Origin of the sequence: Campylobacter sp. BCW_4319 (assembly GCF_001764435.1) — a bacterium.
In the GTDB taxonomy this organism is placed as follows: Bacteria; Campylobacterota; Campylobacteria; order Campylobacterales; family Campylobacteraceae; genus Campylobacter_D; species Campylobacter_D jejuni.
In genome coordinates this window covers 1-57,671 of record NZ_MKAQ01000002.1, presented here as the reverse complement: position 1 = coordinate 57,671, position 57,671 = coordinate 1, and the positions used below count along the sequence as shown (strand labels likewise).

59 protein-coding genes and 5 pseudogenes (1 of these 64 running past the window's edge) are annotated in these 57,671 nt (G+C 29.8%); 28 read left to right on the top strand and 36 right to left on the bottom strand.

Features of this window, described 5'->3' with window-relative positions:
• The 8 genes from AJN56_RS00690 to tig all read right to left on the bottom strand — a co-directional run.
• Positions 1-564, bottom strand: the 5' portion of a protein-coding gene (locus AJN56_RS00690; RefSeq protein WP_002851673.1) for a TerC family protein. The gene continues 156 nt to the left of window position 1, outside the view; only the first 564 of its 720 coding nucleotides appear in the window; its start codon is at positions 562-564; its stop codon lies off the left edge, out of view.
• A 71-nt stretch (positions 565-635) separates the two neighbouring features.
• Positions 636-1,202: a phosphoribosylglycinamide formyltransferase gene (gene purN, locus AJN56_RS00685; protein ID WP_002869059.1), complete on the bottom strand. Its 567-nt coding sequence runs from the start codon at positions 1,200-1,202 to the stop codon at positions 636-638.
• Entirely contained in the window at positions 1,193-2,563 is a 1,371-nt protein-coding gene (locus AJN56_RS00680; protein ID WP_002854658.1) for a bifunctional ADP-dependent NAD(P)H-hydrate dehydratase/NAD(P)H-hydrate epimerase, read from the bottom strand. The genes purN and AJN56_RS00680 overlap by 10 nt, the downstream gene beginning before the upstream one ends.
• Positions 2,547-3,245: an NYN domain-containing protein gene (locus AJN56_RS00675; protein ID WP_002826913.1), complete on the bottom strand. Its 699-nt coding sequence runs from the start codon at positions 3,243-3,245 to the stop codon at positions 2,547-2,549. Before AJN56_RS00675 ends, AJN56_RS00680 begins: the two co-directional genes overlap by 17 nt.
• Position 3,246: 1 nt before the next feature.
• Entirely contained in the window at positions 3,247-4,752 is a 1,506-nt protein-coding gene (locus AJN56_RS00670; protein WP_002854276.1) for a YifB family Mg chelatase-like AAA ATPase, read from the bottom strand.
• A complete protein-coding gene (def, locus tag AJN56_RS00665) occupies positions 4,749-5,276 on the bottom strand; it encodes a peptide deformylase (protein WP_002869061.1) in 528 nt (175 codons plus the stop codon). The genes AJN56_RS00670 and def overlap by 4 nt, the downstream gene beginning before the upstream one ends.
• Positions 5,277-5,311: 35 nt before the next feature.
• Positions 5,312-5,896, bottom strand: coding sequence for an ATP-dependent Clp endopeptidase proteolytic subunit ClpP (clpP, locus tag AJN56_RS00660; protein WP_002869062.1), 585 nt, complete (start codon positions 5,894-5,896; stop codon positions 5,312-5,314).
• Positions 5,896-7,230 carry a trigger factor gene (gene tig / locus AJN56_RS00655; RefSeq protein ID WP_070246201.1) on the bottom strand — a complete coding sequence of 445 codons (1,335 nt, stop codon included), beginning with the start codon at positions 7,228-7,230 and terminating at the stop codon, positions 5,896-5,898. Before tig ends, clpP begins: the two co-directional genes overlap by 1 nt.
• Before the next feature lie 143 nt (positions 7,231-7,373).
• On the opposite strand from tig, the gene folE reads away from it, so the two are divergent.
• Together folE and fliI are read left to right on the top strand one after the other, a co-directional pair.
• The gene (gene folE, locus AJN56_RS00650; protein WP_002854344.1) at positions 7,374-7,946 is read left to right on the top strand and encodes a GTP cyclohydrolase I FolE; all 573 of its coding nucleotides are present in this window, start codon (positions 7,374-7,376) and stop codon (positions 7,944-7,946) included.
• A complete protein-coding gene (gene fliI, locus AJN56_RS00645; protein ID WP_002854283.1) occupies positions 7,946-9,331 on the top strand; it encodes a flagellar protein export ATPase FliI in 1,386 nt (461 codons plus the stop codon). The genes folE and fliI overlap by 1 nt, the downstream gene beginning before the upstream one ends.
• Positions 9,332-9,333: 2 nt before the next feature.
• Here the strand turns inward: fliI and purF are convergent, their stop codons facing one another.
• The 7 genes and pseudogenes from purF to AJN56_RS00610 form a co-directional block, all read right to left on the bottom strand.
• Positions 9,334-10,671, bottom strand: a complete 1,338-nt coding sequence (purF, locus tag AJN56_RS00640) for an amidophosphoribosyltransferase (protein ID WP_002851896.1) — start codon at positions 10,669-10,671, stop codon at positions 9,334-9,336.
• A 1-nt stretch (position 10,672) separates the two neighbouring features.
• Positions 10,673-11,401 carry a 4-hydroxy-tetrahydrodipicolinate reductase gene (dapB, locus tag AJN56_RS00635; protein ID WP_002851754.1) on the bottom strand — a complete coding sequence of 243 codons (729 nt, stop codon included), beginning with the start codon at positions 11,399-11,401 and terminating at the stop codon, positions 10,673-10,675.
• A 62-nt stretch (positions 11,402-11,463) separates the two neighbouring features.
• Positions 11,464-12,645 carry a replication-associated recombination protein A gene (locus AJN56_RS00630; RefSeq protein ID WP_002868214.1) on the bottom strand — a complete coding sequence of 394 codons (1,182 nt, stop codon included), beginning with the start codon at positions 12,643-12,645 and terminating at the stop codon, positions 11,464-11,466.
• Positions 12,645-13,772 (bottom strand): hypothetical protein, encoded by a 1,128-nt coding sequence (locus AJN56_RS00625; RefSeq protein WP_002869065.1) that lies wholly within the window; start codon positions 13,770-13,772, stop codon positions 12,645-12,647. Before AJN56_RS00625 ends, AJN56_RS00630 begins: the two co-directional genes overlap by 1 nt.
• A gap of 134 nt (positions 13,773-13,906) precedes the next feature.
• Positions 13,907-14,254, bottom strand: coding sequence for a hypothetical protein (locus AJN56_RS00620; RefSeq protein ID WP_002867117.1), 348 nt, complete (start codon positions 14,252-14,254; stop codon positions 13,907-13,909).
• A gap of 98 nt (positions 14,255-14,352) precedes the next feature.
• Complete coding sequence (locus AJN56_RS00615; protein WP_002825721.1) at positions 14,353-14,925, bottom strand: YiiX/YebB-like N1pC/P60 family cysteine hydrolase; 573 nt, start codon at positions 14,923-14,925, stop codon at positions 14,353-14,355.
• Positions 14,909-15,251, bottom strand: a pseudogene (locus AJN56_RS00610) (DUF4878 domain-containing protein). Before AJN56_RS00610 ends, AJN56_RS00615 begins: the two are co-directional and overlap by 17 nt.
• 242 nt (positions 15,252-15,493) lie before the next feature.
• On the opposite strand from AJN56_RS00610, the gene AJN56_RS00605 reads away from it, so the two are divergent.
• From AJN56_RS00605 to AJN56_RS00530, 11 genes and pseudogenes are all read left to right on the top strand, one after another.
• A complete protein-coding gene (locus AJN56_RS00605; RefSeq protein ID WP_002859390.1) occupies positions 15,494-16,840 on the top strand; it encodes a CitMHS family transporter in 1,347 nt (448 codons plus the stop codon).
• A gap of 182 nt (positions 16,841-17,022) precedes the next feature.
• A complete protein-coding gene (locus AJN56_RS00600) occupies positions 17,023-19,020 on the top strand; it encodes an OPT family oligopeptide transporter (protein ID WP_079254175.1) in 1,998 nt (665 codons plus the stop codon).
• A 73-nt stretch (positions 19,021-19,093) separates the two neighbouring features.
• Complete coding sequence (locus tag AJN56_RS00595; protein WP_002854708.1) at positions 19,094-19,897, top strand: undecaprenyl-diphosphate phosphatase; 804 nt, start codon at positions 19,094-19,096, stop codon at positions 19,895-19,897.
• 130 nt (positions 19,898-20,027) lie between these two features.
• Positions 20,028-21,836 carry a threonine--tRNA ligase gene (thrS, locus tag AJN56_RS00590; RefSeq protein ID WP_002869067.1) on the top strand — a complete coding sequence of 603 codons (1,809 nt, stop codon included), beginning with the start codon at positions 20,028-20,030 and terminating at the stop codon, positions 21,834-21,836.
• Entirely contained in the window at positions 21,833-22,351 is a 519-nt protein-coding gene (gene infC / locus AJN56_RS00585) for a translation initiation factor IF-3 (protein WP_002851726.1), read from the top strand. Before thrS ends, infC begins: the two co-directional genes overlap by 4 nt.
• 38 nt (positions 22,352-22,389) lie before the next feature.
• A complete protein-coding gene (locus tag AJN56_RS00580; protein WP_002854420.1) occupies positions 22,390-23,481 on the top strand; it encodes a DNA adenine methylase in 1,092 nt (363 codons plus the stop codon).
• Positions 23,482-23,520: 39 nt separating this feature from the next.
• A pseudogene (vvfC, locus tag AJN56_RS08800) lies at positions 23,521-26,979 on the top strand (autotransporter serine protease VvfC).
• An 81-nt stretch (positions 26,980-27,060) separates the two neighbouring features.
• The gene (gene argC / locus AJN56_RS00545; RefSeq protein ID WP_002857251.1) at positions 27,061-28,089 is read left to right on the top strand and encodes an N-acetyl-gamma-glutamyl-phosphate reductase; all 1,029 of its coding nucleotides are present in this window, start codon (positions 27,061-27,063) and stop codon (positions 28,087-28,089) included.
• Between the two features lie 9 nt (positions 28,090-28,098).
• Positions 28,099-28,545, top strand: coding sequence for a GNAT family N-acetyltransferase (locus AJN56_RS00540; protein WP_002874914.1), 447 nt, complete (start codon positions 28,099-28,101; stop codon positions 28,543-28,545).
• 3 nt (positions 28,546-28,548) lie between these two features.
• On the top strand, positions 28,549-29,394 hold the full coding sequence (gene argB / locus AJN56_RS00535) for an acetylglutamate kinase (RefSeq protein WP_079264846.1): 846 nt from the start codon (positions 28,549-28,551) through the stop codon (positions 29,392-29,394).
• 3 nt (positions 29,395-29,397) lie between these two features.
• Positions 29,398-30,585, top strand: coding sequence for an aspartate aminotransferase family protein (locus tag AJN56_RS00530; protein ID WP_079264847.1), 1,188 nt, complete (start codon positions 29,398-29,400; stop codon positions 30,583-30,585).
• A gap of 18 nt (positions 30,586-30,603) precedes the next feature.
• Here the strand turns inward: AJN56_RS00530 and AJN56_RS00525 are convergent, their stop codons facing one another.
• A complete protein-coding gene (locus AJN56_RS00525) occupies positions 30,604-31,233 on the bottom strand; it encodes a protein-L-isoaspartate(D-aspartate) O-methyltransferase (RefSeq protein WP_002851780.1) in 630 nt (209 codons plus the stop codon).
• A gap of 88 nt (positions 31,234-31,321) precedes the next feature.
• Here AJN56_RS00525 and AJN56_RS00520 point away from each other — a divergent pair, with 88 nt between their 5' ends.
• The gene (locus AJN56_RS00520; RefSeq protein WP_002874919.1) at positions 31,322-31,870 is read left to right on the top strand and encodes a gamma carbonic anhydrase family protein; all 549 of its coding nucleotides are present in this window, start codon (positions 31,322-31,324) and stop codon (positions 31,868-31,870) included.
• On the opposite strand, the gene AJN56_RS00515 is transcribed toward AJN56_RS00520, so the two are convergent.
• The 7 genes from AJN56_RS00515 to AJN56_RS00485 all read right to left on the bottom strand — a co-directional run bounded on the left by AJN56_RS00515 (position 31,839) and on the right by AJN56_RS00485 (position 37,000).
• A complete protein-coding gene (locus AJN56_RS00515) occupies positions 31,839-33,212 on the bottom strand; it encodes a nicotinate phosphoribosyltransferase (protein WP_079264023.1) in 1,374 nt (457 codons plus the stop codon). The genes AJN56_RS00520 and AJN56_RS00515 overlap by 32 nt on opposite strands.
• A complete protein-coding gene (locus AJN56_RS00510) occupies positions 33,199-34,221 on the bottom strand; it encodes a ribonucleotide-diphosphate reductase subunit beta (protein ID WP_002851758.1) in 1,023 nt (340 codons plus the stop codon). The genes AJN56_RS00515 and AJN56_RS00510 overlap by 14 nt, the downstream gene beginning before the upstream one ends.
• Positions 34,222-34,234: 13 nt before the next feature.
• Positions 34,235-34,645: an RDD family protein gene (locus AJN56_RS00505; protein ID WP_002854288.1), complete on the bottom strand. Its 411-nt coding sequence runs from the start codon at positions 34,643-34,645 to the stop codon at positions 34,235-34,237.
• Positions 34,646-35,254 (bottom strand): orotate phosphoribosyltransferase, encoded by a 609-nt coding sequence (gene pyrE / locus AJN56_RS00500; RefSeq protein WP_002869259.1) that lies wholly within the window; start codon positions 35,252-35,254, stop codon positions 34,646-34,648.
• Between the two features lie 2 nt (positions 35,255-35,256).
• Positions 35,257-35,820, bottom strand: a complete 564-nt coding sequence (frr, locus tag AJN56_RS00495; protein ID WP_079254178.1) for a ribosome recycling factor — start codon at positions 35,818-35,820, stop codon at positions 35,257-35,259.
• Between the two features lie 9 nt (positions 35,821-35,829).
• The gene (secG, locus tag AJN56_RS00490; protein ID WP_002851915.1) at positions 35,830-36,201 is read right to left on the bottom strand and encodes a preprotein translocase subunit SecG; all 372 of its coding nucleotides are present in this window, start codon (positions 36,199-36,201) and stop codon (positions 35,830-35,832) included.
• A 103-nt stretch (positions 36,202-36,304) separates the two neighbouring features.
• The gene (locus AJN56_RS00485) at positions 36,305-37,000 is read right to left on the bottom strand and encodes a Bax inhibitor-1/YccA family protein (RefSeq protein WP_002851668.1); all 696 of its coding nucleotides are present in this window, start codon (positions 36,998-37,000) and stop codon (positions 36,305-36,307) included.
• Positions 37,001-37,159: 159 nt separating this feature from the next.
• On the opposite strand from AJN56_RS00485, the gene AJN56_RS00480 reads away from it, so the two are divergent.
• Both AJN56_RS00480 and AJN56_RS00475 read left to right on the top strand, forming a co-directional pair.
• Positions 37,160-37,795 (top strand): carbonic anhydrase, encoded by a 636-nt coding sequence (locus tag AJN56_RS00480; RefSeq protein WP_002851887.1) that lies wholly within the window; start codon positions 37,160-37,162, stop codon positions 37,793-37,795.
• Complete coding sequence (locus AJN56_RS00475) at positions 37,792-39,675, top strand: mechanosensitive ion channel family protein (RefSeq protein WP_002882285.1); 1,884 nt, start codon at positions 37,792-37,794, stop codon at positions 39,673-39,675. The genes AJN56_RS00480 and AJN56_RS00475 overlap by 4 nt, the downstream gene beginning before the upstream one ends.
• Positions 39,676-39,699: 24 nt before the next feature.
• On the opposite strand, the gene AJN56_RS00470 is transcribed toward AJN56_RS00475, so the two are convergent.
• The 4 genes from AJN56_RS00470 to AJN56_RS00455 form a co-directional block, all read right to left on the bottom strand.
• A complete protein-coding gene (locus AJN56_RS00470; protein WP_002840050.1) occupies positions 39,700-40,671 on the bottom strand; it encodes an iron-sulfur cluster assembly scaffold protein NifU in 972 nt (323 codons plus the stop codon).
• A 9-nt stretch (positions 40,672-40,680) separates the two neighbouring features.
• Complete coding sequence (locus tag AJN56_RS00465; RefSeq protein ID WP_002882286.1) at positions 40,681-41,862, bottom strand: NifS family cysteine desulfurase; 1,182 nt, start codon at positions 41,860-41,862, stop codon at positions 40,681-40,683.
• Between the two features lie 177 nt (positions 41,863-42,039).
• Complete coding sequence (locus AJN56_RS00460; protein WP_009881923.1) at positions 42,040-42,441, bottom strand: hemerythrin family protein; 402 nt, start codon at positions 42,439-42,441, stop codon at positions 42,040-42,042.
• A 136-nt stretch (positions 42,442-42,577) separates the two neighbouring features.
• Positions 42,578-43,744 carry a hypothetical protein gene (locus tag AJN56_RS00455; protein ID WP_002882716.1) on the bottom strand — a complete coding sequence of 389 codons (1,167 nt, stop codon included), beginning with the start codon at positions 43,742-43,744 and terminating at the stop codon, positions 42,578-42,580.
• A gap of 155 nt (positions 43,745-43,899) precedes the next feature.
• Here AJN56_RS00455 and rpmI point away from each other — a divergent pair, with 155 nt between their 5' ends.
• Complete coding sequence (gene rpmI, locus AJN56_RS00450) at positions 43,900-44,091, top strand: 50S ribosomal protein L35 (protein ID WP_002777995.1); 192 nt, start codon at positions 43,900-43,902, stop codon at positions 44,089-44,091.
• 93 nt (positions 44,092-44,184) lie between these two features.
• Positions 44,185-44,538: a 50S ribosomal protein L20 gene (rplT, locus tag AJN56_RS00445; protein WP_002851731.1), complete on the top strand. Its 354-nt coding sequence runs from the start codon at positions 44,185-44,187 to the stop codon at positions 44,536-44,538.
• 51 nt (positions 44,539-44,589) lie between these two features.
• Here rplT and AJN56_RS08825 read toward each other — a convergent pair.
• Positions 44,590-44,973: pseudogene (locus tag AJN56_RS08825) on the bottom strand (methyl-accepting chemotaxis protein); the annotation flags it as partial.
• Positions 44,974-45,099: 126 nt separating this feature from the next.
• Between AJN56_RS08825 and AJN56_RS08820 the strand changes: the two are divergent.
• Positions 45,100-45,222, top strand: a complete 123-nt coding sequence (locus AJN56_RS08820) for a hypothetical protein (protein ID WP_257056731.1) — start codon at positions 45,100-45,102, stop codon at positions 45,220-45,222.
• A 7-nt stretch (positions 45,223-45,229) separates the two neighbouring features.
• Here the strand turns inward: AJN56_RS08820 and AJN56_RS08815 are convergent, their stop codons facing one another.
• The gene (locus AJN56_RS08815) at positions 45,230-45,382 is read right to left on the bottom strand and encodes a hypothetical protein (protein ID WP_167561446.1); all 153 of its coding nucleotides are present in this window, start codon (positions 45,380-45,382) and stop codon (positions 45,230-45,232) included.
• A 310-nt stretch (positions 45,383-45,692) separates the two neighbouring features.
• A pseudogene (locus AJN56_RS08810) lies at positions 45,693-46,262 on the bottom strand (FIST N-terminal domain-containing protein).
• Positions 46,263-46,745: 483 nt separating this feature from the next.
• On the opposite strand from AJN56_RS08810, the gene cheP reads away from it, so the two are divergent.
• Both cheP and cheQ read left to right on the top strand, forming a co-directional pair.
• Positions 46,746-47,603: a cheVAW transcriptional regulator CheP gene (gene cheP, locus AJN56_RS00430; RefSeq protein WP_002922676.1), complete on the top strand. Its 858-nt coding sequence runs from the start codon at positions 46,746-46,748 to the stop codon at positions 47,601-47,603.
• 27 nt (positions 47,604-47,630) lie between these two features.
• The gene (gene cheQ, locus AJN56_RS00425) at positions 47,631-48,110 is read left to right on the top strand and encodes a cheVAW transcriptional regulator CheQ (protein ID WP_002854628.1); all 480 of its coding nucleotides are present in this window, start codon (positions 47,631-47,633) and stop codon (positions 48,108-48,110) included.
• On the opposite strand, the gene AJN56_RS00420 is transcribed toward cheQ, so the two are convergent.
• Positions 48,079-49,389: an MFS transporter gene (locus tag AJN56_RS00420; RefSeq protein ID WP_009881964.1), complete on the bottom strand. Its 1,311-nt coding sequence runs from the start codon at positions 49,387-49,389 to the stop codon at positions 48,079-48,081. The genes cheQ and AJN56_RS00420 overlap by 32 nt on opposite strands.
• Before the next feature lie 2 nt (positions 49,390-49,391).
• A complete protein-coding gene (locus AJN56_RS00415) occupies positions 49,392-49,547 on the bottom strand; it encodes a highly acidic protein (protein ID WP_009881966.1) in 156 nt (51 codons plus the stop codon).
• A gap of 92 nt (positions 49,548-49,639) precedes the next feature.
• Between AJN56_RS00415 and moaC the strand changes: the two genes are divergently transcribed.
• From moaC to AJN56_RS00400, 3 genes are read left to right on the top strand one after another with little or no spacing between them, the layout of a single operon-like run.
• The gene (gene moaC, locus AJN56_RS00410; protein WP_009881967.1) at positions 49,640-50,113 is read left to right on the top strand and encodes a cyclic pyranopterin monophosphate synthase MoaC; all 474 of its coding nucleotides are present in this window, start codon (positions 49,640-49,642) and stop codon (positions 50,111-50,113) included.
• Positions 50,091-50,354 carry a DUF493 domain-containing protein gene (locus AJN56_RS00405; protein WP_002869152.1) on the top strand — a complete coding sequence of 88 codons (264 nt, stop codon included), beginning with the start codon at positions 50,091-50,093 and terminating at the stop codon, positions 50,352-50,354. The genes moaC and AJN56_RS00405 overlap by 23 nt, the downstream gene beginning before the upstream one ends.
• Positions 50,344-51,504, top strand: a complete 1,161-nt coding sequence (locus tag AJN56_RS00400) for a hypothetical protein (RefSeq protein ID WP_079254179.1) — start codon at positions 50,344-50,346, stop codon at positions 51,502-51,504. Before AJN56_RS00405 ends, AJN56_RS00400 begins: the two co-directional genes overlap by 11 nt.
• Before the next feature lie 19 nt (positions 51,505-51,523).
• On the opposite strand, the gene AJN56_RS00395 is transcribed toward AJN56_RS00400, so the two are convergent.
• Positions 51,524-52,282, bottom strand: a complete 759-nt coding sequence (locus tag AJN56_RS00395; RefSeq protein WP_002869154.1) for an exodeoxyribonuclease III — start codon at positions 52,280-52,282, stop codon at positions 51,524-51,526.
• Between the two features lie 117 nt (positions 52,283-52,399).
• Here AJN56_RS00395 and eptC point away from each other — a divergent pair, with 117 nt between their 5' ends.
• From eptC to pyrC, 4 genes are read left to right on the top strand one after another with little or no spacing between them, the layout of a single operon-like run.
• A complete protein-coding gene (gene eptC / locus AJN56_RS00390) occupies positions 52,400-53,938 on the top strand; it encodes a lipid A/FlgG phosphoethanolamine transferase EptC (protein ID WP_002857292.1) in 1,539 nt (512 codons plus the stop codon).
• Positions 53,935-54,291 carry a diacylglycerol kinase gene (locus AJN56_RS00385; protein ID WP_002857432.1) on the top strand — a complete coding sequence of 119 codons (357 nt, stop codon included), beginning with the start codon at positions 53,935-53,937 and terminating at the stop codon, positions 54,289-54,291. Before eptC ends, AJN56_RS00385 begins: the two co-directional genes overlap by 4 nt.
• On the top strand, positions 54,288-54,533 hold the full coding sequence (locus AJN56_RS00380; RefSeq protein WP_002857332.1) for a replication/maintenance protein RepL: 246 nt from the start codon (positions 54,288-54,290) through the stop codon (positions 54,531-54,533). The genes AJN56_RS00385 and AJN56_RS00380 overlap by 4 nt, the downstream gene beginning before the upstream one ends.
• Positions 54,523-55,530 (top strand): dihydroorotase, encoded by a 1,008-nt coding sequence (gene pyrC, locus AJN56_RS00375; protein ID WP_002869155.1) that lies wholly within the window; start codon positions 54,523-54,525, stop codon positions 55,528-55,530. The genes AJN56_RS00380 and pyrC overlap by 11 nt, the downstream gene beginning before the upstream one ends.
• A 31-nt stretch (positions 55,531-55,561) precedes the next feature.
• Here pyrC and AJN56_RS00370 read toward each other — a convergent pair.
• From AJN56_RS00370 to AJN56_RS00360, 3 genes and pseudogenes are all read right to left on the bottom strand, one after another.
• Positions 55,562-55,776, bottom strand: a pseudogene (locus AJN56_RS00370) (hypothetical protein).
• Positions 55,777-55,831: 55 nt separating this feature from the next.
• Positions 55,832-56,551 carry a class I SAM-dependent methyltransferase gene (locus AJN56_RS00365; RefSeq protein WP_002857630.1) on the bottom strand — a complete coding sequence of 240 codons (720 nt, stop codon included), beginning with the start codon at positions 56,549-56,551 and terminating at the stop codon, positions 55,832-55,834.
• A 79-nt stretch (positions 56,552-56,630) separates the two neighbouring features.
• On the bottom strand, positions 56,631-57,671 hold a 1,041-nt coding region (locus tag AJN56_RS00360), incomplete at its 5' end, for a methyl-accepting chemotaxis protein (protein ID WP_002867986.1).

Below are 57,671 nucleotides of genomic sequence, written 5' to 3'. Positions count from 1 at the left end.
AATTTTAATGCTTGGATATTTTTCAACAAAATCTGCTATAGGTTTAGAAGCAAAAAGCATCACAGCTACTGCGATAATAACAGCGATAATCATGATGGTTACATCTTGAGCAATTCCTACTGCGGTAATAACACTATCAAGTGAAAATACTATATCAATCACAGCAATTTCAGCTACAACTATCCAAAGTTTATTGCTTGCTTTAAAATGACTTTGACTTTCTTCTTGATGAGAAATTTGCTCTTTAATTTCTTTAATAGACTTTACAATCAAGAAAAGCCCACCTAGTAAAAGAACTAGATCTCTTCCTGAAATTTCATTGCCCAATACACTAAACAAAGGTGTTACAAGTTTCATCACCCAAAAAAGAGATAAAAGAAGTAAAATTCTTGTAATCATTGCAAAAGCTAAACCTAAGATACGTCCTTTATCACGATGTTCAGGGGGTAGTTTGCTTACTAAAATAGCTAAAAAAATGATATTATCTATCCCTAGTACAATTTCAAGAGCACTTAAAGTAGCTAAAGTAATCCAAGCATCAATACTAAATATCCATTCAAACATAAATTTCCTTGAAAATTTTAAAATTTTTTAAAGCGATATTTTATAGTTTTAAAGCAAATACCTTTAATTCTTTAAGAAAAAATTTCAATCACACTTAAGGGTAAAATTTCATGTTCTAGGCTATGAATTTTTTCTTCAAATTCTTCAAAACTCAAATTTCTTTTTTCAAAAGCTTTTTGAGCTATAATCATTCCACCATCAAGTTCTTCACTGACCCAATGCACACTCACACCAGCCACTTTCATATCACTTTCATAACTTTCTTTAATCGCATGTGCTCCTTTAAAAAGGGGTAATAAAGAAGGATGAAGGTTAATTGCCTTAATATTTTTTGTAAAAACAGGACTTAAAATTCTCATAAAACCTGCTAATACAGTAAGATTTGCTCCACTTTCTTTGATTTTTTGTACCAAAATCGTATCAAATTCTTCACGAGTATTATAAGCCTTATGATCAACAATGACAGTATCAAGACCAAATTTTTTTGCCCTTTGTATACCAAAAGCATCTTTTTTGTTACAAAGGCAAAGTACTACTTCATAGGTATTTTCCCCTATGGTTTTTTTATGAAGTTTTTCTAAAATATTTTCTAAATTACCTCCATTTCCACTAAAAAGTACAGCTAATTTTACAAGCATTTTAATCCTTTGATAAGTTTTAAAGCGTCAAAGCTATTTTTATTAAATTTATATTTTTTTGCAACAAGTCCATGAGCTAAAGTAGCATTTTTTGCTGCTTCTAAAGCGCTAAAACCAAAACCTAAATGTGCAGCAATCATTCCACTTAAAACATCTCCACTCCCACCTTTAGCTAAGGCTTGATTTCCTAAATTTACAACAAATAATTTTTCTTTTTGTGCAATAATAGGATTTGCTCCTTTTAAAACAAGAACACAATCATAATTTTGTGAAAATTTTCTAGCATAGAAAAAGCGATTTTTTTGCAATGTTTCTATATCTAAATTCTCATCAAAGCACATTTTATAAAGTTTTATAAATTCTTTTGGATGAGGGGTTATAACAATATCTTTTCTGTTTAAATACCAAAGCAAAGCTTCACTTAAAAAGCAGTTTGCATCCAAGATCAAAGGAGTGTTTTGCAAAATTTCATCTTTTAGAAAATCCAAATTTTCAAGCCCCATACCTAAAGCAATAGCACTTGCATTATTTTCAATTTTTTCTTTTAACATCAAAAGAGGCGAGAAACTTTTTTGTGCTACTAAAGAAACAAGACCTGCTCCAAAATTTAAGGCTCCAAGTCCTGCTAAAGTTCCAGCACTTGCATTGGCAACTATATAAATATGGCCAAAATTTCCTTTATTGGCGTTGATTTTTCTATCTATAGTTTTTAAATCTTTTTTTTCAAGCAAAAAAGCTTGAGAATTAGGGTAAAATTTCTTAGAGCTAATGCCTAAATTGGCTATTTTAATCCTTCCTACAAATTCCTTAGCAAAATCTTCAAGTAAAATTTCCTTTAAAGCTCCCATACAAAATGTAATATCAGCTTTAAAACAAGGATAAAATCCCAAATTTGTAGGTATATCACAAGCTATTTTTAAAGCTTTGCTTTGATTAACTTTTTGAATAATTAAACTTGTTTTTTCATCTAAACAACGATTTGAACCTGTACCTAAAATACAATCAACAATAATATGAAATTTTTTAAAATTGGGTTCTTTTTTACAAAATTTAAAAGCATAATTTTGTAAAATTTGCTCTTGTTTTTTAAAAAGCGTATTTTCTTTAAAGCCTATTTTATAAGCTTTAGCGTGTTTTAAATTTCTTAAAGCCACCAAGCCATCTGAAGCGTTGTTACCCCCGCCTAATAAAAAAAGTGTTTTTACTTTTCTAATCTTGCGTTGAATGCGAATTTTTTTAGCTTCTTTTTTAATCAGCTTGGCTAAATTTAATCCTGCATTTTCCATTAAAATAAGCTCATCTAAGCCTTTATTTATAGCATTTTGTTCTAAAATTTTTATATTATCAATAATAGCTTTCATAATCTTTTTTCACTAAAAAATATATATTTTTTTCTCTTTCTTCTTCAAATTTTTTCATTTTAGGTAAAAATTTCTGGATCAAAGCACGAAAATTCTTAAAACCATAATTTTGCGGATGAAAATCTGAGTATTTGCGGTTCATATTAGTGCGGATTTGTGCGTATTCAGCGCGCCCTTTTTCATCGATAAGCTGTTCGGTGATATTGATTAAAGCTCTTAAATAATCCTTACTTAAAATATCTTCTTTTTTACTCTCATCTTTATCTAAATAAAAAAATTCACTAAAAGCATTTACATAGGATTTTATAGACTTTTCAAGCCCCATTCCTATAACTTGTTTTTTATTTTCTCTTAATTTTTGAATGAGTGAAGTATAATCACTATCGCTTGAAACAATAACAAAAATATCTATATTTTTTTCATAAAATATGGACATGATTTCAGTGATTAAATACATATCGCTTGAGTTTTTGTTGGCTGCAAAATTAAATTGTTGCATAGCGATTAAAGAATATTCAGCAATTTGCTCTCTCCAACCTTGTATATTTTTTTGAGTCCAATCCCCATAAATGCGTTTAATGATAACCTCTCCATAATCTGAAGCAATATCAAAAATACTTTTAGCGTATTTTGCAGGGATATTTTCTGCATCTATAAAGATAGCTATACTTTTATTTTCCATTTTAATTCCTTGCTCTAAAGCTTAAAGCTTCTAAAATATGGGTTTTGCTAATATTAAGACTTTGTTCTAAATCCGCTATACTTCTTGAAACTTTTAAAATTTTATTGAGTGATCGCAAAGAAAGATTATAACGTGAAATTGCTAAATCTAGCGTATCTTTGGCATCTTTTTCTAGTACACAAAAACGACTTAAATCTTCATCTTTTAATTTCCCATTAAATTCTTTTTGCCCCCGTTTTTTACCAAAAATAAAAGCTTGTAAAATTTTTTCACTCATTTCTTTAGAACTTATACTCGTTTTATCATCCTTGCTGATCTCATCCATAGCTACATAAAGATCAATCCTATCCATAATAGGAGCTGAAATGTGATTTTTGTATTTTTTAATCTCATTTTCACTACAAACACAAGAAAGATTTTTAGAAAATAAATTTCCACAAGGACAAGGATTTTGGGCAGCTATAAAGCTAAATTTTGTTTCATAAGTGATTTTAGAATTTACTCTTGAAATATGAATTTTATGATCCTCTAAAGGCTCTCTTAAACTCTCTATGATTTGCTTGTTAAAATGTGGAAATTCATCAAAAAACAATACTCCACCATTTGCAAGTGCGACTTCTCCAATTCTAGCATTTTTTGTTCCTCCGCCAAAAATACTTGCTCTTGTAGAAGTATGATGAGGATGACGAAAAGCACGAATTTTAGTAAATTCACAATCTTTTGAATCTAAAGACATATAAGCATTTTGCATTAAAATTTCACTTAAACTTTGAGGAGGCATGATATAAACAAGGCGTTTAGCACACATACTTTTACCACTTCCTGGACTTCCTTCAAATAAGATATTATGCATACCTAAAGCAGCTATCATACAAGCTCTTTTGGCTTTTTCCTGTCCTTTGATATCTTTAAAATCAAGTTTAAAATCCATATTTTGTAAAAAAATTTCATTTTCTATTTGTAAAGGGCTTGCGAATAAAGGATGATTGTGAGAAAAGCGAAAATTTTCATAATTTTTTTCTTTAAAAAACTCTATTGCTTCATTTAAATTTTCAAGTCCATAAACCTCTAAATTTGGTATCATGGAAGCTTTTTGTGCTATACTTTTTGGAACAACGATTTTAGCTTTTTTAATTTTAGCAGAAAGAAACAAAAGCAAAGAAAAAAGCTCATTTGTGCTTTTAATACTTCCATCAAGTCCTAATTCTCCTACTACAAAAAAGTCATCTAATTCTTCATTTTGCAAAAGGATTAATAAAGCGATAGCCAAATCAAAATGCGATCCCTTTTTTGGGATGCCTGAAGGACTAAGATTGATAGTAATTTTTTTAGCAGGAAAAGCAAAATCACAACTTAAAAGTGTGGCTTTGATGCGTTCGACACTTTCCTTAATCGCTACACTTGCAAGTCCTACTATGCTTAAATTTGGCAAACCTCTTGTAAAAGTGGATTCTACCTCTATAATGTCTAAGCCTTCATGAAAGCTTATGCACTTTAGTTTTTTCATTTCTCTTTTTTATGATTTTTCTTCTTTTTCTTAAATTCTTTATCGAATTTTTGACGCTTAGCAAAAGAAATTTTTTCTATAAATAAATGTCCATTCAAATGATCATTTTCGTGTTGAATAGCCACAGCTAAAAAACCTTTTGCTTCAAGTTCTTTAAATTCTCCAAAGCGATCTTGATATTTAAGCAAGATATGATTATAGCGTTTCACTTCTTCAAAAAAATCTGGCACACTCAAACACCCTTCGGTACAAGTGATCATTTCTTCATCTAAAGGAATAATTTCAGGATTGATAATCTCTAGCAAATCTTCTTTTTTTTGTTCATCATTTTCATTAAAAATATTTACAAGTAAAACACGCAAAGGAATATCTACTTGAATAGCCGCTAAACCTACTCCATTACTTGCTATCATAGTTTCATACATATCATCAAGCAAGGTGTGAAGTTCTGTATCAAATTTATTTACAATTTCAGAGTTTAAAAAAAGTCTAGGATTAGGATAAGTGATAATTTTTCTAACCATTAAAAAGCCTTTGTTTTAAATGATCTCCAAAGAAATCATTTAAAACTTTTTTCCAAAACCTTATCAATCAGCCCATATTCTTTAGCTTCTTGTGTTGACATGAAAAAATCTCTTTCTGTATCTTTTGCTATTTTTGCAACTTTTTGCTTAGTATTTTTTGCCAAAATATCATTAAGTATGGTTTTAAGTCTTAAAATTTCTTTGGCTTGAATTTCAATATCTGTGGCTTGACCTCTAGCTCCACCTAAAGGTTGATGAATCATAATACGTGAATTAGGCAAAGCAAAGCGTTTTCCTTCTGCGCCACAACTAAGCAAAAATGCTCCCATAGAAGCAGCTTGTCCTATACAAATCGTACAAACATCAGGTTTGATATAGTTCATAGTATCATAAATACTAAAACCACTTGTAATTACACCACCTGGAGAATTGATATAAAGATAAATATCTTTTGTAGGATCTTCAGCTTCTAAAAAAAGAAGTTGTGCTACAATAGAAGCAGCAAGTTCATCATGAATTTCGCCACTTAACATAATAATTCTATCTTTTAAAAGACGTGAATAAATATCATAACTTCTTTCACCACGACTAGATTTTTCAATAACATAAGGAATAAACATTATTTATCTTCTTTCTCTTTTTTGCTCGCTTTTTCCGATTTTTCTGTTTTTGGCATAAAAATATCATTAAAAAGTTTTTCTTCAATCAAAGCCATTTTCACAGCAGGTAAAGCTCCTTGTTTTTTATAGTTTTCTAAATGCTTTTTTGGATTCATACCATAGCGATATGCTTCAAAATAAATCGCTTGAATCAATTCTTGATCATTTACCTCAATCTTACGCAATTTTGCAAGCTCATCAATAATAAAAGTAAGTTTTACACTTTTTTGCGCTTCTTCTTTAAAAGAATCACGTTTTTCTTGGTATTTTTCTTTACTTGCTTTAAGCTCTTCAATTTCTTTTTCGCTAAAAGTATTAAAAGCCGCACGCATTTGCATATCAGTTTCTTGTTCTACTATGCCTTTAGGTAAATCAAAATTATATTTTTCAATCAAAGCATCTGCAAATTTACCTTTTAATTCGTCATTTACAAGTTTAAAAAGTTTTTCATTTTTGATTTGCTCTTTTAATTTTTCATCTAAAACTTCAACACTAGCTTTTTCTTCTCCTGGTAAAAGTTTTTTAAGCATTTCATCATCAAGTTCTGGAATTTTAAGCTCTTGAATCTCATGTAGTTTTACTTTAAATACTGCATCTTTATCCGCTAAATGCGCCGCACCGTATTCTTTAGGGAAAGTTACTTTGATATCTTTTTCTTCACCTATTTTCATTCCTACCATACCATCTTCAAAACCTGGAATAAATTGCTTAGAACCAATTTCTAAAACATAATTTTCAGCTTTACCACCTTCAAAAGCTTTATCATCCACAAAACCTTCAAAATCAAATTTTGCAAAATCACCTTCTTTTAAAGCTCTTTTTGTTTTTATAGCTTCAGGAGTAGAAAAACGCTTTAAAAGTTCATCTTTTTTCTCATCAATTTCTTTTTTATTTACTTTTGGGGTTTGATATTCAGGGATGAGTTTTTCATAACCATCAAGTTTAATTTCAGGTTTAAAAGAAAGTATTAACTCAGCAATAATTTCTCCATCTTTACGATCAAATTTTTCAAAATATGGCTCACCTACAAGCTCTTTACTTTCTTTTTTAAGTTCTTGTAAAGCACTATTTACAGCGGATTTAAAAAGATTTTGTTCTGCATCTTGAGTGAGTTCTCTTTCATATCTTTTAAGTACAGCACTTACAGGAACTTTTCCTGGTCTAAACCCGTCCATTTTTACACTTTTAGAAGCTTTTTTTGCTAAATTTTCTACTTCACTTTTGATCATTCCTGAAGGAATTTTTACACTAGCAGTCGCATTAACAGAATCTAGTTGCTTTGCCTTTACTTCCATAGTTTTTTTCCTTATAAAATAAAATTTGCTTTCAATGATAGCAAATTTTTCCTTATTACTTGCATAAAATTTTAAAGTAATTTATGATAAAATTGCAATATTACATTATTATTAAAATATAAAAATATTTTTTGGAGAAAAATTTGCAAAAAAAATTTGAAGATTGTGTTAAAACTATGCTTGAAATTATAGGAGAAAATCCAAATCGTGAAGGGCTTATTAAAACACCAAATCGTGTTTTTAAAACTTATGAATTTCTTACTAGTGGTTATACGCAAAATGTCAAAGAAATTTTAAATGACGCTTTATTTGAAAGCTCTAATAATGAAATGGTTTTAGTGCGTGATATAGAATTTTATAGTCTTTGCGAACATCATCTTTTACCTTTTTTTGGGCGTGCTCATGTAGCCTATATTCCTAATAAAAAAGTAGTAGGTTTAAGCAAAATTCCACGCCTTGTAGAGGTGTTTGCAAGAAGACTTCAAATCCAAGAACAACTCACCGAACAAATCGCACAAGCTTTAATGGAAAATGTCGATGCAAAAGGTGTAGGTGTAGTCATAGAAGCAAGACATATGTGTGTTGAAATGCGTGGAGTGCAAAAAGCTAATTCAACCACTACAACTTCAGCTTTGCGTGGAATTTTCTTGAAAAATGAAAAAACCAGAGAGGAATTTTTTTCTCTCATAAACTCTGCTAAACAGGTAAGATTTTAATGAATCTTGAAAAACTACGCTCCAAACTTGGTAAAGAAAATTTAAGTGCTATCTTTGGAGAGATTACAAAAATTTCTGCTACGAGTATAGAAATTCGTGGGCTTAAAACAGGGGTTGGAGATATAGTAAAGCTAGTTTCCAATGAAAATGAAAATTTAAACACTCTAGCTATGGTCGTAGAAATCAAAGAACAATTTAGCTATTTAAGCCCATTTTCTTTTATAGAAGGTTTTAAAATAGGTGATCGTGCTTTCATAAGTGATGCAGGTATGCAAATAGGCGTTAGCGATGAACTTTTAGGCAGAGTAGTAGATCCTTTTATGCGTCCAAAAGATGGTAAAGGAGCTATAGAAGTAAGTAAATATATGCCTATAATGCGTGCACCTATTGATGCGATGAAAAGAGGGCTTATAGAAGAAGTTTTTCCCGTGGGTGTTAAAACCATAGACGCGCTTTTAACTTGTGGTGTAGGGCAAAAACTTGGTATTTTTGCAGGAAGCGGAGTAGGAAAATCCACTCTTATGGGAATGATAGTTAAAAATTCCAAAGCTCCTATAAAGGTAGTGGCACTCATAGGAGAAAGGGGGCGTGAAATTCCTGAATTTATACAAAAAAATTTAGGTGGAAAGCTCGATGATACAGTGATTATTGTTGCTACAAGTGATGATAGTGCTTTAATGCGTAAATACGGTGCTTTTTGCGCAATGAGTGTGGCAGAGTACTTTAAAGAACAAGGTAAAGATGTACTTTTTATCATGGATAGTGTAACACGTTTTGCTATGGCGCAAAGAGAAATAGGACTAGCTCTTGGGGAGCCTCCTACAACCAAAGGTTATCCACCAAGTGTTTTAAGTCTTTTGCCTCAACTCATGGAAAGAACGGGTAAAGAAGAAGGTAAAGGCACTATAACGGCCTTTTTTACCGTTTTGGTGGATGGCGATGATATGAGTGATCCAATCGCCGATCAAAGTCGTTCTATCTTAGATGGACATATTGTTTTAAGTCGTGAATTAACAGACTTTGGAATTTATCCTCCTATTAATATACAAAACTCTGCTTCAAGGGTAATGAGTGACATTATAAGTCCTGAGCATAAACTTTGGGCAAGAAAATTTAAGCGTTTAAACTCGCTTTTAAAAGAAAATGAAGTATTGCTTCGCATCGGTGCTTATCAAAAAGGAAGTGATAAAGAACTTGATGAAGCTATTTCTAAAAAAGAATTTATGCAAAAATTCTTAGGACAAAATCCTGAAGAAAGCTTCGAATTTAATCAAACTTTAGAGCTTTTAAGTCAAATTGATACACCAAATACTCCTTTGCCACCAACTCAAAATATAAATGTAGGAAGTGCAAGTGCAACCTTGCCTAATCCTAATTTAAAATAAAATTATTTAATAAAATAATCTCCATCAAAACTGATTAAAGAATATTTCCTTTCATCGCCTATGCTTTGAGTTAGCTCTTCTATGCTTAAAAAACTTAGCGTATCAGCTTCTACATATTCACGCACTTCTTCAGCATTTTTATTTGCACTGATAAGTTCTTCAAAAGTTGGAGTATCTATGCCATAAGTATCAGGAAATTTGATCTCAGGACAAGCTATGGCAAGATGGATTTTGCTCGCTCCTGCAGCACGAAGCAAAGAAATTATTTTTTTAGAAGTAGTGCCACGCACCAAGCTATCATCAATGACTACGATTTCTTTGCCTTCTAAAACTTTACGCATAGGATTAAGTTTTAATTTTACTTTTAAATTTCTAAGCTCTTGAGTTGGCTCTATAAAAGTTCTTCCTACATAATGATTTCTTACTATTGCCATTTCAAGAGGGATTTGTAAATATTGCGCAAAACCTATAGCTGCACTTACTCCACTATCTGGCACAGGCACGACAAAGTCTGCTTTATAAGCAAATTTTTTAGCTAAAGCTTCGCCCATTTTTTTACGCACTTCATACACGCTTTTGCCTTCTACTATACTATCAGGTCTAGCAAAATAAATGTATTCAAAAGCGCAAATTCTAGGAGTTTGAGAAAAAAGTTCTATGCTTTCAAATTTATCATTTCCCTGAGTAAAAATAAGCATTTCCCCTGGTTTAACATCACGAATAAATTCAGCCTCTATAAGATCAAAAGCACAAGTTTCACTAGCAACTATATAGCCTCCATCTTTTAAACGCCCTAAAGACAAAGGACGCACCCCATGAGGATCTCTTACAACATAAAGTTTATCTTTGCTTGCTAAAACAAAACAATAAGCTCCTATACATTCTTTTAAACTCTCAATAAATCTATCTTTTAGACTTTCTTGCTTACTTCTTGCGATAAGATGGACAACATTTTCTGTATCCATATTGGTTTGAAAAATAGCCCCATCTTGAATAAGTCTTGATCTTACCTCTTCTTTATTGACTAAATTTCCATTATGCGCTAAAGCAATATCACCTAAAACCGAAGTAGCTGCTATGGGCTGAGCGTCATTTAAACTTGAATTTCCTGCTGTAGAATAGCGATTATGCCCTATAGCGATTTCACCTTCTAAAGTTTTTAGATTATCAGGATTAAAAATTTGACTCACTTCACCTTTAGCTTTAATAGTCTTAATATTTTTACCATTACTCACACTAATGCCACTTGCTTCTTGCCCACGGTGTTGCATAGCAAAAAGCGCATAATACGCATAAGTGCTAGCATTTTTTGAATTGATAACTCCTACAACTGCACACATTTTAAATTCCTAAAAAATCATTGATTGAATACATTTTTGCTTCTTGCTTGCTAAGCCAAATAGCGATTTTAATCGCACCTTTAGCAAAAGTCGCCCTTGAAGTAGCGGTATGATTAAGTTCTAAAAACTCACCATCTTCGTAAAAACCTACCGTATGGCGTCCTACTATATCGCCACCCCTTAAACTCATCACGGCAATCTCATCTTTACTTCTTTCACCTATAATGCCATCTCTTCCACTTACTCTTACTTTTTCAAGTTCTAAATTTCTAGCTTTTGCTACACTTTGAGCTAAAGTCATAGCTGTACCACTTGGGGCATCTTTTTTATGGCGATGATGCATTTCTAAAATTTCTATATCAAAATTTCTTAGCATTTGACTGGCTTTACTAGCAAGATAGTTTAAAACCGCAACACCTAAAGACATATTGGTCGCATAAAAAATCGGCATCACTTCACTAGCACTTTGCATCAAATGTAAAATTTTCTCATCAAGCCCTGTTGTACCTATTACCAAAGGTTTAGGCATAGTTCTTGCATAATTTAAAAGCTCATGAGTTCCACTTGGGGAAGAAAAATCAATAATCACATCGCTTTTTTCAAAAAGCTCTCCTAAATTTCCACCCTTATCATAAAGTATCGAAATTCGTGCTTGTGTTTCGCTTTTTAAACATTCTTCAATCTGTTTTCCCATTCGTCCTTTAGCGCCATAAATTCCTATTTTAATCATCTTTTTCCTTGAAAATAAAATATTGATTTTAGCATTTATTTTGTAAATTTTAAATAATAAAATTAAGCTTTATGGTTTTTTAATTTATATAAATTATCTAACAATTTTGCTTCTTCTCCTAAGCCCTTGCTATGATAAAATTTTAAATTTTTACTAAGATATTTTTGCTCTACCCAGCCACCAAAATCATGTGGATAAAGATAGTTTTGTTTTTCTTGATGATTGTTGTTAAGATAATTAGGTATTTCTAAAGCTTCATTATTTTTTACATAGTTTAAAGCTTCATTGATAGCTTTGTAGCTTGCATTGGATTTGATTGTGCTTGCTAAATAAACTACGCATTGGGCTAGGATAATTCTTGCTTCAGGATAACCTATATTTTTAACAGCATCTAGAGTCGAAACTGCTAAATTTAAAGCATTTGGATCGGCATTTCCGACATCTTCACTTGAAAAAATCACCAAACGCCTAGCGATAAAATCCGCACTTTCTCCTGCATCAATAAGTCTTGCAAGATAATAAATAGCTGCATCAACGTCACTTCCGCGTAAACTTTTTATCATTGCACTTGCTAAAATATAATGTGTATCTTTTGAGCTAACACCTTCACTATTTATGGTGTTGCGAAGTTTTTTAAGATTTTCAAGACTGATATGTTTTTCATCTAAAACCAAGACAAATTCAAGCAAATTTAGCATAGCTCTTGCATCAGCACTTTTAAGTAGAAAATCTTTAGCTTCTTTATCAATACTAAATTTCATTTTTTCCTGTACGCGTAAGAGTAAAGTTTCAAGTTCCTTTGCCCCTAAAGATTTAAATTCAAAAAGCATGGAGCGACTTCTTATACCAGAACTTAAAACAAAATAGGGATTTTCAGTGCTTGCACCAATTAAAATTAAACGGTAATTTTCCATAGGAATTAAAAGCATTTCTTGTTGGGTTTTGCTAAGGCGGTGAATTTCATCAATAAAAATTAAAGGCTTATAAAGACTATTTTTATAATTATCTAAAATTTTTCTTAGTTCTTCGAGTTTAAAATTTCCTCCATCAAATTCATAAAAATCTAAGCCAAATTCTTTGGCTACAACTCTAGCAAAAGTTGTTTTTCCAGAACCTGCCGTTCCAAAAAAAATACTATGAGGAAGTTTTTGTAAAGCAGTAAATTTTTTGAAAATTTCTATAAGCTCATATTGTCCTAAAATATCATCAAAATTTTCAGGGCGAAAGGTCAAAGCTAGGCTCATTAATTTAAATCCATATTTGAAAATTCACTACCATTAATTTTTAGTTGAGGATTGGCTAAGCTATCATAAGATAAATTTAGAAAAAAGTTATTATTTTCTTTTAAAAAATATTGATTTAAACCTCCATAATCTTTTGTCCAAGGAAAAATTTCATCAGGCTCATCTGAACTGATAACTTGTAATTTTGCTTGATAAGAGTTGTTAATATTTAAATTGCCTTGTAAACTGATATTTTGTTTATTTTTTTCAAGAATTAAATTTTGTATTTCTAGATCAAGATTTTTTTGAATAAAATGAGAGATATTGAAATTTGAGTTAAGAAATTTATTTATGGTTATATTAAATTTTGTTTTGTCAAAATTTAAATTCTGACCCAATAAAGATTTAAGATCAATATCAATTTCATTGGATTTTCCTTGTATGTTTAAGTTTATTGTTGAATTTTCTTCATTAAAATTTACTAGATTTTTGCTATAAAAAGAATTGATTTTATTGTTATCTAACACAAGATAATCAAAGTTGATTTGTTGTTGGCTTTTGCTAAATAAATTTAATTCATAAAATTGTACAGGATTGTTAAAAAATTGTTCGTAATTTAAATTTTGCAACACAAATTTAGTATAAAATTGAGAAAAATTAATCATATCAAAATGTATTTTAATGTTTTTAATTTCTAAATTTTTATTCATTAAAGCTTCAATATATCCGCCGTTTATGATGGTATCTCCACCTTCATTGCTTAAATTTATATCTTTAATATTTAGAAATATTTTAGAGTTGTTATCGTGTAATTTGAGAGTAAAAGTTCCTAATTTATTGTTTTTTAACACTTTATCTAAAAAATCAAAAGGATTTGTAAAATTTCCTTTTATAATTTTATTTAAGAAAAAATAATTATTAAATTTAAGGTTGATTTTGGTTGAAAGCTGTGTATGAGAGTGATTTAAAGTAAAACTTCCTTTAGAGGTTAAAAAACCTTTTTTGAAGTAAATATCTGTAATTGTATAATCAGGATTGCTGTTTTTAATAAATTTATTAAATAAAAGTTCGTTAGTGTATCCTATATAAAATATATGAATAATAAAACCTAATATAAAACAAAAAACAATAAAAATCCATTTTTTCATTATTTGCCTTAGATGAAAATATAAGTGTTATTTTATAAATTGCTTGTTAAAAAAGAGTTTAAATTTTTATTTAAGAGTAATGAAGTAGTTTGCCGAAGAATGATTTTTATAAATCCCTTGTTAAGGGATTTATATTAATAAGCTTTTTTATAACATTGAATTTCAATTTTTCTAGCTACTGGAATAGCCTGAGTATTTGGTGTAGCAGGTATTCCATAAGAAATTTTACTTTCTAAAAAATTTCCAACCTGTAAATCTTTAAAAGTTCCATCTTTATCTGTTCCAAAAATACCACAATCATCCATTTCTATTTCGGTATTTGGTAGAACTTTTATAGCCATTTGTCCGCCATAAATAGAGTCAATAAGCAAGGTTTTATTGTTATCATAAATTTGTGCAATAGTACCTTCAAGTTTTAGACTATCTGCAAAAAGCATTGAGCTAGCTAAAAGTGCTGATGCGAATAAAATACTTTTTTTCATAATTATTTCTCCTTAATGTAAAGTGATGACATTATAAAATTTTTAAGTGAAGTGAATGTGAAATTAAAAATTTTTGACTTTCATAAAATTAATACGCTTTAATTATTTTCAAAAAAAGCTTGTGGAAAAAGATATAAACCTTCATTAAAAGGAGCTTTGATTAGAGTATATTGAAGATGAAATGGGGTAATGGAGTTAATAGATTGTTCTAAAAAAGTAGTGCAGTAAAAAGCATCTTTATCTGTACTTATGATAAATTTTCTGCCTAAATGTTCCAAAGCTTTAGCAACTATTTTTTGTTTGGTTTTTTCATCAAATTTTAATCTTTTAATAGCAATTTTATGACTCAGTTTTAAAAAATCATCCATAGAGCTTAAGATAACTTGGTTTTTAGCATTTTTGTCATCATCTGTTGTAGCATGTATGAGTATAGTTGGAGAAGTTTTAACTACCATAGCGATATGAGAATAAGGGCTTTGACTTAAATTTTCTATTAAAAAACTTTCACTTCCTATTCCTGCACGAAAGACAAGATCACCTATTTCAAGAAAAGGTAGATAGGGTTTTTTGATGATTTGATTTGAAGGATTGGAATTTATAAAGAAACCCAAAATTCCAATCAATAAAAATAAAATTAAGAAAAAATATAAAATTTTATTTAAGTAAAACAAGCCATTTTCTATCTTTTTTAGCAAGAAAAACATTGCTGCTTTGATTATTATCATTGTTAAATAACACTAAAACTCTGATTTTAGCAGAATCTTTATTGATTGTTTTTTCTTCAATTTGAATATCTTTAACACCACCCATTCTTTTTGCTTTGGCTGCATTTTCAGCAACAACTTGAGTGATTTTATCACTAACAAATGTTTTTTTCTTCATCGCTTTTAGCTTCGCTAAGATCAATGTAACTCATAACAGATTTAGTATCACCACTGTAAAGATCTTTTGTAAAATTTTTAGCTAAATCTTCAGGATTTGAAGAACCGTAAGCCACTAAAAAAAGGCAACTAAAGCCAAGAAAGAAAGTTTAAAAAATTTCATTTTTTCTTTTGATAGTATAAATTAAAATATTCATAATTATAGCAAAATAATTCAAAATTATTTTTTTATTCTTGTTTATAATGGTTACATTAGAAAATATATTTTTTTTAAAAAGCTATAAATTTAAACACATATAAGTTGGAGTTAAAATATCCTATTTTATTATCGAATAAAAATGATACAAAAGGATAGGATATGGAAATTTTTTTAGCTTTATTGGGTTTTTTCTCGTTAGGATTGATAGTTTGGCTTTTGCTAAAAGATTATACTACTCCAGCATTAGCTTTTATAAGTGTAAGTATTAGTGTAGCTTGTATTTTACTTATTCTTGAACGGCTTGGTTTTGGCGTGGGTGTAGCTTTAGGGGTTAAAGGAGGTGTTTTTGATATTAAAACATTGGTTGTTTTTATTAAAGATGGAGTCAAAAGCGTAACGGATACGGCAGCTTTGTTTGTTTTTTCTATACTCTTTTTTAGTGTTTTAAATGCAAGTGGTTTTTTTACTAAAATTTTAAATGCATTTTTATCAAAAATGAAAGCTAATGTATATCAAGTTTGCATTCTTACTGTTTTTATTGCTGCTGCTGTGCATTTAGATGGTTCAGGTGCTTCTACTTTTCTTATTGTAATACCTGCATTATTACCTATTTATGAGCGTTTAGGTATAAGAAAGACTTCAATGTTATTGATTATTACTTCGGCTATGGGGGTTATGAATGTTATTCCTTGGGGTGGTCCTACTTTAAGAGCGGCTACTAATATAGGAATGGATGCAAATTTGCTTTGGCACCATATTATACCTATTCAGATTGTAGGTTTGGTATTATCCCTTCTTTTGGCAATTTGGATTGCTAAGATAGAAATAAAAAGAGGTGCAGGCGCAGGTAACTTGTCTGGAATAAATTTAAATATAGAAAAAAGCGAACACCATAATGAAAAATGGTTTTGGTTAAATTTACTTGTAGCTATTGGAGTTATTGGGCTTTTAATTAGCGGTATTATTCCTAGTTATATTTGCTTTATGATAGGACTTGCAATAATTTTACCGCTTAATTATCCTAATTTAAAAACAGCTAAAAAAGTTTTAGATCGTGCAAGTGGTGGTGCAATGCTTATGTATATTACTTTAATTGGTGCTGGGATATTAATAGGCGTATTTGATAAAAGTGGTATTATGGAGAAAATGGGTGTTTTGATTTTAAATTTTGTTCCAGATTATTTAGGCGCTTATATTCCTTTGATGGTAGGGATATTGGCTGTTCCAATGGCAATTATTTTTTGTACAGATTCTTATTTTTATGGAGTGATGCCTATAGTTTTGAGTGTAACTAAGGCTTTTGGCGCTGAACCTTTGACTATAGCTATTATCATGGTGATAGCAAGAAATTGTGCGACATTTATTTCTCCTGTTGTGCCTGCAACTTTGCTAGGTTGTGGTTTAGCAGAGGTTAATATTAAAGATCATATCAAAAGAAGCTTTTTTTATATATGGGGTATAAGTATTATTTGCTTGATTTTTGCTGAGGTAGCTGGGATAATATAATTAAAATAAAAGAACTTTTGATTTTTCAATGATTGGTTCATTGTTTTATGATATTTTTGAGTCAAAAATTTATAAAAATATAAGCGTTTTTTTGTATTATTTTATTTTGCTTTAGAGAAAAATTATAAATTTAAACTTATAAGAATATTTTTTAAGTTGAAAGTAAATTTTAAAACGGAGAAATGATGTACAAAAAACAAAATTTACCAGAACTTACCTTAAGGGGTTTGATTTTGGGAAGTATTTTAACTATTATTTTTACAGCTTCAAATGTATATTTGGGGTTAAAAGTGGGACTTACTTTTTCATCATCAATTCCAGCTGTGGTCATCTCTATGGCGGTTTTGAGTCTTTTTAAGACTTCAAATATTTTAGAAAATAATATGGTTCAAACTCAAGCTTCAGCAGCAGGAACTTTATCATCAGTTATTTTTGTTATCCCAGGGCTTTTTATGTGTGGGTATTGGAGTGAATTTCCACTTTGGCAAACTTTTATGATATGTCTTTGTGGTGGCGGACTTGGAGTGCTTTTTACTATACCATTAAGAAGGACTATGGTGGTTGAAAGCAAGCTTGCTTATCCTGAAGGTAGAGCCGCAGCTGAAATTTTAAAAGTAGCCAATAAAGATCAGAGTAGTAAAAAAGGAAAACAAGGCATTAAAGAAATAGCATTAGGCTCTTTTATAGCTGCTATTTTTAGTTTGTTAAGCAATGGTTTTAAACTCGCTGCAAGTGAGAGTAATTTTGCTTTTATTTGGAATAAAATGGCTTTTGGTTTTTCTATGGGATATTCTTTGGCACTTTTAGGGGCAGGTTATTTAGTTGGTTTAGCAGGTGCTATAGCTCTTTTTGTAGGTATGTTTTTAGCTTGGGGTATTTTTACTCCCTATCTTTCAAATTTTGAATTCGATAGTGCAAAAAATGCCGTAGATTTAGCTTCTAGTGTATGGAGTTCTAAAGTAAGGCTTATAGGAACAGGAGCTATTGCTATAGCAGCGCTTTGGACTTTAATAGAACTTTTAAAACCCGTTATTGAAGGTATTAAAGAAATTGTTAAAAATGTTAAAATTACCAATCAAGAAAAAAATGAAAGAACAAATATAGACCTTTCTTTAAAAAGTATTTTTATACTTTTTGTTTTAATGGTTGTGGGTTTATTTATTACTTTTTATAGTTTTGTTGAAGATGCTAACTTAAGTATTTATTATCAAATGCTATTTTCATTTGTTGGAACTTTAGTTTCTGTTTTAATAGGTTTTTTTGTTGCAGCAGCTTGCGGATATATGGCAGGACTTGTAGGATCTTCTTCTAGTCCTATTTCTGGAATCGGACTTATTGGTGTTATTATTTCTTCTATTGTTTTTTTGGTTTTAGGTGTGGAACTTTTTCAAGATCCTATGCTTTCTAAATTTGCAGTAGCATTAGCTATTTTTACTACTAGTGTTATTTTAGCTACAGCTGCTATTTCGAATGATAATTTACAAGATTTAAAGACAGGACATTTAGTCGGAGCTACTCCTTGGAAACAACAAGTTGCTTTACTTGTAGGCTGTGTTTTTGGTGCTTTGGCTATAGTTCCTGTTTTAAATTTGCTTTATCAAGCCTATGGTTTTGTCGGAGCAATGCCAAGAGAAGGTATGGATGCTTCATCAGCTTTAGCAGCACCGCAAGCAAATTTAATGAGCACTATCGCCCAAGGAATTTTTCATCACAATATAGAGTGGGGTTATATGGCTTTTGGTGTATTTGTAGGAATTTTAATGATTATTATAGATAAAATTTTAAAAGGAACACAGAAAATGTCTTTGCCGCCTTTAGCCGTTGGAATAGGTATTTACCTTCCCCCTGCTATAAATATACCTTTAGTTATAGGCGGAATTTTAAAATATATTGTAATGCAACACTTGACTAAAAAATATGCAAAAAATTCTCATAAAGAAGAAAAACTTGCAAGTTGTGAGCAAAGAGGCACGCTTTTTGCTTCAGGGCTTATAGTGGGTGAAAGTATTTTTGGGGTAATTATCGCAGGAATTACTGTATTTTCAGTAAGTATGGGTGGTAGTGAAAATCCTTTAGCTTTAAATTTAGCAAATTTTCATGATAGCGAGCTTTTCGCACTTATCTTTTTTGTGGGAGTTGTATTATATTTCATTAAGCGTATTGTTAAAAAAGATGCTTAATTTTTGGGGTTAAAACCCCATTTAATCCATTCTGATATAATTTTTCTTTTGCAATTATCATTCAAGGATTAAAATGGAAAATTTATATGCTTTAATACTTGGAATTATAGAAGGTCTGACTGAGTTTTTACCTATTTCTTCAACAGGACATATGATTTTAGGTACAACTATTTTAGGTATCGATATAGATGAGTTTTGGAAAAGCTTTTTGATTATCATCCAGCTTGGTTCTATTTTGGCGGTCATTTTTGTATTTTGGCGTAAATTGTTTCAAGGGCTTGATATTTGGTTAAAACTTGCAGTTGGATTTTTTCCTACTGGAGTTATAGGGCTTTTTGTGGCAAAATACTTAAATGCTTTATTTAATGGTTGGGTTGTGGTTGGAATGCTCATTTTTGGCGGTGTTGTGTTTATTCTTATAGAACTTGCACATAAAAATAAACAATATCGTATCAATTCTTTAGAAGAAATAAGTTTTAAACAAGCTTTTTGCATAGGTATTTTTCAATCTTTAGCCATGATTCCTGGTACTTCAAGAAGTGGAGCAAGTATTATTGGTGGACTTTTGCTAGGATTTAATAGAAAAGTTGCGGCTGAGTTTAGTTTTTTGCTTGCCATTCCAACGATGATTATCGCTACAGCTTATAGCATTTATAAAGAGCCTGAGCTTCTTAGCAATGCAAATTCTTTAATTCCTTTAGGCATAGGTTTTATCACTGCTTTTATTGTTGCAGTTTTAGTTATAAAATTTTTCTTAAAATTTATTTCTAAATTCGACTTTATCCCTTTTGGAATTTATCGTATTATTTTAGGATTTGTTTTCTTTTATTTGTATTATAGTGGGATTTTAAATGCTGGAAGTGAATTTAAGCTATAAATAAATATTAAATTTATTCTAAGATTTTTTTAAAAATAAGCTGAATTTCAAAAATAATTAAGTCTTAGAAAGTTAAAATTAGAACTTTATAAACACTCACAGGGTAAGTGAGCGACAAAGGGTTAAAAATATGGAAAAAGAAGTTATTGCGTATTTGGACAATGAGACAATAATTGACTCTCAAAGTGTGAAAAATACAAATTTAAAAGAAATTTATTTTGATAATTCTAAAGAAAGTTTAGAAGTAATCCGTCATTCTTGTGCGCATTTAATGGCACAGGCGATTAAGAGTTTGTATCCTGAAGCTAAATTTTTCGTTGGTCCTGTTATAGAAGATGGATTTTATTATGATTTTCGTGTGGAAAGTAAGATTGGCGAAGAAGATTTAGTAAAAATTGAAAAAAAGATGAAAGAACTTGCTGAAGCAAAGATTGAAATTTCAAAATATGAAATCACAAAAAGCGAAGCTTTGGCTAAATTTCAAAATGATGATTTAAAACAAGAAGTTTTATTGCGTATTCCTGATGGAGCTGTAAGTATTTATAAACAAGGTGAATTTGAAGATTTGTGTCGTGGTCCTCATGCGCCAAATACGAAATTTTTACGCTTTTTTAAACTCACTCGTGTTGCAGGAGCGTATTTGGGTGGCGATGAAAAAAGAGAAATGCTTACTCGAATTTATGGAACTGCTTTTGCAGATAAGGAAAGTTTAAAAGAGTATTTAACCATTATTGAAGAAGCTAAAAAACGCGATCATAGAAAGCTTGGAACAGAGCTTAAGCTTTTTACCTTTGATGATGAGATCGGAGGAGGTCTTCCTATTTGGTTGAGTAACGGTGCAAGACTTAGATCTAAACTTGAACATATGCTTTATAAGATCCATCGTTTACGTGGTTATGAGCCTGTGCGTGGGCCTGAACTTTTAAAAGCAGATGCATGGAAAATCAGTGGGCATTATGCAAACTATAAAGAAAATATGTATTTTACACAAATTGATGAACAAGAATATGGCATTAAGCCTATGAACTGTGTGGGACATATTAAAATTTATCAAAGTGATGTAAGAAGTTATCGTGATTTGCCTTTGAAATTTTTTGAATACGGCGTGGTACATCGTCATGAAAAAAGTGGCGTTTTGCATGGACTTTTTAGAGTGAGAGAATTCACTCAAGATGATGCACATATTTTTTGTATGCCAAGTCAGATTAAAGAGCAGGTTTTAGAAATTTTAGCTTTTGTGGATAATTTGATGAAATTATTTGATTTTAGCTATGAAATGGAAATTTCAACTAAACCTGAAAAAGCCATAGGTGATGATGAAATTTGGGAAATAGCGACTAAGGCTTTAAAAGAAGCTTTAAATGAACAAGGTTTAAAATACGGTATTGATGAAGGTGGCGGGGCTTTTTATGGGCCAAAGATTGATATTAAAATTACCGATGCTTTAAAAAGAAAGTGGCAATGTGGAACTGTACAAGTAGATTTTAACCTACCAAGTCGTTTTAAACTTGAATACACTGATAGTGATAATGAAAAAAAACAACCTGTAATGTTGCATCGTGCGATTTTAGGTTCTTTTGAAAGATTTATAGGAATTTTAACCGAGCATTGTGCGGGTGAGTTTCCATTTTTTATCGCACCAACTGCGGTGGGTATAGTGCCAATAGGCGAAGCACATATTGCTTACGCAAAAGAAATTCAAAAAGAATTATTAGAGCTTAATATCGATAGCGAGGTGTATGAAAAAAATGAGAGCTTAAGTAAAAAAATTCGTATCGCTGAAAAGCAAAAATTACCTATGATTTTAGTTTTAGGCGATGATGAGGTGGTAAAGCGTAGCGTTGCTTTAAGAGATAGAAGAGCTAAAGAACAAAAAAATCTTAGCTTGGACGAATTTATTAAATTAGTTAAGGAGAAAATGAGTGAGGTACACTTTTGAGTAAAGAAAAAGAAGTATTGCTCAATGAAGAAATAAGAGCGGATGAAATCAGATGTGTTGGCGATGATGGCAAAGTTTATGGTATTATCAGTAGTGATGAAGCTTTAGAAATTGCAAATCGTTTAGGACTTGATCTTGTAATGATAGCTGCAGATGCTAAGCCACCTGTTTGCAAGATCATGGACTATGGTAAATTCCGTTATCAACAAGAGAAAAAACAAAAAGAAGCAAAGAAAAAACAAAAAGTGATTGATATAAAAGAAATCAAACTTTCTGTAAAAATTGCTCAAAATGATATTAATTACAAGGTAAAACATGCTTTAGAATTTTTAGAACAAGGTAAGCATGTGAGATTTCGTGTGTTCTTAAAAGGACGTGAAATGGCAACTCCTGAAGCAGGTGTAGCTTTGCTTGAAAAAATTTGGACTATGATAGAAAATGAAGCTAATCGTGACAAAGAGCCAAATTTTGAAGGTCGTTATGTAAATATGCTTGTAACTCCAAAAAAAGCTTAATCCACTTTTGTGGATAAGGCTTTTAAAGGTTTTAAATTTTGAAAGAAAATCCTTCTTTTTTAAAAGAGCAAATTATAACTTATCTTGGAAATAAAAGAGCACTTTTAAGTTTTTTAAATAATGGCTTTAAGGTAGCTAAAAAAGAACTTGGTAAAGATAAATTTAGTTTTTGTGATATATTTAGTGGCTCAGGTGTTGTAAGTCGTTTTGCAAAAGCACACTCAAATTATATTTTAGCCAATGATTTAGAAGATTATTCAAAACTCATCAATGAGTGTTATCTTGCTAATAAAGACAAAGATTTACTTCAAAATATAAAAAAGTATTATAAAAATTTAATCCAAAATTTAGATTTTCAAAAAGGTTTTATCAGTGAGCTTTATGCTCCAAAAGATGATGATGATATTAAAAAAAATGAAAGGGTTTTTTATACTTTTAAAAATGCTTTATATCTTGATACTATAAGGCAAAAAATCGAAAATGAAATTCCAAAAGAATTGAGGCATTTCTTTATAGCTCCTTTGATTTATGAAGCCAGTGTTCATTCAAATACTAGCGGAGTTTTTAAAGGTTTTTATAAGGGTAAGGATGGTATCGGAAAATTTGGAGGAGAAGGACAAAATGCACTTAAACGCATTAAAGGAGAAATAGAGCTTAAAATCCCTATTTTTTCAAATTTTTCTTGTGAATTTGAAGTGATGCAAAAGGATGCAAACATGCTTGCAAAAGAACTTGATTTTTTTGATGTAGTGTATCTTGACCCCCCTTATAATCAGCACCCTTATAGTTCTAATTATTTTATGCTAAATTTAATTGCAAATTATAAAAAACCTGAAGAAATTTCTAAAATCAGTGGCATTCCAAAGGATTGGAACCGCAGTACTTTTAATAAGTCAAAATTTGCCCAAGATGCTTTATTTGAACTTATTAATGATTTAAAAGCAAGAGTGATTTTACTTTCTTATAATTGTGAAGGTTTTGTAAAAAAAGAAATTTTTTTAAAGCGTTTAAGTACTCTTGGAAAATGTCGGATTTTAGAACAAAAATATAATACTTTTAGAGCTTCTCGCAATCTTAAAAATCGTAATATCCATCTTCATGAACAACTTTATATTTTAGTTAAAAATTAAATTTTGTGCTAAAATTATATTTATAAAAAGGAGGGATTTATGAAACTAAAATTATCTTTTTGTACATTAATGGCATTTGGTTTTTCTAACTATCTTTTTGCTTCAGCTATTGATCCAAAGTTATTTTCAAGAATATCTTGATTTTGCCAGTAATAAAGGCAAATTTCAAGTAGGTTAAAGTGGCTTTGAAATTTTAGCAAAAAATCCTAGTCAAAATATCTCTTTTAATGTGCCTATGATTGATTTTTCTACTTCAAATCGTGGAGGAAAATTCCAAGGAGAATTTACCAATATAGGACAATCTTATATAGTCAGCGCTTCTCATATGAGTACAAGTTTAAATACTGGGAAGTAAATAAAGGCTATGTGAAACAAGGTAGTGTTTTACACTTTGGAGGGGTAGCAAATAGAATCGTAAGCTCAAGTGATAATTTTACTTATAAAAAAGAAAATGTGGATTTTGCTGTTTTAAAAATGAGTAAGATTAGTCTCAATAAAAGTGCAAATTTGAGTAAAGATTTAAATCTTATTGAAAAAAATTCTGGCGATGGTGGAGATATTTATGAATACAAGGATCCATTTTGGGATAGTTGTCAAAGTGGAAAATGTGATTATTCAAAAGGTAAAGGCAAGCTTTTTGATAGTTCGCGTTATGAGTACTTTGCAAGAGAGGGAAGTGGTATTGTAGCTTTAGGTTTTGAAGATACAAATAAAGTACCCATTAAGATTTTTGATTCTAATGAAATCAATTTAGGAGGTTTTGTCAGTTTAACTCCTAAAAATACTGAAGATAAGCGTTTTAAGTTGCAATTTCTTAATTATACCAATGATAAAAGAAATTCTTTTACAAGTTCTTTAATATCCTGGGATTCTGGAAGTGGAGTGTTTATGATAAGATGGATAAAAATGGTATTTAGTGGGTGTGGTAAGTACGAGTAATTGTAATGTCCATTTTACTATGGATATACTTGTTTACAGGTTGATTATGCTTTGATCAATCAAGTAAAGATCAATGAATTTTAAAATGCTCATAAAGTAGCCATAGGATCTGGAACTTATACACTTAGTAGCGATGGTTTGGTGAAAGATGGTAAAAAAATAGAAAATGTAAGTTTGATTTCTAAGACTAATGTGGGTTATGTAAGCTATAAAAATTCTTTTGATGATAAAAATAATTGTGATAAGAGAATTGAAGAAATGCAAAATAGCAAGGATTTGTATTTTTCTCAAAATGGAAGTATAAATTTAAATAGCGATGTGGATTTAGGCGCTAGTGTTTTAAATTTGATAAAAATTCAAATTGGCAAATAACAGGCGATAAATGGCTTATACATGGCGGAATTTATGCTGATAAGGGTTCAAGGTAGAATATAATGTTAAAACCAAAAAAGATGATTTTCTTTATAAAATGGGTGAAGGAGAGCTTGTTGTCAAAAGTCAAAGTGTGGATACAGGACTTAGAATGGGTGAGGACCAAGGTAAGTCTTGAGGGTGAAGGTTGAAGTTTTGGCGAAATTTATATGAATGGTGGAACTTTGGATCTATCGGGCTTAACATTAAAATTTGATCAAATTAAAGCTAACTCTAATAATGTTTTTATCACAAGCTCTAAAGCAGGGGCAAATTTAAATTTAGAAAACAAGCAAAATTATCTTTATCATGGCAATATTTTTCAGATGAGGCCATAACAATTAGTGCTAATACAGATAAAGCTTTGATTTTTGATGGTAATATTTACAATAAAGAAGGTGTTTTTAGGACAGAAAATGCCAAGTTAAATTTTCAAGGACATGCTAGAATACACGCTTATGTAAGCAAAGAACAAGCTAAAAAACTTCAAGAACATGGTTTAAGTGCTTTAACTAAGCCTGTAAGTTTTACACAAGAAGATTGGGAAGATAGGGTTTTTGTTTTAAAAGAGCTTAATTTAGAAAAAAAGCGAGTTTTATTTAGGGCGTAATGTAAGCTTAAAAGTAGAAAACCTTAATGCTAAAAATTCCAAAATAGAGCTTGGAAGTAAAAATTTGTGGATCGATGAAAAAGATGGGGAAAATATTATTGATAAGACTGATGATTATTCTTATGGAGATGTTGTATAAACAGGAGTTGGCAAAGAAATGGCTTTTGAGCAAAAGCTTTAAAATACCCAAAATGCTAAGATAGAAAAGGTTTATTTTAGTGTAAATTTAAATCTTGATCATTCTGATGTTACTTTGCAAAACACATTTTTTAGTGGTAATATCAAAGGTATCAATGATACGCAAAAAAAATCTTGCGATTAAAGATTCTTTGCTTGAGTCTCATATATAAATGAGCAATCTTCAAGTAGAAAAAAGTGCTATTTATAGGAAAGTTGATGCAAAAAAATTAAGTGCAAATAATACAATATTTAAAATCAATGCGGATTTTGAAAATTCTAAAGCAGATTATATTAATTCTAAGGAAAGCACACAAGGAGTAAATAATACTTTAGTATTAATTTTTCTTAATAATCCTAGTAAAAAGCGGGTTTAAATATCTTACTAGCTCATTTAAAAGATGAAAATAAACATTTAACAAAGGAATTTTTTACTATGCCAAATGTGAGCAAGGTTTTAGTACGTATACCCCAAATGTTGTTTTTTCTCATAATGAAGAAAATTTTGCCCAGAGTGGAATTTAGAAAAAATTGATTCTAAGATTAAAGATGAATATTTTTTTACTAATGATAATACTCAAGCTATTGTAAAAACTAAATCTATACTTGCTCAAGCTATTTTAGGCTCCATGATAGGAGTGGGATAATATGCATAAAAGAATGGGGGAATTACGCAATAATCCTTATGAAAGTGGTGTATGGTTAAGAACTTTTGGATGGGGTACGAGTGATGAGTATAATAGTGGAAAATACTTTGAAATTCAAAGCGGACATGATAAATTAAACGAGTATTCGAATTTCGAGCTTTACAGTGGAGTAAGGTTTTTATAGTGATTTTGTTTTAGATATATTTATTATCAAAATGAAATAAATGCAAATTTTATTCCAGGAAATCAAGGTAGATTAGATGATAATGATGGTTCGCATAATATTATCTTAAGTGCTGAGTTAGGTTATAGAAAAGCTTATGATAAATTTTATCTTGAGCCGAGTTTGGAATTTATCAGTGGTTATGTAGGAGCTATGGATCTAAAAGGAGATATTGCTAGTTTAAAACGATTTTCTTATATTCCTTTAGTCGTAAAAACAGCATTTTTCATAGGAAGTCAAAATTAAAATTTAAATTTTAGAACAGGACTTGGTTTGTATGCGGATCCGATTAAAGCAGGAGATCAAATCTTGGAGGATCAAGCAAGTCAGAGAAGATATGAAGGAAAAAAGATCAAAGAATGTTTATAAATTTAGGAAATGATTATAAGCTTAACGATAAAACACGCTTTAGTTTTGAATTTGAAAAGACATTTTTTGGCGATTTAAATGTAGATTGGAGTGCAAATGCTAATTTAAGATATAGTTTTTAAATAAAAAATAATTTAAAAATTGTATTTTTTATTTTAAGCTTTTTTGTTTATAATACTTGCTTTTACATTTAAAGGATAAAGATGAAAATAAAAGTTGGGATTTTAGGAGCGAGTGGTTATGCGGGAAATGAACTTGTTCGCATTTTGCTTAATCATCCCAAGGTTGAAATTTCTTATTTGGGTTCGAGTTCTAGCGTGGGGCAAAATTATCAAGATCTTTATCCTAACACCCCTTTAAATTTATGTTTTGAAAATAAAAATTTAGATGAACTTGAACTTGATCTTTTGTTTTTGGCTACTCCGCATGAATTTAGTGCTAAACTTTTAAATGAGAATTTATTAAAAAAGATGAAAATCATTGATTTAAGTGCGGATTTTCGTCTTAAAAATCCTAAAGATTATGAGCTTTGGTATAAATTCACTCATCCTAATCAAGAGCTTTTGCAAAATGCGGTTTATGGACTTTGTGAGCTTTATAAAGAAGAGATAAAAAAAGCAAGTTTAGTGGCAAATCCAGGTTGTTATACCACTTGTTCTATCTTAAGTCTTTATCCGCTTTTTAAAGAAAAGATCATTGATTTTAGCTCAGTTATTATTGATGCAAAAAGTGGAGTAAGTGGAGCAGGAAGAAGTGCAAAGGTGGAAAATCTTTTTTGTGAAGTTAATGAAAATATCAAAGCTTATAATTTAGCTTTGCATCGCCATACTCCTGAAATTGAAGAGCATTTAAGCTATGCAGCCAAAAAGAAAATCACTCTACAATTTACCCCTCATCTTGTGTCTATGCAAAGAGGAATTTTAATCAGTGCTTATGCAAATTTAAAAGAGGATTTGCAAGAACAAGATATACGCGATATTTATACAAAATACTATCAAAACAATAAATTCATAAGGCTTTTACCGCCGCAGTCGCTTCCGCAGACTCGGTGGGTTAAATCAAGCAATTTTGCGGATATAAATTTTAGTGTAGATCAACGCACAAAGCGTGTTATTGTGCTCGGTGCTATTGATAATTTAATCAAAGGTGCAGCAGGACAAGCTGTTCAAAATATGAATTTAATGTTTGATTTTGATGAAGATGAAGGACTTAAATTCTTTGCAAATTTGTAAAGGATAAAAATGTTAATACGAGCTATGCAAAAAAGCGATTATGAAGCCGTTTATAAGCTTTGGTGTGAGATAAAAGGCTTTGGGATAAGAAGCATTGATGATAGCAAAGAAAATATAGAAAATTTTTTAGATAGAAACCCAAATCTTAGCGTTGTAGCAGTGGTTGATGAAGAAATTGTAGGAAGTATACTTTGCGGGCATGATGGACGCATAGGAGGATTTTATCATGTATGTGTACATAAAGATCATAGAAAAAAGGGTATAGCACACGAGATGACTAAATTTTGTCTTGAGGCTTTAAAAGCTCAAAAGATTAATAAAATCGCCTTAATCGCTTTTAAAAACAATGATTTAGGCAATGAGTTTTGGAAACATTATGGTTTTACTTTAAGAGAGGATGCGAATTATTACGATCTTTCTTTAAATGAGTATAATCAAACTAGCTTTAATGCTTAAGGAATGATCATGCAAAAATATTTAGAAAAAGCTAATGTCTTAATCGAAGCTTTGCCTTATATACGCAAATTTAATTCTAAGATTATACTTATAAAATACGGCGGATCAGCTATGGAAAATGAAGAGCTAAAGCATTGTGTGATGCAAGATATAGCTCTTTTAAAACTCGTGGGTTTAAAGCCTATTATTGTACATGGTGGGGGAAAAGATATTTCTGCTATGTGTGAAAAATTAGGCGTAAAGAGTGAGTTTAAAAACGGTCTTAGGGTTAGTGATAAAGCCACTATTGAAGTGGCCAGCATGGTTTTAAATCATATCAATAAAAATTTAGTCCATAGTTTGCAAAATTTAGGAGTTAAAGCCATAGGGCTTTGTGGTAAAGATGGCGCGCTTTTAGAATGTGTGAAAAAAGATGAAAATTTAGCTTTTGTTGGCACGATACAAAAGGTAAATTCGAAAATTTTAGAAGAGCTTTTAGAGAAAGATTTTTTACCTATCATTGCTCCTATTGGCATGGATGAGGATTTTAATACTTATAATATTAACGCTGATGACGTAGCTTGTGCGATCGCCAAGGCTTTAAGGGCTGAAAAACTTGCTTTTTTAACTGATACTGCAGGACTTTATGAGGATTTTAGTGATAAAAATTCTTTGATTTCTAAAATTAGCCTTGAACAAGCTAAAATTTTAGCTCCTAAAATAGAAGGCGGTATGTATGTAAAATTAAAATCCTGTATTGATGCTTGTGAAAATGGAGTCAAAAAGGTGCATATTTTAGATGGACGCGTGAAGCATTCTTTATTGCTTGAGTTTTTTACTGATGAAGGTATAGGCACTTTGGTGGGTTAAAGGATGAAAATGGATTATAAAGAACAAAGTCATATTGTCCCTACTTATAAGCGTTTTGATATAGTTTTAGAAAAAGGGCAGGGGGTTTATCTTTTTGATGATAAGGCTAAAAAATATCTTGATTTTTCAAGTGGTATAGGTGTTTGTGCTTTAGGATATAATCATGCTAAATTTAATGCTAAAATCAAAGCTCAAGTGGATAAACTTTTACATACTAGCAATTTATATTATAATGAAAACATAGCCGCTGCAGCTAAAAATTTAGCCAAAGCTAGTGCTTTAGAGCGTGTTTTTTTTACAAATTCTGGTACAGAAAGTATAGAAGGAGCGATGAAAACAGCTAGAAAATACGCCTTTAACAAAGGTATTAAGGGTGGACAATTTATCGCTTTTAAGCATTCTTTTCATGGGCGTACTTTAGGGGCTTTATCGCTTACTGCTAATGAAAAATATCAAAAGCCTTTTAAACCTTTAATTTCAGGGGTTAAATTTGCAAAATATAATGATATTTCAAGCGTTGAAACATTGGTGAATGAAAAAACTTGCGCTATTATCTTAGAAAGCGTGCAAGGAGAAGGTGGGATAAATCCTGCAAATAAAGATTTTTACAAAGCCTTAAGAAAGCTTTGCGATGAAAAAGATATATTATTAATTGCTGATGAAATTCAATGTGGCATGGGTAGAAGTGGAAAATTTTTTGCCTATGAGCACGCACAAATTTTGCCTGATATCATGACTTCAGCTAAGGCCTTAGGTTGTGGGCTTAGTGTGGGTGCTTTTGTAATAAATCAAAAGGTAGCAAGCAATTCTTTAGAAGCAGGCGATCATGGTAGTACTTATGGTGGAAATCCTTTAGTTTGTGCAGGAGTGAATGCAGTTTTTGAAATTTTTAAAGAAGAAAAAATTTTAGAAAATGTCAATAAACTCACGCCTTATTTAGAGCAAAGTTTAGATGAGTTGATAAATGAATTTGATTTTTGTAAAAAACGCAAAGGCTTAGGGTTTATGCAAGGGCTGAGTCTTGATAAAAGTGTAAAAGTAGCTAAGGTCATTCAAAAATGTCAAGAAAATGCACTTTTATTAATAAGTTGCGGGGAGAATGATTTGAGATTTTTACCTCCTTTGATTTTACAAAAAGAACATATTGATGAAATGAGTGAAAAGTTAAGAAAGGCTCTAAAGAGTTTTTAATAAATTTTGTAAAAAAATTTATTCTTTTCCATCTACTATAGGCACAAATAAACATTCTTCTAAAATTTCTTTTTGTAAATTTGTGCCATTTTTTCTAAGGCGTGTGATGAATTGTTTGCCATTGTGTAAAATAGGAGCGACTAAAATACCGTCATCGCTTAATTGATCAAGTAAAATTTCAGGAATTTGTGTCGCATAAGCAGAAAATAAAATCCTATCATAAGGAGCATAATTTTTCCAGCCATTTTGTCCATCATCAAATTTTACATTGATATTAAAAAGTTCTAATTCTCTGAAAGTTTGAGCGGCTTTTTTGGCTAAATTTTCTATGCGTTCTATGGTAAAAACACGCCTTATGACTTTGCTTAAAATCGCAGCTTGATAGCCACTTCCACAACCTATCTCTAAAATACTATCAGCATTTTTAAAATCTAAAGCCATAGTCATTTTAGCTACAGTTAAAGGTGAACTAATCCATTGAGAATTTGCTAAAGGCAAAGCATCAAGGCGATAAGCATGGGCTTTTAAAGGAGAAAAAATTTCACGTGGAATTTGACAAAAAGCATTAAAAAGTTCTTCATTGATAAAAACTTTTTGTGCAATTTCTTCAGCCATATTTTGACATCTTTTTTGTTCAAATGCGTTCATTACTTCTCCTATAAATTTAAATAAAAATTGTAACTAAAAAAGTTGAAATAGAGTTAAACTTAGCTATACTTAAATAAAAAGGAAAAAAATGCTTATAAAATTTAAAAATCATAGTCCCAAACTAGGTCAAAATGTTTTTGTTGCAGAGGGCGCTAAAATCATAGGAGAAATAGAAATAGGAGATGAAAGTAGTATTTGGTTTAATTGTGTTTTAAGAGCCGATGTTAATTTTATAAAAATTGGCAAAAGAACCAATATTCAAGATCTTAGCACAGTTCATGTTTGGCATAGGGAATTTGATGAAAAAGGAAAGTTAAAAGATGCTGGTTTTCCTACAATAATAGGAGATGATGTAACTATAGGACATAATTGCGTTATCCATGCTTGTGTGATAAAAAATCGTGTTTTAATCGGAATGAATGCTGTTATCATGGATAATGCTTTGATAGAAGAAGATAGCATAGTGGGTGCTGGAAGCGTTGTAACAAAGGGTAAAAAATTTCCGCCACGCTCTTTGATACTTGGAAATCCTGCAAAATTTGTGCGTGAATTAAATAATGAAGAAATAAACTTTCTAAAACAATCCGCTTTAAATTATGTGGATTTTAAAAACGAGTTTTTAAAAGATCTTCAGTGATATTTTGAAGTTTAGGCGAGAGTTTTACTTCAAATTTCACAAAACGATCAAGATCTAAAAAATTCTCATCGAGTTTTGAAATTTGCTCTTTTGTATAATCTTGAATAGTATTTAAAGATGACTTTTTAAGAAGTCTTTTTTCTTTGTAGACTAATTTTAAAAGTTCTTTGCGTTCTAAATTTTCATCTTGATTTGGGTTTTCGTCAAAAACATAAAGTTCATCAAAAAGGATTTTTTGCGTGTTTTTATCATAAACCCTAAAAAGCTTTTTAAAATGAGGTAGGGTTGATTTTTCGTTATTTTCGCTGATTTTGATTTTAGGTTTTATGCCTTGATCTTCTAAGGCTGCGAGTTTATAAACGCAACTAAAAATAGGGTCACTTGAAGCAGTGATCAATCTTTCACCTACACCAAAGATATCAATAGGTGCATTTTGTTCTTTGAGTTTTTTAATGCTCCATTCATCAAGTGCGTTAGAAACTATGATTTTACATTTTTGAAGTCCTGCTTGATCAAGTTCTTGTCTGATTTTCAAACTCAACTTAAGTAAATTTCCAGAATCTATTCTCACGCCGCCTTCTTGAATACCAAATTCTTTAAAAACTTTAATCGCATTTTTAAGTCCGCTATTTAGACAATCATAAGTATCAATCAAAAAAACAGGATTTTTTGGATAAATTTTCACATAAGCTTTAAAAGCTTCAAGTTCATTTTCAAACATTTGCACCCAAGAATGTGCCATAGTTCCATTGATAGGGATATTATAAATTTTTCCTGCTAAAGTACAAGCACTTCCTATGCAACCTCCTATAAAAGCTGCTCTTGCTCCTTTTAAGGCTGCTTCACTTCCTTGTGCTCTGCGTGAACCAAATTCTAAAATTTTACTGTCTTTAGCTGCACGCACGATACGATTGGTTTTGGTAGCAATAAGGCTTTGGTGGTTTAAACTTAAAAGTAAAAAAGTTTCTAAAAGCTGTGCTTCTATGGTTGTAGCTTTAACGCAAAGTAAAGGTTCGTTTGGAAAAATCACTTCTCCTTCACGCATAGCATAAATTTCACCCTTAAATTTAAAGTTAGCTAAAAAATCTAAAAATTTTGTATCAAAAATACCTTGTTTTCTTAAAAATTCTATATCTTCTGTATCAAAACTCAAATTTTCAACAAAGTCTAAAATATCTTCAAGACCTGCAAAAATAGCAAAAGAACCTGAATCTGGAATTTTTCTAAAAAATATATCAAAATAACAAATTTGATCTTTTTTATTGTTTTTGAAATAGCCTTGAGACATTGTAAATTCATAAAAATCACAAAGTAAGGCTAAAGAAGTTTTAGAAGTCATCAAAGCTTATACTACCCTTAGAATAATTCGTTACTTTACTTTCAAAGAAATTGCTCTTTTGATCGTTAAATTTTGAAAAATCATCTACCCATTTAATAGGATGTTTTGCATTATATAACTTATCTAAATTGATCGCACTTAATCTTTGATCTACAAGATAATGGATATATTCTTCTATGATATCATCAGTAAAGCCCATGATTTGATTTTGAGTGATGTATTTACCCCATTTGATCTCAAGATCTCCAGCTTTTTTAAACATATCATAAATTTTATTGATATTTTCATCATGGAATAAATCAGGTCTTTCTTTGCGTACTGAATTGATCATATTTTGAAATAATAAAAGATGTGTGATTTCATCTCTTTGGATAAAGCGGATCATTTGTGCTGAACCTAGCATTTTTCCTGCACGCGCAAGTGCGTAAATAGCAGTAAAACCACTGTAAAAATATACTCCTTCTAAAATTTGATTTGCCACCATAGCTAAAAGAAGTTTATTATCATCTACATCGCCTGCTAATTCTTCATAAATGCTTGAAATAAAGTCATTTTTTTCACGCAAAGTTTCATCATGCTTTTCCATTTCATAAATCAAATCTGTATTATCGCAAATCGCTTCTACCATAACAGCGTAAGATTTTGAATGGTTTGCCTCTTCATAAGCTTGGCGTGCTAAAACTGCATTGATTTCAGGAGCTGTGATGTAAGGGTTGATATTGTCTGCTAAATTATTGGTTTGAAAACTATCCATAGAAATAAGCTGACTCCAAACCAAATCATACATTCTTTTTTCACCTGCAGTTAAATTACAGCGATAATCAAGTGCATCTTTAGTTGTATCCACTTCTTTTGGAAACCAAGTATTTGCTTCCATTAAATCCCAAAGTTTTAAAGCCCAAGTATATTTTGCCTTAGTGAAATTTAAAATTCCATGTGGGTTACCATCAAAAACTTTACGATCTCCTAGAGTTTCGTTTGAGCTTGGATTGTAAATTCTTTTTCTTTGCATTTTTAACCTTTCTTTATGCTTTGGTAACTATACAACTTTGAGTTAAAATATCGTGTAAATTTAAACGATCTTTTCTTGCAAAACTGACAAATAAACCAAAGAGTAAGCCAAAACTTATAATAAATATCACATATCTTAGTAAAATTCTAAGAAAACTTAGTTTCTTTCCCGTTTTTATATCAATAAGATATAAATCATATGCTTTAAGACCCGGACTTTGTGCCTTTTTTGTTAAAAAAATAGCTTGAATCAAACCAAATAAAAAAGTACATAAAGTTGTGATAAAATGGTTGTTTAAAAAAGCTTCTTTAGAGCCTAATAGAAAATAAAATAAATACAAAATAGGAACATAAATAAGAAAAATATCTATAAGCAAAGCTCTAAATCTTAGCCATCTAGAGCTAATTTTTGCTTTAGTTTTCATTTAATTTCCACGACTTCCTGGTTTTATAGCTTTACTCCCTTTTTTACAAAGTGGGCAATTTGTTTCATCATAAATTTCAAATTCAAAATTTCCTAGAGTAAAGAGTGGTAAATTTTCAGGTAATTTCGCATTATCTTTTCTTGGAGATTTTAAATTTTCTACTGCACAAAAACCACGATTTGCCAATGCTGCAAAACCTACAACAATGCCACCTAAACTTTCAATGATTTTTGCACTCTCTAAAGCACTACCACCTGTAGTAATGATATCTTCACAAATTATAAATTTTTCACCCTTTTTTACTTCAAAACCACGTCTTAAAGTCATTTCTTTATTTACTCTTTCAGTGAAGATAAAACGTTTGCTACAAGCTCTTGCAAGCTCATAACCTGCTAAAATTCCACCTAACGCAGGAGAACAAATGCTGTCAAATTCTATCTTATAGCTTGCAATAATCTTTGCAAGTTCATTACAAAGTTTTGCTGCTAATTTTGGATCCTCTAAAACTTTTGCACTTTGAAGATAAAATTGCGAATGTTTACCTGAACTTAGTAAAAAATGCCCTTCTAAATAAGCACCACAATCTTTATAAATTTGCTCTAAATTCATCGTTAAACCTTTAAAAGTTCACTTTCTTTGCTTTTTACACTCTCATCAATTTTTGTTGTATAGGTGTCGGTAAGTTTTTGCACTTCATCATAAGCTTTTTTTGCTTCATCTTCGCTTATTGCCTTATCTTTTTCTAGTTTTTTAACTGCATCGTTGGCATCTTTGCGTATATTTCTTATAGAAACTTTTGCCTTTTCACCCATAGCTTTAGCTTGCTTTACGTTTTCTTCTCTTTGCTCTCTAGTCATCGGAGGGAAAAATAATTTTACACTTTCGCCGTCATTGTTTGGATTGACACCGATATTTGCAGCTGCAATAGCGCTTTCTATGGTTTTTAGTAAAGGTTTTTCCCAAGGAGTGATGCTAATAGTTGAAGCATCACTTGCTAAAACAGTTGCTACTTGATTTAAAGGAGTTTGAGTTCCATAATAATCCACTGTAATATGATCTAAAATATGGATATTAACTTTTCCAGTTCTTAAAGTGGTAAAGTCTTTTTTTAAGGCTTCTAAAGATTTTTCACTTTGGGTTTTTTGTTTGTTAAAAATTTCATTTAGCATTATCATTTCCTTTAATTATTTACTTGAATTAACATCGCTTGGAAGTTGTGGTGCACTTGGAGCGATAGAATTTGTGTTTGGGGTAGTAGGCACAATAGGAGCACTTGGAATAGTAGTGTTGTTGTTTTCTACTTTAATTTTCTCTGCTAAAGAGTCCTTGCTAGCTTTATTGTATAAATAACCAAGACCAATAGTATTTGCAATAAGTAAAATTCCCATGACAAAGGTAAATTTTGCCAAAAATCCAGCCGGTCCTTTGGCACCAAATAAACTTTCATTGCTTCCACTATAAGCTCCAAGTCCTATACTTGAACTTTTTTGAAGTAAAACTGCTATACAAATAACTACAACGATGATAAATTGTAAAATGATTAAAAGAGTGATCATTGAAAATTCCTAAAAGTTAATTTTTAAATGATTATTTTAACTAAATAAAACTTGAAAAGTTTTGAAACTTGAAAAGTTTTTGTGAGAAAAATCCCACAAAAACTTATCTGCTATTGAAGCTTCTTAAGATATTAAGTAAAGATACGAAAAGATTAACAAAATCAAGATAAAGTGCTACTGCACCTTCGATTGGAGTTTCATAATTTCCGCGGATAATATTTTGCGTATCATAAAGAATGTAAAATGAAAATAATATTGCAGCTACTGCTGAAATAGCTAGATTAACTATACTGCTTTGGAAGAAAAGGTTTAGTAAAGATGCTGCTACAATAACGATCAATACTATAAATAAAGCTTTACCCATAACAGTAAAATCTTTTTTTGTATTCATAGCAAATACACTAAGTCCTGCAAAAGCAACTGTTGTTAAAGCAAAAGCTTGAGCGATGATAATTCCTCCAGCTGGTAGAGCTAAAACCGAAATAAGCAAAGGTGTAAGCGTTAAACCTGAGCAGAAAGTAAAACCAAAAAGTAAAACAAGATTTAATGGAGCCTCTCTTTTTTTCCATTGCAAAGCAAATAAAAGTCCGATTTCAACAGCAAAAAGGATCCAAAAAGTTACTTGTGATTGTATAAAAAATGATGCTAAAGCAAAAATTCCTACATACGCACCTACTGTTGCAGCTAATAATGAAGCAGCAAAAAGTTGATAAGTTTGTTTAATAAAAATACTTAATTCGCTTGAGCGTGTATTTTCAAATTCTTTTGATCTTGAGTAGTCTCTATCATAAAGACTCATAAAATTCTCCTTGTAAAATTGTTAGATTTTTTAAAATCTTGAGCGAAATCTAACATATTAGACTAAATAAAAAGTTAATTTATATAATATCTTATGCTTAAATGAAATCTTTGCTGAAATTTTGTTATAATTTCAAGATTTTAGTTTCAGGTTGGTTTTATGGAAAATCTTATTAGCGGTGCGATTAAGTTTATGCAAGAAGACTTTAAGGAGCATGAAGAACTTTTTGAAAGTCTAAAAAATAAGCAAAATCCCCATACTCTTTTTATAGGTTGTTCTGATTCTAGAGTAATTCCAAATTTGATCACTAATACGGGTCCAGGTGAGCTTTTTGTAATACGAAATATTGCAAATATAGTTCCACCTTATCGCGTTGGAGAAGATTACTTGGCGACAACTTCAGCAATAGAGTATGCTTTAAATTCATTGCATATTAAAAATATCGTCGTTTGTGGCCATAGTAATTGTGGAGGTTGCAATGCTCTTTATTATTCTGATGAAGAGTTAAATAAAATTCCTAACGTGAAAAAATGGCTTACTATGTTAGATCCGATAAAAAAAGATGTAATGATTTTTGCAAGAGACGATTTGGCTATGCGTTCATGGCTTACAGAAAAATTAAATTTAGTAAATTCTTTGCAAAATATACTTACTTATCCAGGCGTGCAAGAAGCTTTAGATGAAGGAAAAATAGAAGTACATGCTTGGTATTATATTATAGAGACAGGTGAAATTTATGAGTATGATTTTAAAGCAAAAATTTTTACTTTAATACAGGATAGGAAAGTTCAATGAAAAAAATTATTTTTAGTTTATGTTTTTTTATTTTATACCTTGGAGCACAAGAATTTAAATTTATTGATGCGAATATTAGTAAAGAGGATGAAGGAATTTATGCTTTAGTTGAAAAATATGTTGATCTTAACAATCAAATTAAAGAATTTAAGAAAAACAATGATGAAAATTCAAGCACTTTTAATGGTATTTTAAGTGAATTTGAAAAAGACAAAAAGACTATTTTAGCAAAAATACCCGATATGATAGTAGGACAAAAGATTAATGAAGAGGCAGTGGCTAGATTTTTAAAAGCAAAAGAAAAATTACTAGATGTTCAAAAAAAGAATATTAATAAGCCTTATATTTATACAGATGCCACTCTTAATCTAGTTTATTTTAATATTGTGGAAAGTTTTTATTCTTCTTTGTTTGAAGTGGAAAAACTTTTTAAAAATACAGCAAGTAGTGAAGATTTGATTGCTACTGTTGATAAAGCAATGGAAAATTTACAAAATTCTTCTAGTATAAATTTAAACAGTTTTAAAAGCAAAATTACAAATCCAGAAGAATTAGAAAAAATTACCCTAAAAGAAAGATATATCAGTAATGCTGTAGATTCTTATTCTGAAATTCTTAAGTATTTACGCTCAAATGCAGATTTGCTTGAAAGTAATTATATTTTTTCATTACTTGAGCTTCAAGTTTGGATAGATCGTATAAATGAGGCAATTGGAGTAGGTTTCATTAATATCGGAAAAATAGTAATTTCTGCTTTGGTTTTAGCATTTTTTATATCTTTAAGACGTTTTTTTGCAAATATAGTATATTTTTTCCTTGTTCAGCTTTTTTATAGAAATAAAAATGATGTAGATGATATTAAAGTCATTTTTATTGAGAATATTAAAAAACCCGTAGGTTTCTTGTTGATTGTCTATGCTATTTCTCTTTGTCTTACTATAGCAACTTATCCTGCACCTTTGAGTGTAAATTTAAGTAATTTTTTTCATATAGTTTATGCAGTTTTAATTGCATGGCTTATTTTAAGAATGCTTGATGGTTATGGTGTGGTATTGGTTTCTAAACTTGCTCAAAAAAGTGGAAAAAAAGAAGTTGTAAATTTAATTATTAAAATTTTATATTTTGTCATTATTATCATAGCTTTATTATATATTCTTGCTCAACTTGGTTTTAATATTTCGGCTATTATTGCATCTTTGGGAATTGGTGGTTTAGCTGTTGCTTTAGCGGCGAAAGATATCATTGCAAATTTCTTTGCTTCTATACTCTTACTTTTTGATAATAGCTTTAATCAAGGAGATTGGGTAGAGGTTTCAGGCATAGAAGGAACCGTGGTTGAAACAGGACTTAGAAAAACTACTATTAGAACTTTTGATAATTGTCTTGTATTTTTACCAAATTCAACTATTATGGGAGCTAATATCAAAAATTGGAGCAAAAGACGCATGGGTCGCCATGTTAGAATGTATTTGGGTGTTGGTTATGATGCTACTCCTGAAAAACTAGAACAATGTGTAAAAGATCTAAGAGAATTTTTGCATACAAGTGATTTAGTAGCTCACGATGAGGATAGTGCATTAAAATATGGCGATCATACAACAAAATATCGTCAAAATCTTGTATCTATTAATGATTTAGAAGGCTATAAAAATGCTTGTTATGTGGCTTTAAGTGAATTTGCAGATAGTAGTATTAATATAGAGCTTTATTTTTATATCAAAGAAATAGGTGGAAAAGATTTTAGAGAAGCTAGACAAAGTTTAATGCTTGAGTTTATGCGTATAATTGAAAAAAATGGTTTAACCTTTGCTTTCCCAAGTCGTAGTATTTATATAGAAAATTTACCACCCCTTGATTTGCAAGCAAAAGCTATAAAATAGCAAGATTTTATCTTGCTATTTTTTTTAAACCGGCATAACGCGTATATTTGGACTTAATTCTTCTTGTAAAATTGTTTCAATAGCATAAAGTGTTGCACCACTTCCACTAGAACAACCACTACAAGCACCAAGATAACGAATATAAACATCAATTGCTGCACCTTCAGCCTTTTGTATATCAATCACTTCCAAATCTCCGCCATCATTATGAAGCATAGGGCGAATTTCAGCATCTAAAACACTTTCAACTGCTTTTAATTGTCCCACTACGGTCATTTCATCAAAAGCCACATCACTTTTCATTGTATTTTTGAGTTTTTCTCTATCTATTTCAGCTCTAGTTTCAGCTAAAATATCTACAAGGTAATAATCTCTTTTTTCATGTCCGCCTGGTTTGATACAGGATTTACAAAAAGCACCCGCTTTAGTATATTGTGTGATTTCTTCTACGCTATGCAAATCATTAAGTTTAATCACTTCTTTAATAGTTCCAAGACTTACCCTAGCACACTCGCAAACTATAATTTGATCTTCAAAATCTTCAGGACTTATACCTTTATAATGCGCTGCTGCTTGTTTGATTACATCATAAGCCATAACCGAACAGTGCATTTTTTGAGGTGGAACAGCTGGAGTTTCTGGATTGTCACGCATAGCAAATTCCACATCTAAATTTGTGATTTTTACTGCTTCATCTACAGTTTTTCCTATACAAAGATCCACCATAGTATCACTACTTGCTATAGCTGTACCACAACCAAAACTTTTAAATTTTGCATCGATAATTTTATCAGTTTTTTCATCTACAAGCCAAAAAAGTCTTACTGCATCGCCGCAACTTTCTGCACCAAAATCAGCTACGATCAATTTTGCATTGCGTGCTTTAGCATCTTCTTCACTAAATTCTCCCATATGTTGAGGATTATTCATTCTATCTTGAACTTTTTGTGAATACTCATCCCAAATGGATCCACCAATTAAACTATTTTTTCCCATTTTTCATCCTTATTTGTAATTATTTGGATTATAAGCATAAGTACAAGAAATTGCTCTTAATCTCTGTGTTGCATTTTTAATTTGTTTTGCTGCATAATCAATTTCTTCTTCAGTATTAAAACGTGACAAAGAAAGCCTTAAAGCTGTATGTGCTAAATCATGCTCCGCACCGATAGCTTCCATAATAGGATTGCTTTCTAAAGCTTCACTTGCACAGGCTGAGCCCGTACTTGCAGCTATACCATTTTTATTTAAGTCCCAAAGCATTGCTTCGCCTTCAACACCTTTAATACTTGCTAAGATTGTATTAGGCACACGGCGTTCCCTTTTTCCAACCACTGTTGTATCAGGCAAGGCTAAAATTTGATCTTCTAGTTTATCTCTTAAACGGCGTATATGAGAATCTTCAAAATCAAGCATAGTGTTTGCAATACGCAAAGCCTCACCCATAGCCACTATGTAAGGTACATTTAAAGTTCCGCTTCTACGACCACCCATGTGTTCTCCACCGTGTAAAAGTGGGGTAAGTTTAAGTCCTTTTTTTATAAAAAGTCCACCCACACCCTTTGGTCCATGAAATTTATGTGCCGAAAATGAAGCAAAATCAACTCCTACTTGAGTTAAATTAACCTTTATTTTACCTACTGCTTGAGTAGCATCTGTATGAAAAAGAGCACCAAATTCATGTGCAAGTTCTGCCATCGCTTTAATATCAAAAATCATACCTGTTTCATTATTTGCCCACATAACACTTACAAGTGCTGTTTTATCGCTAATCACTTTACGCAAATCTTCTACAGTAGAAACCCCTTCTTCGTTTACAGGAAGTTCTATAACTTTTACTCCAAGACTTTTTAAAAAATAAGCAGCAGCAGTAACAGCAGGGTGTTCTACACTAGAAATAATCACTTCATTGCGTTCTTTATCTAAAATATGATCAAAATACACACCCTTAAGCACCCAGTTAATGCTTTCTGTCGCACAGGAGGTTACAACTATATCATCTAAGTCATTTGCTCCAAGCCCCGTATAAAGTTTATCCAAAGCTTCTCTTAAGGCAGGATGTGTTGCGCTTCCATATTGATGAAGGCTATTTGGATTTCCATACATATCCTTTAAAAAAGGTAGCATCAACTCATAAGCATTAGGATCAAGCATTGTCGTTGCGTTGTTATCTAAATATACTTTCACTTTAAAATCCTTAATTTATCCTTAATTTTAATTAGGATATTTTTTATCTTTATTTGAAAATGGATAATAACAAAAATTTATAAAAATTAGGTTAAAAATTATAACAAAAATAAAATGCTAAAGTAAAATTTTAAAGTGAAATATTTTGTGAATTTTATATAGCAAAAATGAGAAATACTATTTCTTAAATTTTTCTTCGTAATACTTTACTATCTTTGAATCTTCTTTGGCTGTATGTTTAAAGATAAAATCTTGAACAACGAGATTTAATTTTTCGGTCATTATATTTACAAATTTAGCTTCACTGATGATAATTTCTTCAATTTCTAAGATAATTTTTCTATGAATTCTTGTATGATGGTTGATATAAGGATATCCTATTTCTCTCATAAAGGCTTCTTCATCTGAAAAATGTCTATTGATCATTATCAACAACTCTCTTAAGACAATTTTTAATTCTTTTGTTCCAACATGACGTTGGTTCATTAAAGAGAGTTTTTTAGAAATTTCAAAAAGTTCTTTATGTTGATGATCTAAAAGATCATTATTCATTGAAATAATTTTTTCATTATAAGTCATGGTTTTGAGTATTTTTATATTTATATTTTTCGAGAGCGGATTATAATGCTATAATACTTAAAATTTTATTAATTAATTATATAAAAATTATTATTATTAAAGTATTTATAATTTATATATTTTTTAAAAAATTATTTTAAACCATCACAGACATATAAGAGTTTAAAATTTTATTTATATTTGCTTGTTTTTGACGACGATCTAAAAAATTTTCTATAGAGTTAGAACGTAGTTGATTTGCTTCTTCTAATCTTTGCGTATCTTGACTTTGATTTTGATATTGTTTTTTAAGAGCATCAAAATCATTGCGATTTTGATCGATATAAATTTGAAATATTGAACTTGAATTTGCAAATTCTCTTAAATCCATATCTTTTTGGTAGTTAATATATTGTTGAAAAAATACAGATAGTTTGTCTTGAGTGCTTGTTTTTTTATCTACGCCATTAACATAAAGATAAAGATCAAAACTCATCTTTTTTTCATTTTCTTTTTTGATGTAATCTTCTATATCTGTTTCGCCCTTGAGAATTTTTTGTAAATTTTGATGAGAGCTTAGTTCTAAAGTGGCAGGTTTCATAAAAAAGTTAAATTCTTTTTCGTTTTGAGTTTTTATATCATGGTAGATAAAATTCATTAAAAGACCAGATTTTGATACTTCTGCATTTTTAGTTAAATAAGGTTTTAAAATTTCATTAGAAGAAGTATTTTCTATGGCTTTATCAAAATGAAAATTAGTTATTTTATTATCTAACATTAAAGTATTTAAATTTGTGATATTGCTTAATGCCAAATCAATTTCTTCTTGATTGTTGTAAATTCTTGAAATTTGGCTTAAAAATTCTCCATTATCTGTTGAAAAACCTGATGATAGTTTTGAAATAAGATCGCGACTTAAATAAGCATTATCATCTTGTAAAAATTCTGAATTTATAGATTTTAATGAACTATGATAGCTATTTAAAAGATAAGGTAGATCAATTTTATTGTAGTTTAAATTTTCATCTTGTTTTGCGAGTTCTTTTGCTATGCTTCTAACGCTTTTAATGTTGATATTATAAGATTCTGGTATATTTGCAATTTTATTTAAATCTTTATCAAAAAAACCTTCTTCATTGATTCTAAATCCAAATTCACTAGCATAAGTGGTGTTGTTAAAAATATAGCTTAATTGTTCTAAGCTATTTTCATTTCCTTCTTGATCTAAGGCTTTGCTATCTTTAATCAAATTTAGAGCAGAGCTATTCTGCAAAGGATTAGATAAGGTTAAATTTTGATATGGATTTGCCGAATTTATAGTCATTTTAAATCTTTCCAAAATATTGCTGATTTTTTATAAGCAAAAGGTGTGCCAAGTTTTTTAAAAATTAAATTCAGTCAAAAATTAGAAAAAATTTGATAGTATTTAGCTTTTCTTTTAATTTGAAAAATAAAAATTTATCTAAATAAGGAAAGCGTATGCCAAAGATGAAAAGCGTTAAAAGCGCAGTTAAACGCTTCAAAGTAGGTAAAAATAAAATCAAAAGAGGCTCAGCTTTTAGAAGTCATATTTTGACTAAAAAACCTGCAAAAAGAATGCGTGATCTTCGCACAGCTAAATATGTGCATAGCACAAATGTAAAAGCTGTTGAAAAAATGCTAGGAATTTAAGTTTTTGACTAAAAGTCATTCAAACTCCCCTCTGAGATAAAATTTCAAGGGCAAGCTCCAAATTTGGACGCCACTTTATGAAAGGAAATAAAAATGGCAAGAGTAAAAACAGGTGTTGTTAGACGCCGCAGACATAAAAAAGTTTTAAAATTAGCGCGTGGTTTTTATAGTGGACGCCGCAAACATTTTAGAAAAGCAAAAGAACAATTAGAAAGAAGTCTTGTCTATGCTTATCGTGATAGACGTCGTAAAAAAAGAGACTTCCGTCGTCTTTGGATTGTGCGTATCAATGCTGCTTGCAGACTCAATGATTTAAGTTATTCAAGATTTATCAATGGTCTTAAAAAAGCAGGCATTGAACTTGATAGAAAAATTCTAGCAGATTTAGCTATGAATGATGCTGCTGCTTTTGCAAAAATTGCAGAGGCCGCAAAAAAAGCACTTTGATTTTTTAGTGTAAGAATTTCAAGATTTTTGATTCTTGAAATTCTTAATTTTTTAGCATTGATTTAATTTAGCTAGAACATCTTCATAACATTTGAGTTCATTTACATTTTTTTCAAAATCTTCGCTGACATTGCTTCTTTGTTCTAATTTATCTGAAATTTCTTTACCTGAATTTATAAGATTTGAAATGATTTTGGAAAATTCATTAGATTTATCTCTTATAAAATTCATTTCTTGAGTACTAGAATTGGAGCTTTTTGCAATGGATTGTATGGTCTGAATAACTAATTTGATAGCTCCTTCCATTTCACCTAGACCCATTTGGGTATTTTCTGAAAGTTTTCTAACTTCATCAGCTACAACTGCAAATCCACGACCAAGTTTTCCAGCTCTAGCAGCTTCTATACTTGTATTTAAAGATAAAAGGCTAGTTTGTTCAGCAATCTCTGAAATAAGATCTAAAATACTATTTAATTGATCTATATTTTCAAAGAAGATTGTACTTCTTTTTCTAAATTCATTTTTTCTTCGCTTTGGTAAAGGTTGTATTCTAGGTAGTTAGTGAAATTAGTAAAACTTTCACTAATGGTTGTAAGACTTCTTCTTATATTTTCAAGTTTTTCAAAAATTTCTTTAAATATGCTTGTATTTTTATCAATTTCTGATGTATTTTGTTTGAGTTGATTTAAGATTATTTTATTTTAATCTCATTTGTAATTTCTAGTTTTTGAGCTCTTATATTAAGATAATAGTATTTAAAATCGCTGTATTTTTGTATGAAAGTTTTTAAATATCTAGGTTTGAAATCATTAAAATTTTCAACTTCATAAAAAAATATTGCCACTAAACTTTTTGCAATTCCCACTCCATAAATTTCTCCAAAACTAGAAAAACCAACTATAGGAAAATCATTAAAATGGATTTGATTTAAATGTTCTTTGTTGTGAAGCCTTCTTAAGATACAATCGTTAAAAATTGCTCCTAGTGATTTTGGTTTATTAAGAGAAAATTTTTCATAATCTTTTTTATAGCTTCAATAAAATTTGTTTTTTTAAGCAAGCATAATTCTTGAGCGCTTTCTATATCACAATAACTAAATAATGTTTTATCTGGGTTGATTTCCATAGGGGAAATAAGATAGTCTTCTCCAATTTTTAAAGCAAAAGTATATTCTTGTATTTTATTTTTAAGTTCTTCAAAAGTGCAGTTAAAATAATTACATAAAGCTTCAACCGCGTTGATGGATTGAGAGGTTTTTTTATCAATAAATTCATGTATGGTTTTATCATATAAACTTGCATCAAGTATGGTAAAGGTAATGTTGCTTTGAGGATTAAAATTTTGAGACTTCATTAAATCAAAACGATATTTTAGGTTTAAATTGAATATGTAAGCTTAAAGCTTGATTTTTTAATATTTCTCCATTATAAAATATAAATGTTCCGCTAAAGTCCATGTTTCCGCTAGATCCACCCCCTACTAAAGCACAAGGATAGGGATTGTGTTTGTATAAAAGTTCTAAAAGAGAACTTTCGCTTTGACTTAAACCATCATAAATTAAATAATGCAAAGTATTTATGCAGTGTGCTTCAAAAGGTACATTTATAGATAAAACTTCTTTTTCTATCAGTTTTTTTTCTTTCTGTATAATCTTTTATATTGCTAAAAAGCTTGATTTTGTTTGTGCAAAGATTTTCTATCATATCTTCACTAAAAAGCATCAAACTTATTCCTTGGATATTTTGTTTATAAGGACTGTTTTCAATGTTTGAGTTAGAATCAAGGTTGCATAATAAATCAGTAGCACTGCTTAAGATGATATCACATTGTTCATTTATAGAATTTTGAATCTTATTTCCTATGATCGCTAGATTAAGTTGATACGACGCAAAGCCTATGATTAATTTTGGCTTGATATTTATTTTTTTTAATTTTTCTTCAAGTTCATTTTCTTGAAGATATAGAGCTTCTAAAACTTTTTTACTTTCTTCTTTTTTTGTTGAGCTTTTATTTTTAAAATTAAAAAACATCAATTTAACTCCATTAAAACTATTTTTTAATTACTAGTTAACTAAATCAAAATACTATAAATTCGGCATTTATTTGTAATTTTTATTATACCTTAAGTAATAAAAAAATGCAATAAGTAAATTAAAATTTAGATATAATTGCAAATTATAATAATATTAATTAAGGATAAATCAAATATGATTGGAGATATGAATGAGCTTTTATTAAAAAGCGTTGAAGTATTGCCACCTTTACCTGATACTGTAAGTAAGTTAAGAAAATATGTGAGCGAGGCTAATTCAAATATAGAAACTATGAAAGTTGCTGAAATCATTTCAAGTGATCCGTTGATGACGGCTAAGCTTTTGCAATTAGCAAATTCTCCTTATTATGGTTTTACAAGAGAAATTACAACCATAAATCAAGTAATTACTTTATTAGGCGTTGGTAATATCATCAATATAGTTACGGCTGATTCCATTAGAGATAATTTTAAAATAGATGTTTCACCTTATGGTTTAAATACTCAAAATTTTTTAAAAACGTGCAATGAAGAGGCAACTTTTATTACAAATTGGCTTAATGATGAAGATAAAAAACTTTCTCATCTTTTAGTTCCTTGCGCAATGCTTTTAAGGCTTGGTATTGTTATTTTTTCAAATTTTCTTATACAAAATCATAAGGATAAGGATTTTTTAGCTTTTTTAAATAAAAATGAAAATCTTGCTTTAGCGGAGAATGAATTTTTAGGCGTAGATCATATTTCTTTCTTGGGATTTTTGTTACATCGTTGGAATTTTGATGATGTTTTGATTGAAAGTATATGTTTTGTTCGCACTCCTCATGCTGCTCGTGAAGAAGTGAAAAAATCCGCTTATGCTTTAGCAATAACAGATCATCTTTTTGCTCCGCATGATGGCTCTTCTCCATTTAACGCAAAAGCTGCAGTTGCTTTACTTGAAGAGGCAAAAACTCAAGGAATTAATTTTGATTTAAACAATCTTTTATCTAAGCTTCCTAGCAAAGCTAAGGAAAATTTAAACAAAGAAGATTAAAGAGCCTTTTTAAGGCTCTAAATTGTAGTGATGAAAAGTTTAATCTTACCTCCTAATGAATTTTTAGATCACTATATTTTAAACGCCGAATTTCATCGTTTTGCTGGAATTTCAAAAAATGCTTATAAATTTTGGAAAAATGTAGAAATAGGTAGATATCAAGGAACAAGAATTATATTTTTGCATAGAAATTGCATTTTAGAAAAACATCAGCAAGCTTTAAGGCAATGTAGTGGTTTAAATGGTTTTGTATTGGCAAGTGCTTTTTGTTCTTTTACTGGATTAGCCCCCTCTCATTTAGTGGAAAAAAATAATTCTTCTATTTACAAACTTTTAGAGCTTAAGGAGATTTGTGGGATTAAATTTGTTAATCTAAAAAAATTTTATGATTTTTTAGGGCTAAATTATCATCAGCATATTTATATAGAAAAATGCCATTTTTTTAGCCCAGCTCCTTTTGAAAAGCGTATTAAAATCACTGAGAGTATGTGCGTTGGGTATTATTAAGATAAGAAAAAATAAATGCACATAGCAAAGCTATAATAGCCAAAAAGAAAACATAAATCCCCAAAGAAAAACGCCAAAAATTACTTAAATTATCTAAGGCAAAACTATGTAAGAAAAAAGCAAGTTGCGGAGTTAAACCTCCAGCTATAGCATAAGCAATATTATATGAAAAAGAAAGTCCTGAAAATTTAATTTTTGCATCAAATACTTCACTCATTATTAAAGGACAAAAATTCATCACTCCGCTAAAAAAACATACAAGTAAATATAAGCAAGCTACTAGGTTAAAATCAGCATTTTGTCTATATAGAGTATTAAAATAAAGCAAGCTTACAATTCCAAAAAAAACACTAAAAAATACACAAGATTTGATAATGCCTATTTTATCCGCTAAAATTCCACTTATAATACACCCTAGGCAAATAAGTAAAATTCCACCTATTTGAAGATAGGTTTGTATAGAAGTGTTAATTTGAAGTATTTTTGCCATATAGCTAGGCATAAGCAAAATCATTACAACAATGCAACCTGTCAAAACCCAAGTAATCATCATGGAAAGAACAATTCCCATTTTAGCTTTTTTAAACACTTCTTTTAAAGGAAATTTTTCTAAAGCCTTGTCTTTTTTCATTTGTTCAAAAACAGGAGTTTCTCTTAAAAATTTTCTCAAATAAGCAGAAATAATCCCAAAAATTCCACCTAAAAAGAATGGAATTCTCCAAGCCCATTCATGAAGTTCTTCTTGGGTATAAATTTTATTCATAATTAAAAAAACTAAACTACCTAATAAAATTCCACCTACAACTGAAGCGGTTAAAATTCCCAAATAAGTTCTTTTTTGACCTTGTGGTGCGTGTTCGTATACAAAAACCCAAGCTCCAGGAAGTTCTCCACCTATAGCAATGCCTTGACAAATGCGTATAAAAACTAAAAGCACAATACAAAGAAAACCTATGCTTTCATAATTTGGAATAAAAGCTAGAGTAAAAGTTGGAATAACCATTAACAAAATACTAATCATAAACATTCTTTTGCGTCCAAATTTATCTCCAAAATGTGCCAGTATCACACCCCCTAAGGGACGCGTTAAATATCCAGCCGCAAATATTCCATAAGTATTAAACATTTGCCAAAAACTACTTAAATCTTTTGGAAAAAAGTTTGTTGAAATATAATTTGCAAAAAATACAAAAATAATAAAATCATAAAATTCTAAAGTTCCACCTAATGATGAAAGTCCTAAAACTTTTATATCTTTTTGGTTAAGGGTTTTGCTCATTCTTAATCCATCTCATAAAAATCATCATCATTGTTATCATCATCGTATTCATAATCATCATCATCGTAATTATGATTTTTATGGTGATTTTGTGGATATTCTTCATCTTCGTTTTCATAATCATCGTAATTTAAATCTTCTTCATCTTCATAAGCCATTGTTTTCTCCTTAAATAAAAATACAAAGCTTATTTTATCTTAAATTTGTTTGGTTTTGCTATAATTTTTATAATTTTTTAAAAGGTGAATTTATGAAATTAAGTCATTTAGATGAAAAAAATCATCCTAAAATGGTAGATGTAGGCGATAAAAATATTACTTCAAGAATAGCCACAGCTAGTGGTATGATATATATGAGTCAAGAAGCTTTTGATGTAATTAAAAACAATACCGCAAAAAAAGGTCCTGTTCTTCAAACAGCTATTATTGCGGCTATAATGGGAGCTAAAAAAACAAGTGAAATTATTCCTATGTGTCATCCTTTGATGCTTTCTAAAGTCGAAACTGATATTATGGAATTTGTTAAAGAATGTGCATTTAAGCTTATTGTAACAGTTAAGTGTGAAGGTAAAACAGGGGTTGAAATGGAAGCTTTAAGTGGAGTTAGTATAGGACTTTTAACTATATATGATATGATCAAGGCTATAGATAAATCAATGAGGATTACGGATATAGTGCTTGAAAGCAAAGAAGGAGGTAAAAGTGGTAAATTTGTGCGATCTTAAAAAAGAACCTCAGATCAATTATCCTACTTTTTGGGATTATAAGGTGATTTTTGAGGTGCATGTTAGGGCAAGTGAAATTTTTCAAGAAATTTTAGGCCAAAGAGAATATAAATTTGAACATTCGAATTCAAGTGCGAGTGGAAAATATCAAAGTTATTTATTAAATGTTTATGTTGATAGCAAAAAAGATCGTTTGGATATATTTGATAAATTAAAAGCTAAAGCAAAATTTGTACTTTAAGAAAGAAGGAAAAATGAAAAATACTTTAATTATTTTTGAAAATTCTTTATCAAATCTCGGTAAAGATGAAGCAAGTGATTTGCTTGAAGACTTGAGTTTTAATCTTGCGTATAAGCAAATTTCACATAATCCTCATGAAACAAAAAAAGTTTTAAATTCTCTTTTGGTTGAATTTTTAACTATTTTGAAAAAACTTGATTTTTTTGATGATGAAAATGTTACAAAGGTTATCAAAGCTTTGGTTAAGGCGAGTATTGTAGATGCTCAAAATTCGCTTTATGAGTATATTAGCGAAGCTGAATTATTAAACAAACAGATTGAAAATCAAAAAAATTTGATTAAAAATCAAATCAGTGATAATTTTTTTGAATTCGAGAATATTTTACAAGAATGTTCTTTTTGTGATGAATTTAGCGGTGGTTTAAATGATGCTATTTTATTTGATATAGAAATGCTTGGAATTTTAAAAGAAACCGCTGAAAGTGCTTTTTTAACTACATTAGAAAAGGCTGAAGATATAGAACTTACAAGTAGTGAAATAGCTAAAAATCTCGTATATAATGCCATTTGTGAAGCTCATTTTGAAAAAGAAAGAATTTTAAAAATTTCAAGTATTATTTTAAATACCGCTTTTGAAATAGCTAATGAATCTATGGCTTATGCAAAAGATCTTTGCTTAGGTGTGATTAAAGGCACAAGAGATGGTATTGTTTTAGCAATGGAAAAATTTAAAGCTTCATTAACTTATGCAAATTTTGAAGAAGATGTTAGTTTAAAAAGCAAAGAACTAATAGGTATAGAAGATGATTTTATTGCTCTTTTAAAAAAAGAGATTCAATTGCAAAATGATCCTTGTAAGAGTATAGTTGAGAATTTGCTAGAACATGAACTTGATAATCTTTTTGCTAAATTTAGACGTCTTGCAGGTGAAAGCAGAGAGCAACTAATATTAGTTTTAAATGATATTAAGAAAAATCCAAAGATTAATGATTTTAACAAACTTACTCAAAGAAAATTAAATCGTTTTAAACAAGAAATTTTTGAATTAGAAAAAATTGCTAGTGAAAAATACAAAGATTTAAATTCTAAAAAAGCTAAAAAGCTCGGTGTAAGACTTTGGGAAAAAGCAAAAAAAATTGTTAAAAAATAATATCCCATTTTTTGGGATATTAAATATCTATTTCTATACCTACAGGTGCGTGATCAGAGCCAAAAATATCATCTCTTATGAAAGCGTTTTTAAGTTTATCTTTTAAACCCTTTGAAATGAAAAAATAATCAATCCTCCAGCCTACATTTCTTTCTCTTGCTTTCATTCTATAGCTCCACCACGAGTATTTTTCTTTGATTTCACCATTAATTTCTCTAAAAGTATCTATAAAACCAAGTTTTAACAAATCATCAATCCAAGCTCTTTCTATAGGTAAAAAACCTGAAGTATTGGCATTGGCTTTTGGGTGGGTAAGATCGATTTCTTTATGAGCGGTATTGACATCACCGCAAATGATAATTTCAAACCCATCCTTTAAAAGTTTATCCAAATATACTAAAAAATCTGCATAAAATTTCATCTTAAAATTTAAACGCTCTTCATCTTTTTGACCATTTGGAAAATAGATATTAAAAAGTGCGATATTTTTAAAACGGTGTTCTAAAACCCTACCTTCTTCATCATCAAAAAATTCGCATTTTTTTACTTCGCTATCAAAATTACAAAGACTCATTACCCCAGAATATCCCGCTCTTTTAGCAGAATTAAAATACATGTGTTTAAAAGGATATTCATAAATTTTTTTAGGAAATTTATCTTCATGTGCTTTGATTTCTTGAAAACCTATAAAATCAATTTTTTCTTGTGCTATCCAATCAAGTGCATTTTTATCACAAATAGCTCTTAAGCCATTGACATTCCATGAAAGTAGTTTCATTATTTTCCTTAAAATTTTCATTAAAAGTGTAAATCATAACATAAAAAGATTTAAAACTACAATCCATTTAAAAAAATTCAATAAAATTAAAAGCTTAAATTTGAAGGTGGGATTTATATGCTTAGATTAACTTGGTTTCAGTTTACTTTTTTTAATTCTTTGATGATTGTATTATTGAATTTTAATTTATTTTATTTTGTGTATGAAAAAAATACACAAAATTGGTTTATAACTTTTGTTTTTATTGTGGCCTATTTTGCACTTGTTCACGTGATTTGCTCTTTGCTTTTTATAAAGTTTTTTACTAAATTTTTTTCTATATTATTTATAATATCATCTTTTTTAAGTGTTTACTTTATTAGTTTTTATGGGGTGCTTATAGATTCTGATATGATACAAAATGTTGTTCAAACAGACATTAAAGAAGTAAAAGATTTGTTAAATTTAAAATTGATCTTATTTATTGTTTTGGCTTTATTATTGGTTTTTTATGTTGTTAAAGTAAAAATTGATTATTATGGTAGTTTTAAATCCCATATAAAAATTAAAATTATCAATATAATATCAGGTTTGATTGTTGTTTGTGCAGTTTTAATCCCTTTAAGTAAAACTTTCTTGCCTTTTTTTAGAAACTATAATGAAATAAGAATGTATAATACTCCTTTTTATCAAATTTATGCCGTATATCGCTATTATGTTCGTTTTGTGAAAGCTAAGCCAGAATTTAAAACCATAGCTAATGATGCTTATAGAGAAAACAATCACACTAAAAAACTTTTAGTTTTGGTAGTGGGTGAAACCGCTAGAGCGGCAAACTACTCTTTGGGTGGATATACTAAAAATGATACCAATTTTTATACCAAAAAAGATAATGTAGTCTTTTTTGATAATTTTTCATCATGTGGAACAGCAACAGCGGTAAGTTTACCTTGTATGTTTTCTATTTCTAAGCGTGAAAATTATTCAAGTTCAGAATTTCAAGAAAATGCGATGGATGTGCTTTATAAAACAGGTGTAGATGCTGCATGGTTTGATAATAATTCTGGTGGTTGTAAAGGGGTTTGTGATAGATTAGCTTATAAGCAAAAGCTTTCTAGTGATTTGGATGAAAATTTACTCATTCCTTTTAAAGAAAAATTAAATCATTTAAGTGATCAAAATATAATAGTTCTTCATTTGCAAGGTTCTCATGGGCCAACTTATTATAAACGCTATCCAAGTGAATTTAAAAAATTTACTCCAACTTGTGATACTAATGAACTTTCAAAATGTGATAGCGAGGCTTTAATCAACACTTATGACAATACTTTGCTTTATACAGATTATCTTTTAAGTGAGATTATAAAACTATTAAAAGAGCAAAAAAGCTATGAAAGTTCTTTGTTTTATCTTTCAGATCATGGCGAAAGTTTGGGTGAAAATGGTATTTATCTTCATGGTATGCCTTATGCTATAGCGCCAAGTTATCAAACTCATATTCCTGCTATTTTTTGGAGCAATGATGAAAAATTAATGAATTTAGCTAAAGAGCATAAAGGTTTAAAACTTTCTCAAGATAATCTTTTTAGCACTCTTTTAGGATATTTTAATGTAAAAACAAGTGTTTATGAGCCAGAATATGATTTATTAAATCCTAAACTTAAGGCAAATCCATGAAACCTAAATATCATTTTTTAAATAACGCAAGATATGCTTTAGAAGGGCTTTTTGCTTTATTTAAAAATGAAATGGCGTTTAGAATTGAACTTTGCATTATTATCCCTGCGATAGTTTTTAGTTTTTTCTTAAAAGTTAGTTTTTTGGAGCATTTGTTATTGATAAGTGTCTTAATACTTATCTTAATTGTAGAAGCTTTAAATTCGGCTATTGAAGCTTGTGTTGATTTGATTACAAATAAATGGCATGAAAAGGCAAAAATCGCTAAAGATTGTGCGAGTGCGGCAGTGTTTTTTAGTGTGCTTTTAGCTCTTTTTGTTTGGGGCTTTATTTTATATAGTATTTACTTATGAAATTTGAAAATTTAATACGAGAAATTTTAGGAAAAAAGCGTTTTGAATTGTTAAAATTTTTATGTGAAAATGCCGATGAGAATGGTTTTATTATGATTAAAATCAGTGATCTTGAAGAAAAATTACATCAAAGTAAACCTACCATCATCGCTACTTTTAAGTTTTTAGAAGAAAAAAAACTTTTTAAGCGTCTTAAAAATGGATTTTATCAGCTAAATATAGGAGGCAAAAATGATACTTAAAAATCCTTTGGATATGCATTTGCATTTAAGAGATAATCAAATGTTAGAACTTATTGCACCTTTGAGTGTAAGAGATTTTTGTGCAGCTGTGATTATGCCAAATTTAATCCCTCCGCTTTGCAATTTAGAAGATCTAAAAGCTTATAAAATGCGTATCCTTAAGGCTTGTAAAGATGAAAATTTCACTCCTTTAATGACACTTTTTTTTAAAAATTATGATGAGAAATTTCTTTACAGTGCTAAAGATGAAATTTTTGGCATTAAGCTTTATCCAGTAGGAATTACAACAAATTCAAATGGTGGAGTTTCAAGTTTTGATATAGAGTATTTAAAACCTACTTTAGAGGCTATGAGTGATTTAAATATTCCTTTGTTAGTGCATGGAGAAACCAATGATTTTGTAATGGACAGGGAAAGTAATTTTGCTAAAATTTATGAAAAATTAGCCAAACATTTTCCACGACTTAAGATTGTTATGGAGCATATTACCACTAAAACTTTATGTGAACTTTTAAAAGATTATGAAAATTTATACGCGACAATCACTTTACATCATTTAATCATCACTTTAGATGATGTTATTGGAGGTAAAATGAATCCTCATCTTTTTTGTAAGCCTATAGCCAAGCGTTACGAAGATAAAGAAGCCCTTTGCGAACTTGCTTTTAGTGGTTATGAAAAAGTTATGTTTGGAAGTGATAGTGCGCCTCACCCAAGAGATACTAAAGAGTGTTGTGGTTGTGCCGCAGGTATATTTAGCGCCCCAGTGATTTTACCTGTTTTAGCTGAATTATTTAAGCAAAATAGCTCAGAAGAAAATTTGCAAAAATTTTTAAGCGATAATGCTTGTAAAATTTATGATTTAAAATTTAAAGAAGATAAAATTTTAACTTTAGAAGAAAAAGAATGGCAAGTGCCAAATGTTTATGAAGATAAATACAATCAAGTCGTGCCTTATATGGCTGGAGAAATTTTAAAATTTCAATTAAAACATTGATTTCCCACCTTAAAGGTGGAAAATTTAAGCTTTATTTACAAGAGCATCTCTGATATCTATAACAAGATAGATTACAAAAAAACTTAAAAATAAAGCAATAAAACTGACTATCAGCGATAATAAACCAGCTAAAAATCCAATGCTAAACATCATAAAAAGAGAATAAAGCAAAGCTACAACAAAACTTATCGCTGCAATTGCATCAAGAATCAAGCGTCCAAATTTGATGATTAAATTTTTAACCATTAAAAACTCCTTTGAAATAATGAGTGAAATTGTAATAAATATCAGCTTAATATTTTTATAAGTTATTTATAATTAAAAGTTTTATTTTAGATTCTATAGTTTCAATAATATCATTTTCAACAAAAGAACTTACAGCTTCTTTAGAAGTTGTGATTTTGTTCATGCTTAAATGCCATAGAGCATTTTCTATAGCCTCTTCTTTTGTTCTTTGGACTTTGCGTGTTTCATCAAAAACAATCTTATGAAAAAATATATTTTTTTCTAGTAAATAATTTTCTAAATCTTTTTTATAAAAACCTTTAAATTCAGTATTAAAATATTTAAAAATCGGATCTAAAAAATCACTTTTTCTATAATCAGCCCAACCAAGATAAATTTTTATTTTGGCTAGATTTAAGAAATTTGTATAATCTTTTTCATTTTGTAAAGCAGGAGACATACTTAAAAATGCAAGATCAAATTTAACATTAGGATTGTTTTGCATCCAAGTTTCAAAGCTCAAATTTTCGCATTTTATATTGTTAAGATTTAGTTTTTTAGCATCTTCTTGTAAAATTTCAAGCATAGTATTTGCACTATCTAGGGCTAAAATTTCTTTAGCTTCTTTAGCTAAGTGTAAAGTCCAAACCCCAGTTCCACATCCTATATCTATAATGCTTTTATTTTGAAAAGAAATATTTAAATTTTGTAAATATTCAAAAGTTTGCTTTTGTATGGTGTTTAAAGTGTTTTGATATCTTGCGTAAGTTTTGGCCTTTTTATCCCATAAATTCATATATTTTCCTTGATAAAATATATAAAATCATAGCATAAATTTTTAAAATTCAAGCCCTTTTTTGGGCTTGAATGACTAATTAAAACCTTTTCTTCTTAACATCTTCTAAGATATTATTAGCTATATCACTTACTGTACTAGAAATAATAGCTGATTCATTAGCAATTTCAACATTATCTTTAGTAGTTTGATCAATTTGAGCTACGCTATCATTGATTTGAGTGATACCTGCAGTTTGTTCTTTAATACTTTCTGCCATATCATTGATAGATTGAACAAGTAAATTAGTATTAGCTTCAATTTCTGATAAAGACTTTTGAGTTCTTTCAGCTAACTTTCTAACTTCATCAGCTACCACTGCAAAGCCTCTACCATGTTCTCCAGCACGAGCTGCTTCAATAGCTGCATTTAAAGCTAAAAGATTGATTTGATCTGCAATATCACCTATAATACCTGTAACATTTTTAATCTCTTCAGATTGAGTGATAACATCACTAGTTTTAACTGAAACATTTTGCATAGAAGAAGTGATCTCTTCTAAAGCTGCTGCAGTTTCTTCTAAAGATTGAGCTTGAGAATTTGAAGAAGTGGTTAAGCTTTGAACAGCAGTTTGTAATTTTCCACTTTCATTAGCTAAAGCATTAGCAAAGTCTGAACTTTGTTTTAGCATTTTAACTATTTCATCACCTAAAGCATTAGTAGTTAATTCTACACTACCGCTAGCATTTTCTAATTTATTTCTAAAGTCTAAGCTTTTGTATTCTTCAAAAATTTTATGAATAGCATTCATATCAGAACCTACTCTAGCTTGTAAAACATCAAGAAGTTTATTTAGAACATTTTTAAGTTCAATCAGTTGTGGGTTTCTTGGATTAGCAGTAATTCTTGCTGTTAAATTACCACCTTCTACAACTGATACGGTTTGAACTGATTCTTTAACGGCTTGATTGTCTTGTTCTAAGCCTCTTTTAGTAGCAAGAATGTTTTCATTGATAGCATTTGAGATTTGTCCAAATTCATCATTGCTTTTTACTTCTATAGTGGAAACATTTTTTGTTTTATAGTTGATAAAATCAAAGAATGAAGTTAAACCTGTTTGGATAGCTGCAAGTGGGGAGAG

Excerpts from the sequence above, each read along its gene's own strand:
- purN (WP_002869059.1), bottom strand. The coding sequence starts at position 1,202 with ATGCTTGTAAAATTAGCTGTACTTTTTAGTGGAAATGGAGGTAATTTA.
- AJN56_RS00680 (WP_002854658.1), bottom strand. The coding sequence starts at position 2,563 with ATGAAAGCTATTATTGATAATATAAAAATTTTAGAACAAAATGCTATA.
- AJN56_RS00675 (WP_002826913.1), bottom strand. The coding sequence starts at position 3,245 with ATGGAAAATAAAAGTATAGCTATCTTTATAGATGCAGAAAATATCCCT.
- AJN56_RS00670 (WP_002854276.1), bottom strand. The coding sequence starts at position 4,752 with ATGAAAAAACTAAAGTGCATAAGCTTTCATGAAGGCTTAGACATTATA.
- def (WP_002869061.1), bottom strand. The coding sequence starts at position 5,276 with ATGGTTAGAAAAATTATCACTTATCCTAATCCTAGACTTTTTTTAAAC.
- clpP (WP_002869062.1), bottom strand. The coding sequence starts at position 5,896 with ATGTTTATTCCTTATGTTATTGAAAAATCTAGTCGTGGTGAAAGAAGT.
- tig (WP_070246201.1), bottom strand. The coding sequence starts at position 7,230 with ATGGAAGTAAAGGCAAAGCAACTAGATTCTGTTAATGCGACTGCTAGT.
- fliI (WP_002854283.1), top strand. The coding sequence starts at position 7,946 with ATGAATCTTGAAAAACTACGCTCCAAACTTGGTAAAGAAAATTTAAGT.
- purF (WP_002851896.1), bottom strand. The coding sequence starts at position 10,671 with ATGTGTGCAGTTGTAGGAGTTATCAATTCAAAAAATGCTAGCACTTAT.
- dapB (WP_002851754.1), bottom strand. The coding sequence starts at position 11,401 with ATGATTAAAATAGGAATTTATGGCGCTAAAGGACGAATGGGAAAACAG.
- AJN56_RS00630 (WP_002868214.1), bottom strand. The coding sequence starts at position 12,645 with ATGAGCCTAGCTTTGACCTTTCGCCCTGAAAATTTTGATGATATTTTA.
- AJN56_RS00625 (WP_002869065.1), bottom strand. The coding sequence starts at position 13,772 with ATGAAAAAATGGATTTTTATTGTTTTTTGTTTTATATTAGGTTTTATT.
- AJN56_RS00620 (WP_002867117.1), bottom strand. The coding sequence starts at position 14,254 with ATGAAAAAAAGTATTTTATTCGCATCAGCACTTTTAGCTAGCTCAATG.
- AJN56_RS00605 (WP_002859390.1), top strand. The coding sequence starts at position 15,494 with ATGGAAATTTTTTTAGCTTTATTGGGTTTTTTCTCGTTAGGATTGATA.
- AJN56_RS00600 (WP_079254175.1), top strand. The coding sequence starts at position 17,023 with ATGATGTACAAAAAACAAAATTTACCAGAACTTACCTTAAGGGGTTTG.
- AJN56_RS00595 (WP_002854708.1), top strand. The coding sequence starts at position 19,094 with ATGGAAAATTTATATGCTTTAATACTTGGAATTATAGAAGGTCTGACT.
- thrS (WP_002869067.1), top strand. The coding sequence starts at position 20,028 with ATGGAAAAAGAAGTTATTGCGTATTTGGACAATGAGACAATAATTGAC.
- argC (WP_002857251.1), top strand. The coding sequence starts at position 27,061 with ATGAAAATAAAAGTTGGGATTTTAGGAGCGAGTGGTTATGCGGGAAAT.
- AJN56_RS00540 (WP_002874914.1), top strand. The coding sequence starts at position 28,099 with ATGTTAATACGAGCTATGCAAAAAAGCGATTATGAAGCCGTTTATAAG.
- argB (WP_079264846.1), top strand. The coding sequence starts at position 28,549 with ATGATCATGCAAAAATATTTAGAAAAAGCTAATGTCTTAATCGAAGCT.
- AJN56_RS00530 (WP_079264847.1), top strand. The coding sequence starts at position 29,398 with ATGAAAATGGATTATAAAGAACAAAGTCATATTGTCCCTACTTATAAG.
- AJN56_RS00525 (WP_002851780.1), bottom strand. The coding sequence starts at position 31,233 with ATGAACGCATTTGAACAAAAAAGATGTCAAAATATGGCTGAAGAAATT.
- AJN56_RS00520 (WP_002874919.1), top strand. The coding sequence starts at position 31,322 with ATGCTTATAAAATTTAAAAATCATAGTCCCAAACTAGGTCAAAATGTT.
- AJN56_RS00510 (WP_002851758.1), bottom strand. The coding sequence starts at position 34,221 with ATGCAAAGAAAAAGAATTTACAATCCAAGCTCAAACGAAACTCTAGGA.
- AJN56_RS00505 (WP_002854288.1), bottom strand. The coding sequence starts at position 34,645 with ATGAAAACTAAAGCAAAAATTAGCTCTAGATGGCTAAGATTTAGAGCT.
- pyrE (WP_002869259.1), bottom strand. The coding sequence starts at position 35,254 with ATGAATTTAGAGCAAATTTATAAAGATTGTGGTGCTTATTTAGAAGGG.
- frr (WP_079254178.1), bottom strand. The coding sequence starts at position 35,820 with ATGATAATGCTAAATGAAATTTTTAACAAACAAAAAACCCAAAGTGAA.
- secG (WP_002851915.1), bottom strand. The coding sequence starts at position 36,201 with ATGATCACTCTTTTAATCATTTTACAATTTATCATCGTTGTAGTTATT.
- AJN56_RS00485 (WP_002851668.1), bottom strand. The coding sequence starts at position 37,000 with ATGAGTCTTTATGATAGAGACTACTCAAGATCAAAAGAATTTGAAAAT.
- AJN56_RS00480 (WP_002851887.1), top strand. The coding sequence starts at position 37,160 with ATGGAAAATCTTATTAGCGGTGCGATTAAGTTTATGCAAGAAGACTTT.
- AJN56_RS00475 (WP_002882285.1), top strand. The coding sequence starts at position 37,792 with ATGAAAAAAATTATTTTTAGTTTATGTTTTTTTATTTTATACCTTGGA.
- AJN56_RS00470 (WP_002840050.1), bottom strand. The coding sequence starts at position 40,671 with ATGGGAAAAAATAGTTTAATTGGTGGATCCATTTGGGATGAGTATTCA.
- AJN56_RS00460 (WP_009881923.1), bottom strand. The coding sequence starts at position 42,441 with ATGACTTATAATGAAAAAATTATTTCAATGAATAATGATCTTTTAGAT.
- AJN56_RS00455 (WP_002882716.1), bottom strand. The coding sequence starts at position 43,744 with ATGACTATAAATTCGGCAAATCCATATCAAAATTTAACCTTATCTAAT.
- rpmI (WP_002777995.1), top strand. The coding sequence starts at position 43,900 with ATGCCAAAGATGAAAAGCGTTAAAAGCGCAGTTAAACGCTTCAAAGTA.
- rplT (WP_002851731.1), top strand. The coding sequence starts at position 44,185 with ATGGCAAGAGTAAAAACAGGTGTTGTTAGACGCCGCAGACATAAAAAA.
- cheP (WP_002922676.1), top strand. The coding sequence starts at position 46,746 with ATGATTGGAGATATGAATGAGCTTTTATTAAAAAGCGTTGAAGTATTG.
- AJN56_RS00420 (WP_009881964.1), bottom strand. The coding sequence starts at position 49,389 with ATGAGCAAAACCCTTAACCAAAAAGATATAAAAGTTTTAGGACTTTCA.
- AJN56_RS00415 (WP_009881966.1), bottom strand. The coding sequence starts at position 49,547 with ATGGCTTATGAAGATGAAGAAGATTTAAATTACGATGATTATGAAAAC.
- moaC (WP_009881967.1), top strand. The coding sequence starts at position 49,640 with ATGAAATTAAGTCATTTAGATGAAAAAAATCATCCTAAAATGGTAGAT.
- AJN56_RS00395 (WP_002869154.1), bottom strand. The coding sequence starts at position 52,282 with ATGAAACTACTTTCATGGAATGTCAATGGCTTAAGAGCTATTTGTGAT.
- eptC (WP_002857292.1), top strand. The coding sequence starts at position 52,400 with ATGCTTAGATTAACTTGGTTTCAGTTTACTTTTTTTAATTCTTTGATG.
- AJN56_RS00385 (WP_002857432.1), top strand. The coding sequence starts at position 53,935 with ATGAAACCTAAATATCATTTTTTAAATAACGCAAGATATGCTTTAGAA.
- AJN56_RS00380 (WP_002857332.1), top strand. The coding sequence starts at position 54,288 with ATGAAATTTGAAAATTTAATACGAGAAATTTTAGGAAAAAAGCGTTTT.
- pyrC (WP_002869155.1), top strand. The coding sequence starts at position 54,523 with ATGATACTTAAAAATCCTTTGGATATGCATTTGCATTTAAGAGATAAT.
- AJN56_RS00365 (WP_002857630.1), bottom strand. The coding sequence starts at position 56,551 with ATGAATTTATGGGATAAAAAGGCCAAAACTTACGCAAGATATCAAAAC.